The sequence below is a fragment of the Micromonospora sp. WMMC264 genome, from assembly GCF_027497275.1.
In the GTDB taxonomy this organism is placed as follows: Bacteria; Actinomycetota; Actinomycetes; order Mycobacteriales; family Micromonosporaceae; genus Micromonospora; species Micromonospora chalcea.
This window is the reverse complement of sequence record NZ_CP114907.1, coordinates 2,633,322-2,688,789: the sequence shown is the minus strand read 5'-3', so window position 1 is coordinate 2,688,789 and position 55,468 is coordinate 2,633,322. Positions and strand designations below refer to the sequence as shown.

Below are 55,468 nucleotides of genomic sequence, written 5' to 3'. Positions count from 1 at the left end.
CCCGGCGACGAACACGCCGCCGTAGGCGGCGAGGATGCGGCCGAAGTTCGGGTCCGGCTGGAACGTGGCGACGAATCCGTAGGCGCCGAGCGCGATCACCCCGGCGGCGATCCAGAGCAGGCCGCGGTTCTCCCGCCAGCCCTGCCACACCAGCCAGGCGCCGCCGATCTCGGCGAGCGCGGCGAGCAGGAACAGCAGGATGGACCGGACGACAGTCATGCGTCAGACCGTAGCCGGGCGCGAGGGTCGCGACGCCCGGCGCGGCGACACCTGCGGCCCGCCCGGTCCGCAGGCGTGATCACCGGCCGCCACCTGCGGCGACGTCGGGAATACGGCTGTGCTCGGCGGCCCGGCGGACTACCGTCACCGGAGTACGGGCCGACGCCGGACCAGGCGGCGCGTCCACGCCCCCGCCGTCGGCGTTGACGTGGCGGAAACGCCCGAGGGCGAGCATGGGTACGACGAAAGGGGCGGACATGACCGACGAGGTGACGTCGCAGGTCCCGCCGGACCCGGCTCCCGTGCTGAGCGCGCCCGCCGGCACCGGGCCGGTCGGACCACCGAGCAGCCTGGACCTGTGGGCGCGTGCCCAGGTGCTGCACCGCTGCTTCGGCGACGACGACGGCGAACCGCACATCATGCGCGGCCTGGACTGACCACGCCGCTCAGCGCACCGTCACGCCGGCCCGCGCCAGCGTCTCCCACCAGGACGCGAGGTCGGGCACCGGCTCGGCGCGGGCGGTGAGCTCGTCCAGCCGCCGCAGTTGTTCCCTGCTCGGTGACGGTGAGACGGTGGCGCCCACGCCGACCAGGGCGTACCGGTGGCCGCCGACGGTGAGCAGCATCGTGCCGAAGATCGTTCCCCGGGCCTCGACCTGCCCGACGGGCGCGGCGAACACCTCCGCGCCGTGCCGGTCGCCGGCCCGCAGCCAGCCCTCGTCGAGGGTCATCAGCACCGGCACGCACCGCAGGCCGTTCCAGAGGCTACGTCGCCAGTAGACAATTCCGGCGTACGACGGGTGCGGCTCCATCCCGGCGACGGTACCCGGGCCGATCCAGCGTGACCGGCGCGGGCGCCCGGGAGGCCGTCGCCTGGTGAACGTTTCCCGGCGGCCGTGCGTGTGAGCCGGTGAGCATCACCGGCGTCCGCCGGGGGTACTGCTGCGGGACACGGGTACGAAAACCGGGAGGTCATGGTGGGGGACAGGGCGGGACGTCAGGGGCGCGGGCCGATCGCCGGGCTGGTGGTGGCCGCGCTGGTCGCGGCCGGCTGCATGGCCGGCGGCGTCGACCAGGGCGAGCCGCAGCAGCCCGTACCCCCGCGCAGCGCGCAGCCCGAGTCGCAGACCACCCGGGCGGACGGCACCACCAGCGTCGCCGAATTCAAGCAGGACATCGAGGACGCGGTCCGGCTGGCCGAACGGTACTGGGCGCAGCAGTTCCGCGCCTCCGGTCAGCGTTTCACCCCGATCCGGCGGGTGGTGCCCTACAGCCGGGAGGGCGAGGTGGCCTGCGCCGGGCAGGCGCTGCCCCGCAACAACGCCGTGTACTGCTCGGCCGGCGACTTCATCGCCTACGACGTGAACTGGTCGGTGGCGGCGTTCCGGCAGATCGGCGACGCGTTCCTGTTCTACCTGCTCGGCCACGAGTACGCCCACGGCATGCAGGTGCGGCTCGGCATCCGCTACAACTTCACCATCCAGCAGGAGCTGCAGGCCGACTGCATGGCCGGGGCGTACCTCGGGGACAGCGTGCGCGCCGGGGTGCTGGAGCTGGAGGACGGCGACCTGGAGGAGTTCCGGGAAGGGCTGCTGGCGGTCGGCGACGACCCCGACCAGCCGTGGTTCGCCGAGGGCTCGCACGGCACCGCCGAGCAGCGCAGCGATTCGTTCTTCCGGGGATACGAGAAGTCGCTGGGCGCGTGCGGTCTCGGGTGATGCCGCGGGTCACCAGGGGCGGGGACGGTGACGGGCGGGCCCGGCGCGGCTGGCAGGATCGGCGGGGTACCCGTATCGAAGGAGGCCCCCGCTGAGCAGCAAGCACCCCGCCGCCGTGCTCTTCGACATGGACGGCACCCTGGTCGACAGCGAGAAACTGTGGGACGTCGCGTTGCAGGAACTGGCCGCCGTGTACGGCGGTGTCCTGTCCGACGACGCCCGCCGCGCGATCGTCGGCACCGGGATGGCCGACGCGATGCGGATCGTGCACGACGACCTGGGCCAGCCGGAGCGGGACGTGCAGGAAAGCGCCGACTGGATCAGCGCCCGGATCCTGGAGCTGTTCCGCACCGGGCTGCAGTGGCGTCCGGGCGCGCTGGCGCTGCTGCGGGCGGTACGCGACGCCGGCATCCCCACCGCGCTGGTCACCTCCAGCGGCCGGTCCCTGGTCGAGGTGGCCCTGGACACGCTGGGCCGGGACAGCTTCGACGCGGTGGTCTGCGGCGACGAGGTGGACGCGGCCAAGCCGCACCCGGAGCCGTACCTGACCGCCGCGCGTCTGCTGGGCGTACCGGTCGAGCGGTGCGTGGCGATCGAGGACTCACCGACCGGAGTGGCGAGCGCGCTGGCAGCCGGTGCGGCGGTGCTGGCCGTTCCGGCCGAGGTGCCGCTGGCGCCCGCCGACGGCGTACACCAGATGGAGAGCCTGCTCGGGGCGGACCTGGAGCTGCTCGCGGCGCTGCTCAACCGTTAGGAAGGGCCCCTTCTTATGCACGAGGCGTTAAGAAGGGGCCCTTCCTTTCACGTCAGTCGTGGGCGATGGCGCCCAGGACGTTGATCCGCGCGGCGCGGATCGCCGGCAGCACCGCCGCGACCACGCCGATGATCGCGGCCAGGATCAGGAACGTCACCATCTGACCCCACGGCAGGATCAGGTCGGTGATGCCCTCGTCCTTGAGCGCCTCCACCACCGCCGCGCCGAGACCGGTGCCGACCACCACGCCGAGCAGCGCGCCGAAGATCGAGATCACCACCGCCTCGACCGTGATCATGCGCATGGTCTGGGCGCGACGCAGGCCGATCGCCCGCAGCAGACCCAGCTCCCGGGTGCGTTCCAGCACCGACAGCGCGAGCGTGTTGATGATGCCCAGCACCGCGATCACGATGGCCAGCGCCAGCAGGATCTGGATCATCTGGAGCAGGGAGTCCAGCTGACCGGTCTGCTGCTCGATGAACCCGGCCCGGTCGGCCACCGACACCTCGGGGCTGTCCGCCAGCAGCCGCTCGATCTGCGGCTGCACCGCGTCCACCGACGTGCCGGGGGCGAGCTGCAGGAAACCCTGGATCGGCTGCGGGATGGCGAAGTCCGCCGTTGCCTGCGGCGGCAGCGTCACCGGGTTGGTCAGCTGTGAACTCTCGTAGATGCCGCTGACCGTGTAGGTGCGGGCGTCGCCACGGGACAGCTGCACCGGCACCGTCGAACCGACGCTGAGGTTGCGTGCCTTCGCGGTGTCCGAGCTGACCAGCATCTGGTCCGGCGCCAGCTTGCTGATGTCACCGGCGGCGGCCTTCGCCCCGAAGATCTGCTGCAGCGCGGCCACGTTGCTCGACACGGCCACCCAGGTCCGCTCGCCGCCGACCACTGCCATGTCGCCGTACTCACCGTCGACCATCTGCACGCCCGGGATCGCCGCGGCCTTCTCCAGGACCGCCGGGTCGAAGCTCGCCGGACGCGGCCCGGACGTGGACCCGGAGATCACCAGCTCCGCCTTGATGGTGTCCTCGGCCAGCGCGCCGATGCTGCCCTTGGCCGAGTCCAGGATCACCGTCACGCCGGTGACCAGGGCGATGCCCACCATCAGCGCGGCGGCCGTGATCGCGGTACGGCGCGGGTTGCGGCCCGAGTTGAGCCGGCCCAGCTTGCCCGGCACCGACCAGGAGAACATCGCGCCGAGCAGCGAGACCACCGGCCGGCTGATGATCGGGGTCAGCAGCGCCACCCCGATGAACGCGAACAGCACGCCGCCGAGGATGGTCGCCAGGGTGCTGTCGCCGGCGTGCCCGCCGAGACCGAGGAACAGCAGCACCGCGCCGATGCCGGTGACCACGGCACCGCCGATGGTGACCTTGGTCAGCGGCCGGTCCGGCGTGGCGACGTCCTGCATCGCGGCGATCGGCGGGATGCGCGAGGCGCGCAGCGCGGGCAGCAGCGCGGCGACCACAGTGATGAGCATGCCGACCGCGAACGCGCCGATCACCGCCGAGGCGGGCACGCCCAGCCCGGCCAGGGTGAGACCCCCGGCGAGCTGACCGAACAGGTACGCCAGCAGCGCGCCCACGCCGATGCCGGCGGCGAGCCCCAGCACCGAGGCGATCAGGCCGACCGCGAGCGCCTCCAGCACCACCGAGCCGATGACCTGCTTGCCGCTGGCCCCGATCGCGCGCATCAGGGCCAGCTCACGGGTGCGCTGCGCCACGATGATCGAGAACGTGTTGAGGATCAGGAACGTGCCGACCAGCAGCGCCACCGCGGCGAACCCGAGGAGGATCTTGTTGAAGAACGACAGCCCTTCCTTGAGGCCGGCCGAGGCGTCGGCGGCGAGCTGCTCGCCGGTCTTGACCTGGTAGTCGGCGCCCAGCGTGCGGGCCAGCTCGTCGCGCAGCGCGGCCGGCGTGGTGCCGTCGGCGGCCTGGACGCTGATGTTGCTGAACACGTCCGGCTTGCCCAGCATCAGCTGCTGCGCCACCGGGGTCGTGAAGTAGACCTCGTTCGCGCCACCGATCGAGTCCCGGCCGCCGCTGTAGCCGAACACGCCGACGAGCGTGAACTCCTTCTTCGGGGCGAGGGTCAGCACGCCGACCCGGTCGCCGACCTTGACCTTGCCCGCCTCGGCCAGCGCGGCGTTGATCACGATCTCGTCGTCGGCCTGCGGGCCGCGGCCCTCGCGCAGCTCCAGCAGGTCGCTCTCACCGAGCCAGTTCTGGCCCAGCTGCGGCGGGCCGAACGAGGTGACCACCTTGCCGTTGCTGCCGATCATCCGGGCGCCCTCGGCGGCCACCACGCCCTCGGCGTCGGCGACACCGGGCACCGCCTTGACCCGGTCCAGCACCGACGCCGGCATCGGGGTGCTCAGCGGCATCCCCTCCGCCGTGGAGACGTCGATCTTCGGCTTGGCCTCGACGCTCACGTCGACCTCGGCGTACGCGTCGGCAAAGACCGCGTCGAAGGAACGCCCGAGCGTGTCGGTGAGCACGAACGCGCCGGAGACGAACATGACGCCGAGCACCACCGCCAGCCCGGACAGCAGCAGGCGCAGCTTGCGCGCCAGCAGGCTCTTGAGCGTTGCCCGCAGCATCAGTTGCCCACCTCGACCGGGGCGTCCAGCTTCTTCATCGTGTCCAGCACCGTCTCGGCGGTCGGCTCGATCAACTCCGAGACGATCTGCCCGTCGGCGAGGAAGACCACCCGGTCGGCGTACGCGGCGGCGGTCGGGTCGTGCGTGACCATGACGATGGTCTGGCCGTGCTCGCGTACCGAGTTGCGCAGGAACTTCAGCACCTCGGCGCCGGAGCGGGAGTCCAGGTTGCCGGTCGGCTCGTCCGCGAAGATCACCTCGGGGCGGGCCACGAGCGCCCGGGCGCACGCCACGCGCTGCTGCTGGCCACCGGAGAGCTGCGCCGGGCGGTGCCCGAGCCGGTCCCGCAGGCCGACCGTGTCGATCACGACGTCGTACCAGGCCGGGTCGGGCTTGCGCCCGGCGATCGACAGCGGCAGCAGGATGTTCTCCTGCGCGGTGAGCGTCGGCAGCAGGTTGAACTGCTGGAAGATGAAGCCGACCTTGTCCCGGCGCAGCTTCGTCAGACCGGCGTCGTTGAGACCGGTCACAGTGGTGTCGCCGATCATCACGGTGCCCTTGGTCACCGTGTCCAGACCCGCGAGGCAGTGCATCAGTGTGGACTTCCCGGAACCCGACGGCCCCATGATCGCGGTGAACCGGCCGCGCTCGAACTCGGCGCTCACCCCCCGCAGCGCGGCGACCTGCGCCTCGCCGCTGCCGTACACCTTCCACACATCGTTCGCCCGGGCCGCGGCCTGCTCTTGGCCTACCGTCGCGGTCACGTCATGTACCTCTTCCGTCTGTCGTTCTCAATGCCGCACCGCCCCCGCTGGTCGGTGCGGCGGAATCCATCCTCGGGGTCGCGAGCCCGAAAGCCCTCCGACCTGGGGTGGAATCCGTGCCGATCTTCCGGTGAGGGTCGACCCCCATCCGGGCTCAGGGTGACCCCTGACCGGCAGGCGACGCCGACGCTAGAGCCTCACCCGGCGTGATGGTCAACACATCAGCCCCGCCGCTGGTCACGGTAGGTGACCCGCGCCACCTCACCGCCCCGGACGAACCAGACCCGTCTCGTACGCGAGCACGACCGCCTGGACCCGGTCGCGCAACCGTAGCTTCGTCAGCACGTGCCCGACATGGGTTTTCACAGTCGTCTCGCTGACCGACAGCACCCGGGCGATCTCCGCGTTGGACAGACCGCGCGCCATGTGGGTGAGCACCTCCCGCTCCCGGTCGGTCAGCGGGTCCAGCGCCCGCGCCGGCGCGGCGGCCGGATCGGGCAGCAGCTCGGCGAAGCGGTCCAGCAGCCGGCGCAGGATGCGCGGAGACATCGCCGCGTCCCCGGCCGCCACCGTGCGGATCGCCGCGACCAGGTCCTCAGCCGGCACATCCTTGGTCAGGAACCCGCTGGCGCCGGCCCGCAGCGCCCCGACGACGTGTTCGTCCTGCTCGAACGTGGTGAGCACCAGCACCCGCACCGGTAGCCGCGCGGACACGATCGCGCGCGTCGCGGTCACCCCGTCCATCCGCGGCATCCGGATGTCCATCAGCACCACGTCGGGCAGCAGCCGCCGCGCCAGGTCCACCGCCTCCGCGCCGTCGCCGGCCTCACCCACCACGTCCAGGTCGTCCTCCGCGCCCAGCACCATCCGGAATCCGGTACGCAGCAGCGGCTGGTCGTCGGCGAGCAGAACCCGCACCGGCCGGGACACGGCGCCGTCGGTCATGCGTCCCCCTCGTCGTCCGGGCGGCGGTCCGGCCGGGACCCGTCGGCGCCGGCACGCGCGCGATCCGCCCGGCGTGAGCCGGGCCGCGGTAACCACCGTAGAGGTCACCGGTCGCGCGGTCGCCGATCAGGCCGCCCCGATCCCGCAGGTTGGCCGGGCTCCGCGCGCTCAGGCCCGCGCGGGATCGCAGGCGCTCTGCGTCCTGGGTCCGCGCGGGATAGCGGGCGGTCTGCGCGCCGGTCATGCGCGGAATGGCCCGCCGGTCCGGGGCGGTCCGGCCAGGCGTCAGCCCGGGCGCCCTGCGGCCAGCGCCGAATACTCGACGGCTGGGGCCGGAGGTTACTCGTCGGCGCCGGGCGCCACCGGGCGGGAGCGGGCGTCCACCAGCGGGTCGGGCGCGGCGGCGGCCGCCGGGAACGGCGGCGGCGTGCCGCCGTAGCTCGGGCACAGCGCCTGGTGGCTGCACCAGTCGCACAGGCGGCTCGGGCGGGGCCGGAAGTCCTGCCGGGCGGTGGCCTGCTCGATCGCCCGCCACAGCGCCACCACTGTGCGCTCGAAGCGCACCAGCTCGTCGGCGTCGGGGGCGTAGTCGCAGACCTCGGCGTCCTTGAGGTAGAGCAGGCGCAGCACCCGCGGCACCACGCCCCGGGTACGCCACAGCACCAGGGCGTAGAACTTGAGCTGGAACAGCGCCCGCGCCTCGAACGCCTCGCGCGGCGCGCCGCCGGTCTTGTAGTCGACCACTCGCAGCGCGCCGTCGGGCGCCACGTCGAGCCGGTCGAGATAACCCCGGATGAGCAGTTCGTCGTCCACCACCGCGGAGATCAGCGCCTCGCGCTCGGCCGGCTCCAGCCGGCGCGGGTCCTCCACCGCGAAGTAGCCGTCCAGCAGCGCCGTCGCCGACCGGAGGAACTCCTGCGGACCGGCGGTGTCGCCGTCGGCGAACAGCGTGGCCAGCTCCGGCTCCTCGGTGACCAGCCGGTCCCACTGGGGAGCGACCAGATCGCCGGCCGACTCCGGGGTGCGGGCGGCGGCCGGAAGGTCGAACAGCCGCTCCAGCACGGCGTGCACGAGCGTGCCCCGGGCCTGCTCGACAGTCGGCCGCTCGGGCAGCCGGTCGATGCTGCGGAACCGGTAGAGCAGCGGGCAGGTCTTGAAGTCGGCCGCCCGGGACGGCGACAGCGACGCCCGCACCGTGACCGGCGCCGGTGCCGTCTGGTCGCCGTGGCTGTCGATCATCGGTTCCGCCGTCATGCCCGGAAGGTTAGGCCACGCCTGTGACACCGCCACCGTCGCCGCACCGGAGCATGATCGGATCTCCCTCTCAGTGACCGCGGCGGCCCGCCGCGCACGCTCACGTAGCATCGAGCCGGTGCAGCAGCGGAGCCGAGGACCCCGCCGGCCGGGGCTCAGCCTCGGCCGGGTGCTCGGGGTGCCGCTGCGCGTCGACGCCTCGATGCTGCTGCTCACCGTCGTCGTCACGGTGCTGTACGCGGCGCTGGCCCGCCGCCAGCTCGACCTCGGCCCGCTCGGCGGCTACCTGGTCGGGTTCGGCTTCGTGGTCTCGCTGCTCGGCTCGGTGCTGCTGCACGAGCTGGGCCACGCGCTGACCGCCCGCCGCTACGGCATCGGTGTGCGCGGGATCACGCTGGAACTGCTCGGCGGGTACACCGAGATGGACCGCGACGCACCCACGCCGCGGATCGAGCTGCTGATCTCGCTGGCCGGGCCGGCCGTGTCCGCCGTACTCGGCGCCGGCGCGGTCGCCGCCACCCTCGCGTTGCCCGCCGGCACGCTCGGCCACCAGCTCGCCTTCCAGCTCGCGGTCAGCAACGTCGTGGTGGCGATCTTCAACAGCCTGCCCGGTCTGCCGCTGGACGGCGGGCGGGCGCTGCGCGCCGCGGTGTGGGCGCTCACCCGCGACCGGCACCGCGGCACCGAGGTGGCCGGCTGGGTCGGCCGGGCCGTCGCGCTGGGCACGCTGGCGCTGGTCGTGGTGCTCACCATGCGCCGGGCGCTGGCCCCGCTGGCCCTGCCGCTGCTGCTGCTCGTCGCGCTGACGCTGTGGCGCGGCGCCGGCCAGTCCATCCGGCTGGCCCGTATCGGCCGCCGCCTGCACCTGGTCGACCTGGCCCGGCTGGCCCGCCCGCTGCTGCCGGTGCCCACCGGCACGCCGCTGGCCGAGGCCCAGCGCCGCCGCGACGAGGCGGCCACCCCGCACGCGGCGCTGGGCGTCGTCGACTCCGCCGGCCGTACCGTCGCCGTGGTCGACCCGGCGCGCGCCGCCGCCGTACCCCCGGAACGGAGGCCGTGGGTCGCGGTGGACGAGGTGGCCCGCGACCTGTCCGCGGTGCCGGCCCTGCCGGTCGGCGCGGACGGCGAGCGGGTCCTGGAGACCGTACGCACCCACCCGGGCGCGCAGTACGTCGTGACGGCAGGCGAAGATGTGGTCGGCGTGCTGCACATCGCGGATCTCGCCCAGCTCCTGGAACCCAAACGGAAGACGAACACGTGACCGTAGAGATCTCCACCGTCCCGGCGTTGCCCCCGGTCCACCGCGGGCCGTTCCGGCCGGGCGACCGGGTCCAGCTGACCGACCCCAAGGGCCGGATGCACACCGTGACGCTGGAGCCCGGCAAGGAGTTCCACACCCACCGGGGGATCCTCAAGCACGACACCCTGATCGGCCTGCCCGACGGCAGCGTGGTCACCACCGCCGGCGGCGGCACCGCGTTCCTGGCGCTGCGGCCGCTGCTGTCGGACTACGTGCTCTCCATGCCGCGGGGCGCCCAGGTGATCTACCCGAAGGACTCGGCGCAGATCGTCGCCATGGGCGACATCTTCCCCGGCGCCAAGGTGCTGGAGGCCGGCGCCGGGTCCGGCGCGCTGTCCTGCTCGCTGCTGCGGGCCGTCGGCACCGAGGGCGAGCTGCACTCGTTCGAGCTGCGCGACGACTTCGCCCAGATCGCCCGCCGCAACGTGGAGGCGTTCTTCAACGGCCCGCACCCGGCCTGGAACCTGCACGTCGGCGACGTCGCCGACTGCGCCGAGACCGGTTTCGACCGGATCATCCTGGACATGCTGACCCCGTGGGAGATGCTCGACATGGTCGAGCGGGCGCTGGTGCCCGGCGGCGTGCTGATCGGCTACGTGGCCACCACGCCGCAGCTGTCCGAGCTGGTCGAGGCGCTGCGCGAGCGTGGCGGCTGGACCGAGCCGCGCGCCTGGGAGTCGCTGGTGCGCGACTGGCACGCCGAAGGGCTGGCGGTCCGCCCGGACCACCGGATGATCGCTCACACCGCGTTCCTGGTCTCCGCCCGCAAACTCGCCCCCGGGGTCACCGCGCCGCCGCGCCGCCGCAAGCCCAGCAAGGGCGCCGAGGCGTACGCGCAGCGCCGCGACGCCCTGCGCGCCGCCGCCGCGGCCCGCGCGGAGCAGGAGCCGCAGGAGTCCTGACCCCCGACGCGCGGGCGCGCGCGTACGGGCGGATCATGTGTGCCGGTGGGCACGACACCTGAGCGGGTGGAGACGGTGGCATGAGCGAGCGGATCGGGGCGCGCGTCGGGCGGCGCGCCCGTGCCGGTGACCTGGACCGGTGGCAGCACGGCGGCGCGGCCCGGTGGGAGGCGGCGTGAGCAACCCCGGTTACGGCAACGGTGACCTGCCCGCCGTCTTCCCGGACTGGTCGCCCTACACCGACCTGGAGTCGGCCGCCCGCGCGTACCTGCGCGACCCGGACATCGCGCTGGAGGCGCTCGACGGCGTGCTGCGCGGCGCCTCAGTGCTCGGCTTCACGCTGGAACGGTTCGTCAACGAGGTGAACGGCGTGTGGCAGGAGGTCGTCGTCTGCGACGGCAGCCGGCTGGTGCTCTGGCACGGCGAGGACGTGCCGCCGGGGGAGGGGCCGCCCGGCGCGATGACCTCGTCGCTGCGGGTGGTGCCGCTGTCCACCGTCACCGAGGTCGGCTGCCGGCGGCGGCTCATGCGGGCCGAGAACGGCACCGTACGGGTCGACAGCATCGACGTGTACCTGCTGCTCAGCTCCCTGGACGAGGCGCCGCCCAGCGACGAGGTGGCGGGTGCGCCCCGGCACGACGCGCTGCGTTTCGGCAAGACCCTCGACGACGGCGGGGCGGGGCAGATCGCCCGGCTGGAGGAGTTCGCCCGGCTGGTCGCCTCGGTGGTCGGCCGGCCCCTGCTCTGAGGCGGACGAACGACGGGCCGGGGACGTGTGGTCCCCGGCCCGTCGTGCAGCTGTCCGGGCCTCAGTCGTCGGCCTCCGGGCCGGCCACCTCGACGCCGTCGCTGCCGCGCACGACGTGGATGCACTCGCCCGGGCACTCCTTCGCCGAGTCGATCACCTCGAGGCGCAGGTGTTCCGGCACGTCCACCCGGGCGCCGGGGGCCTGCCGCAGTTCGCCGTCGGGGCCCTTGACGTACGCCAGGCCGTCGACGTCGAACTCGAAGACCTCCGGCGCGTACTGCACGCAGAGCCCGTCACCGGTGCAGAGGTCCTGGTCGACCCAGACCTGCAACTGGTCGGTCGCGACGTCGGTCACGAAGCACCCCCCATGTTCTCCCGTCCCACGCTCCGACGGTACCCGAACGCCCGTACCCACCCCGCGACCAGCCCTTCGCGATCAAGCTTCGGTGACGAGCGCGTTGCTGTGGACCGAATCGGGCTCATAGCGGCTAGTGTTAGGTCAGAACGTTCAAGCCCCCCGGGGAGGTGGGACGTGGCACGCAGCGACGACGCGGACTCGCGCGCCGCACGGTGGGAAAAGGAAGCCCACGATCTCTCCACGCAGGTCGCGTTCCTGCAAGAGGAACTCGCTCTGGTGCGGCGCAAGTTGACCGAAAGCCCTCGACACGTCCGGCAGCTCGAAGAGCGGCTGGCGGCCACCCAGGCCCAGTTGGCGCGGCTGACCGAGAACAACGAACGGCTCGTGAGCACCCTCAAGGAGGCTCGCGCGCAGATCGTGACGCTCAAGGAGGAGATCGACCGGCTCGCCCAGCCACCGAGTGGCTACGGCGTCTTCCTGGCCAAGCACGACGACGGCACGGTGGACGTGTTCACCGGCGGGCGCAAGCTCCGGGTGGCGGTCTCGCCGTCGCTGGAGGCCGACGAGCTGCGCCGTGGCCAGGAGGTCCTGCTCAACGACGCGCTCAACATCGTCGACGCGTTCGGTTTCGAGCGGGTCGGCGAGGTCGTGATGCTCAAGGAGATCCTGGCGGGCCCGGACGGCGCGCCGGGTGACCGGGCGCTCGTGGTGTCGCACTCCGACGAGGAGCGGATCGTGCACCTCGCCGAGACCCTGATCGGCAGCGCGATCCGGGCCGGCGACTCGCTCATGATCGAGCCCCGCTCGGCGTACGCCTACGAGCGGATCCCGAAGAGCGAGGTCGAGGAACTGGTCCTGGAGGAGGTGCCCGACGTCAACTACGAGGACATCGGTGGCCTCCAGGCGCAGATCGAGCAGATCCGCGACGCGGTGGAGCTGCCCTTCCTGCACTCCGACCTGTTCCGTGAGCACCAGCTCCGGCCGCCGAAGGGCATCCTGCTCTACGGTCCGCCCGGCTGCGGTAAGACGCTGATCGCCAAGGCGGTGGCCAACTCGCTGGCCAAGAAGATCGCCGAGCGGGAGGGCAAGGAGCGGCACACCAGCTTCTTCCTCAACATCAAGGGCCCGGAGCTGCTCAACAAGTACGTCGGCGAGACCGAGCGGCACATCCGGCTGATCTTCCAGCGGGCGCGGGAGAAGGCCGGTGAGGGCACTCCGGTGATCGTGTTCTTCGACGAGATGGACTCCGTGTTCCGCACCCGCGGCTCCGGCGTCTCCTCGGACGTGGAGAACACCATCGTCCCGCAGCTGCTCAGCGAGATCGACGGCGTGGAGGGCCTGGAGAACGTCATCGTCATCGGCGCCTCCAACCGGGAAGACATGATCGACCCGGCGATCCTGCGTCCCGGCCGGCTCGACGTGAAGATCAAGATCGAGCGGCCGGACGCCGAGGCGGCGAAGGACATCTTCTCCAAGTACATCCTCGCCGGCCTGCCGCTGCACGCTGACGACCTGGCCGAACACGGCGGCGACGCCCAGGCCACCGTCGCGGCGATGATCGACGCGGTGGTCCTGCGGATGTACTCCGAGACCGAGGAGAACCGCTTCCTCGAGGTCACCTACGCCAACGGCGACAAGGAAGTCCTCTACTTCAAGGACTTCAACTCCGGCGCGATGATCCAGAACATCGTCGACCGGGGCAAGAAGATGGCCATCAAGGAGTTCCTCACCTCCGGCCGCAAGGGGCTGCGCCTGCAGCACCTGCTCGACGCCTGCGTCGACGAGTTCCGGGAGAACGAGGACCTGCCCAACACCACCAACCCCGACGACTGGGCGCGCATCTCCGGCAAGAAGGGCGAGCGGATCGTCTACATCCGCACGCTCGTCTCCGGCGGCAAGGGCGCCGAGGCCGGACGGTCCATCGAGACCGCCAGCAACACCGGCCAGTACCTGTAGTCCGACCCTGCGACGAAGGCCCGTGGCGCACCCGCCACGGGCCTTCGCGCGTACTCAGGGAAGCCGCCACACCGGACCCGGCGCTGCCGCCACGCCCCCTCGGCGCGTCACGCCGACTACGCTCGACATGACGGGGACCGGGACGGCGAGCGGGAGCGGGCAGGTCGATGAGCGTCAGAAGGATCATGGGCACCGAGGTCGAGTACGGCATCTCCGTGCCCGGTCAGGCCGGAGCCAACCCGATGGTCACCTCCTCCCAGGTGGTAAACGCCTACGGGGCGCGGCCGGAACTCAACCGGGGCGGCCGGGCCCGCTGGGACTACGAGGAGGAGTCGCCACTGCGCGACGCGCGCGGGTTCACCTACTCCGGCGCCGCGTACGACCCGGCCGAGGCGCTCGCCGACGAGGACCTCGGCCTCGCCAACGTCATACTCACCAACGGCGCGCGGCTCTACGTCGACCACGCCCACCCGGAATACTCCACGCCCGAGGTGACCAACCCCCTCGACGTGGTCCGGTGGGACAAGGCGGGGGAGCGGGTGATGGCCGAGGCGGCCCGGCGGGCGGCGACCATCCCGGGCACCCAGCCGATCCACCTGTACAAGAACAACACCGACAACAAGGGCGCCAGCTACGGCGCGCACGAGAACTACCTGATGCGCCGGCAGACGCCGTTCGCCGACATCGTGGCGTACCTGACGCCGTTCTTCGTCACCCGGCAGATCGTCTGCGGCGCCGGGCGGGTCGGCATCGGCCAGGACGGCGGCCAGACCGGTTTCCAGATCTCCCAGCGGGCCGACTTCTTCGAGGTCGAGGTGGGGCTGGAGACGACGCTCAAGCGGCCCATCATCAACACCCGCGACGAGCCGCACGCCGACGCCGACAAGTACCGCCGGCTGCACGTCATCATCGGCGACGCCAACCTCTCCGAGATCTCCACGTTCCTCAAGGTCGGCACCACCGCGCTGATCCTCACCATGATCGAGGAGAAGGCGCTCGGCGCGGACCTGGGCATCGCCGACCCGGTGGGGGAGCTGCGCGCGGTCAGCCACGACCCGTCGCTGAAGCACCTGATGCGGATGCGCGACGGCCGCAAGCTCACCGCGCTGGACGTGCAGTGGGCGTACCTGGAACGGGTCAGCTCCTTCGTGGACGACCGCTACGGCAAGGACGTGGACGCGCAGACCGCCGACGTGCTGCGCCGCTGGGAGAGCGTGCTGGACCGGCTCGGCCGCGACGCGTTCGAGTGCGCAGACGAGCTGGACTGGGTGGCGAAGCTGCGGCTGCTGGAGGGCTACCGGGAGCGGGAGAAGCTCGGCTGGGGCTCGCACAAGCTGCAGCTGGTCGACCTGCAGTACTCCGACGTGCGGCCGGAGAAGGGCCTCTACCACCGCCTGGTGCAGCGTGGCTCGATGAAGACGATGCTCAGCGACGAGCAGACCCGCACCGCGATGACCGAGCCGCCGGAGGACACCCGGGCCTACTTCCGGGGCCGCTGCCTGGCGCAGTACGCCTCCGAGGTGGTCGCCGCGAGCTGGGACTCGGTCATCTTCGACGTGGGCCGGGAGTCGCTGGTGCGGGTGCCGATGATGGAACCCGAGCGGGGCACCCGGGCGCACGTCGGTGAGCTGTTCGACCGCTGCGAGAGCGCCAAGGATCTGCTGGAGACGCTCACCGGCGGGTGACCCGGATGCCGGAAGGCCCGTCGGGTGCCGGAACCGGGCGCGCGGCGGGCCTTTCGTCGCTCCCGCGAGGTAAGTTGATCGCAGGCGATCGTGGAGGAGGCACCACCATGGCGACCCAAGAGGGTGGGCAGACCCAGTCCGGCAAGTCCCGCGAGGAGGTCGACGAGGTCACCGCGGAGGCGAACCCCGAGGTGGCCGAGCGGCACGCCGAGATCACCGAGGACGTCGACGACCTGCTCGACGAGATCGACTCCGTCCTGGAGGAGAACGCAGAGGAGTTCGTGAGGGGATACGTGCAGAAGGGGGGTCAATGAGGCTTATGTCCGATTTGCCGGAGGCTTCGGACAAGCTTTGCCCCCAGTGCCGCCGCTCGCTTCCCGCGTCGGCGTTCCACCGTAATCGGCGTCGTCCAGACGGGCTGGCGTTCTACTGCAAGACGTGTGCCGCTGCTCGCTCAGAGGCGAGTCGCCGGAAACGTGGCATCGCGCCGCAGCGAAGGGCTGCCGTGCCGGTAGCCGACGGCCTCAAGTGGTGCCCCGACTGCGAGCAGATCAAGCCCGTTGACGATTTCCCCCGAACGACCAACGCCAGCGGTCGGCACAGCTACTGCAAGCCGTGCCACATCGCCCGCGGTAACGAGACGAAGCAGCGACTCTACGGCGGCAATCGCGAGTACCACCTGCGCCGCCGCTACGGGGTCGGGGAGAAGGAGTTCCAGGAGCTCCTGACCGAGCAGGGCGGCGTGTGCGCGATCTGTCGGCGCCCCGATCCGGAACATCTGGACCACGATCATCGCACCGGATGGGTGCGCGGGATACTCTGCTTCAACTGCAACGGTGGTCTTGGCCAGTTCAAGGACAACGCCGACGTCCTGGCCAGGGCGATCACGTACCTGAGAGGAACCACGTGGCAGCGGGTTTTGATCCATCCGGGCGTCTTCCAGATGTGTTCACCAACGCGGGGACGTCCTCCTTCACAGCGTTCCTGAGCAAGGTGGCCCCCGAGATGCTGCCCGGCCGTCGGCCGCTGCCGCCCGGCATGGCCGCCGACATGGCGCCGCACGCGACCACCATCGTGGCCATCTCGGCCGCCGGTGGCGTGGTCATGGCCGGCGACCGGCGCGCCACGATGGGCAACCTGATCGCCCAGCGCGACATCGAGAAGGTGCACCCGGCCGACGCGTACTCGCTGGTCGGCATCGCGGGCACCGCGGGCATCGGCATCGAGCTGATGCGACTGTTCCAGGTGGAGCTGGAGCACTACGAGAAGATCGAGGGCGCGATGCTCTCGCTCGACGGCAAGGCCAACCGGCTCGCCTCGATGATCCGCGGCAACCTGGGCGCGGCCATGCAGGGCCTGGCCGTGGTCCCGCTGTTCGCCGGTTTCGACCTGGCGGCGAGCGACCCGGCGCGGGCCGGGCGGATCTTCAGCTTCGACGTGACCGGCGGCCCGTACGAGGAGACCGGCTACGACGCGATCGGCTCCGGCTCGCTGTTCGCCAAGTCGGCGCTGAAGAAGCGGTTCCGGACCGGCCTGTCGGTCGAGGACGCGACGCGGCTGGCGGTCGAGGCGCTCTACGACGCGGCGGACGACGACACCGCCACCGGCGGTCCGGACCTGACCCGGCGGATCTACCCGGTCGTGATGACCGCTACCGCCGAGGGCACCCACCGGCTCACCGACGCCGAGACGGCGGCGATCGCGGAGAGCGTGGTGGCCGGCCGGATGGAGAACCCCGGCGGCTGAGGCCGATCCCACCGTCCACCGAGTCAGCAGTCCCGCAGAAGGAGAACCGCCGCCGTGGCCATGCAGTTCTACGCCTCGCCCGAGCAGATCATGCGCGACCGCTCCGAGCTGGCCCGCAAGGGCATCGCCCGGGGCCGCAGCGCGGTGGTCCTGAGCTACGCCGGCGGGGTGCTCTTCGTCGCCGAGAACCTGTCCAGCACGCTGCACAAGGTCAGCGAGATCTACGACCGGATCGGCTTCGCCGCCGTCGGCCGGTACAACGAGTTCGAGAACCTGCGTCGCGCGGGCGTGCGGATGGCCGACCTCAACGGCCTGAGCTACGACCGGCGGGACGTGACCGGCCTGGCGCTCGCGAACGCGTACGCGCAGACGCTTGGCGCGATCTTCACCGAGCAGTCGAAGCCGTTCGAGGTGGAGATCTGCGTGGCCGAGGTGGGCGCCACGCCCGAGGACGACTCCCTCTACCGGGTGACCTACGACGGTTCGGTGAACGACGAGCCGGGCCGGATGGCGATGGGCGGCCAGGCCGAGGCGATCAGCGGGGTGCTGAAGAACGAGCACCGGCCGGAGATGTCGCTGTCGGAGGCGGTCCGCGCCGCCATGAAGGCGCTGAGCAGCGTCGGCGGCGAGGGCGGCGCGGCCCGCACGATCGCCGCGAACCAGCTGGAGGTTGCGGTCCTGGACCGGCGCCGGGTGGGGCGTACGTTCCGGCGGGTCACCGGCGCGGCGCTGACCGCGCTGCTGGACGGTGACGCGGAGGCCGACACCGCGCCCGCGCCGGGCCGGGCGAAGACGCCGACGGTGCCCACGGAGGAAGCGAAGAAGCCGACCACGTCGGCGGGCTCGGCCGATCTGGAGGGCAACGCGGAGGACAAGCCCGCCGAGTGACACCTACGCGAAAGACCCCGTCGCCGCGTCGCGGTGGCGGGGTCTTTCGCGTACGGGAGGCCGCCGGCTTGCGGTCCGCGTGGGGGAGATCGCAAGCGGTGAGCGTCGGCGATGCCCATCGGAGGCTCCGGGCGGCTAATGTCTCATCATGGAGCGGCGAATCTTCGGCCTCGAAACCGAGTACGGCGTCACCTGCACCTATCGCGGGCAACGCCGACTGTCCCCCGACGAGGTCGCGCGGTACCTGTTCCGGCGGGTGGTGTCGTGGGGCCGGTCGAGCAACGTGTTCCTGCGCAACGGCGCCCGTCTCTATCTGGACGTGGGCTCGCACCCGGAGTACGCGACGCCGGAGTGCGACTCGGTGACCGACCTGGTGGCGCACGACCGGGCCGGTGAGCGGATCCTGGAGGGGCTGCTCGTCGACGCGGAGAAGCGGCTGCACGACGAGGGCATCGCGGGTGAGATCTACCTGTTCAAGAACAACACCGACTCGGCCGGCAACTCGTACGGCTGCCACGAGAACTACCTGGTGTCCCGGCACGGCGAGTTCGGCCGGCTCGCCGACGTGCTCATCCCGTTCCTGGTCACCCGGCAGTTGATCTGCGGCGCGGGCAAGGTGCTGCAGACGCCGCGCGGCGCGGTCTACTGCCTGTCGCAGCGGGCCGAGCACATCTGGGAGGGCGTCTCGTCGGCGACCACCCGCAGCCGGCCGATCATCAACACCCGGGACGAGCCGCACGCGGACGCGGAGCGGTACCGCCGGCTGCACGTGATCGTCGGTGACTCGAACATGAACGAGGTCACCACGCTGCTGAAGGTCGGCACCGCCGACATCGTGCTGCGGATGATCGAGGCGGGCGTGATGATGCGGGACCTCACGCTGGAGAACCCGATCCGGGCGATCCGCGAGGTGTCGCACGACATCACCGGCCGGCGCAAGGTGCGGCTGGCGGCCGGCAAGGAGGTCTCGGCGCTGGAGATCCAGCAGGAATACCTGGCCAAGGCGACGGAGTTCGTAGAGCGCCGGGGCGGTGACCAGACCGCGAAGCGGGTGGTCGACCTGTGGGGGCGGGTGCTGCGCGCGGTCGAGACCGGCGACCTGGACCCGGTGGCCCGGGAGATCGACTGGGTCACGAAGCTGAAGCTGATCGAGCGGTACCAGCGCAAGCACGACCTGCCGCTGTCGCACCCGCGGGTGGCGCAGATGGATCTGGCGTACCACGACCTGCGGCGCGGGCGCGGCCTGTACGGGCTGCTGGAGCGTCGCCGCGAGGTGGACCGGGTGGCCACGGACCCGGAGATCTTCGAGGCGAAGGAGACGCCGCCGCAGACCACCCGGGCGCGGCTGCGCGGCGAGTTCATCCGGCACGCCCAGGAGAAGCGGCGTGACTTCACGGTGGACTGGGTGCACCTGAAGCTGAACGACCAGGCGCAGCGCACGGTGCTGTGCAAGGACCCGTTCCGGGCCTACGACGAGCGGGTGGAGCGCCTGATCGCCAGCATGTGACCGCCCACGGGCGGCCGGTGCCCGGCACCGGCCGCCCGTGGCACGGGTAGGCTGTCGTCGCGATGAACACTTCCGAATCCGCCGGTCGCCCCGACCGTGAGACGTCCTCCGGCCGCGACGGCGGCGAGAAGCTCAACTGGATCGATCGCCGCCGGGAGAAGATCCGGGCCGAGATCGAGCGCAACCGGCGCGGTGACTACACGGTCCCGACGTGGGTGCTGGCGGCGGCGCTGGTGCTGATCGTCGGCGGATGGCTGGCGTTGATCCTGCTGCTCGGCTGAGTTCGGCTCAGTTGTACGGCATCCGGGGGAACCAGCCGAAGCCGAACATGGCCGGCACCCGGATGTCCCAGTAGATGACGGTGAAGACGCCGAGCGCGACGAGCAGCGCTCCGGTGACGGCGGCGGCGCGGCGGGGGTCCGCCATCCAGGCGAGGAAGCGTCCGCGGCTGATCGCCACGGCCAGGGCGAAGACGGCCGTGACGAGCAGGATGTTCCCGAGGGACTGCAGCGTGAACGCCAGCGCCCCGTAGAGCGGGTTGCCGGTGTCGACGGCCCAGTGGAACAGCTTGTTGAACATCGGGTAGGGGCGGCCGACGAGGAACCCGCCGACGAGCGCGCCGATGGTGATCACCCGGGCGACGGGCCGGTGCGCGAAGATGTCCGGCACGAGCTTGAGCGCGGCGAGCCCGAGGTAGGTGAGGGCGAGTCCGATGACGCCGAAGACGACCGAGGACTGGATGAGGCGTACCGGGACGGTGCCGACCGTCTCGGTGGACAGCTGGGGCAGCCGGTCGCCGAGCAGGACGCCGATGATGCCGTAGGCGGCCGAGACGACGACCATGCCGAGCGCGAGCCAGCCGACCGGGCGCAGCAGGGCGCGCAGCGCGGACCGGGTGCCGCCGGCGGGGTCGGCGCCGGAGACCTGGCTCATCGGCCCGACCGAGGCCGCCACGGCGATGTTGCAGGCGGTGAAGGTGCCGGCGAAGCCGGAGACGAAGGCGAAGAGCATCCCGGCGACGGCGCCGGTGATGGCGGTCTCCTTGGCGTCGTGGCCGAGCACGGTGTTGGCGACGTTGTCGCCGATGACCTTGTCGACGAGCTCGAAGGACCACAGGACGGCCAGCAGCACGCCGGCTGCCGCGCTGATCAGGGCGAGTCGGAGGGGATGCGGCGGGCGGTGGGTGGAGATCCTGGCGTCGGGGGCCGCGTTCGGGAGTTGTCGCAGTGCCATGGGGGGTCGCCTCCTAACGGCGGCCAGCCGCGTTTCCCGCGCGGCTGCCTGGCGCGGACGGCGGTGACGGGTTGGCCGGAGTCGATTTCCCGGACAGTATGGGGAGGCCGCGTGGGGCCCTGGTTCTTCGATCATGCTGACCTGTCTCCGGTGTCTGGCCCGGGCGGCGGGGGTGGCGGCACTCTGGACGGCGGGCCGCCGGCGTGACCGGGCCGGCACGGACAGGGGAGCGTGACGTCATCGCACACATCGATCTCGGGCTGGACGAGAAGGCCTATCCGGGCATCCAGGGGCCGCTGCGGTTCCGTCCGGAGACGGCGAAGCCGCTGGGCGAGCTGGCGGAGGTGCTGTTGCGCGCTCCGCATCCCACCTTGACGCCGGGGGAGCGGGAGCTGATCGCGGCGTACGTCTCCGGCCTCAACGACTGCGACTTCTGCTGTTCGTCACACGCGGCGTTCGCCGCCGCGCAGCTGCCCACGGGGATGGAGTTCGTCGACCGGGTGCGCGCGGACGTGGCGACCGCGCCGGTCGGCGCGAAGCTGCGGGCGCTGCTGCACATCGCCGCCGCGGTCCGGCGCAGCGGCCGGGAGGTCACCACCGAGCTGGTGGAGGCGGCCCGCGCGGCGGGCGCCACCGACCTGGAGATCCACGACACGGTGCTGATCGCGGCGGCGTTCTGCATGTTCAACCGCTACGTCGACGGGCTGGGCACGTGGACGCCGCAGGATCCCGAGGTGTTCGCGCGGGCCGCCGACCACCTGGTCGCGAACGGCTATCTGGCGATCTGAGGGCGGCGGGGCTCAGCCCAGCAGGCGGGCCGCGTGGCGGCCGGCGGCAGCGGCGGCCAGGAAGTAGGCGTGGTCGGCGTCCAGGCCCCGGCCCATCGTGGACAGGCCGACCGGGCCGGCCCGCAGCGCCGCGTCGAGGCCGTCGGTGGGCACTGTGACGATCGTGTGCCGGTCGGCCAGCGGCGCGAGCGCCGCGGCGACCTCCGCCGCGAGGGCGGGGTCGAGGCCGTCCGGCACCACCAGCTCCGCGGGGGCCAGCGCGACCCGGCCGTACGCGGTCAGGCTGTGGTGGGAGACGCCACGGTGCCGGGGCCGGGCGTCGGCGTCGGAGATGCGCAGCGAGCCGACCGGGCGCCCGCCCAGCGTGGCGACCGCGTTGACGGCCTCGCCGACGGCGACGCCGGAGAAGCCCCAGCGGGTTCCGGTGCCGAGGTTGCCGGGGCCCTGGGCGACGATCGTCAGGTCCGCGCCGAGTACGTGCCGGGCGGCGAGCAGGCCGCTGTGCAGCGTGCTCGCCTCCAGGTCGCCGCCGAACGCCTGGCCCACGCTCACCGTGCCCACGAGGTGACCGGCCAGGCCGGCCAGGGTGCGGGAGAACCAGGCGGGCAGCGCCCCGCCGTCGGTGAGCACGTACGCGACCCGGGCGTCGGGCGCGTCGGCGCGTACCCCGGCCAGGATCGCCGGCAGCGCGGAGTGCAGGTCGGCGGTGACCACCGGCATGCCGTCGACCGACTCGGCGGCGGCGAGCAGTTCGTGGTGCGGCGACGCCTCCTCGTCCACGCCCAGCAGGATCGGCTGCAGCGGCGTGTAGCGGGCCTTGACCAGGTGGCCGGCGTCGCGGCTGTCGCCGGCCTGCGGCGGGTCGGCGGGCAGCCGGTCGGGCAGCGCGACGACCAGCGCGTAGCCGCCGGTGCCGAGGCCCATCAGCAGCGCCCCGGCGTTGAGCAGCACCCGGTCGCCGGGCTCGGGCTCGCCGACCAGCGCCGGGTAGGCCAGGGCGCGCATCCGGACGCCGTCGGGCAGGTCGACGTCGAGTTCGACGGCGCCGGACCACCGTCGCCGTACCGCCGTGACCGTGCCGGACCGCCATCGCACCATGCGGTGCACGGTATCGGCCGGGGTGCGGGCGGGCCGGGGGCGGGTCAGGTGTCGCCGTCTAGCGGGCGACCCGTCTCGTCCTGGGTGGTGCGGGCGGGCCGCCCGGCCGTGCGGGAGCGGGTGGGGTCGAGGAAGACGTACGCGATCTCCGGGAAGCGCCCGGTGAGCCGGAGTTCGGCCTCGTCGGCGGCGGCCTCGATGTCGGCGCCGGTGGCGTCGTCGTGGAAGTCGACCTTGGCGGCGACGAGGATGTCGTCGGGGCCGAGGAACATGGTCATCAGCGTGTCGATCCGGTCCACGGTCGGCACGTCCGCGAGCTCCCGTTCGATGCGCCGGTGCAGCCGGTCGGAGACGGAACGGCCGACCAGCAGCGAGATGTTGCTGCGGGCCAGCACGACGGCGACCACGAGCAGCAGCACGCCGATGAGGATCGAGGCGATCCCGTCGTACAGCTCGTCGCCGGTGAGGTGGGACAGGGTGAGCCCGGCGGCGGCGATCAGCAGGCCGACCAGCGCGGCGCTGTCCTCGAGGAAGACCGCCTTGACCGTGGTGTCGGCGGTCAGGCGCAGGTAGCGGCGCGGGGTGGTGCCCCAGCGGCGCGACTCGCCGCGCACCTGCCGCACCGCCCGGGCCAGCGACACCGACTCGATGGCGAACGAGACCGCCAGCACCACGTACGCGACGAGGTACTCGCCGCTGTGCTCGTGCACCAGGATGGTGGTGACGCCGTGGGTGATGGCGAAGCCGGCCCCGGCGACGAAGGTGAACAGCGCGGCGAGGAACGCCCAGACGTAGCTCTCCTTGCCGTACCCGAAGGGGTGCCGGGTGTCGGCGGGCCGCGCGCCCCGGCGCAGCGCCAGATAGAGCAGCACCTCGGTGGTGGTGTCGGCGAGCGAGTGGGCGGCCTCGGAGAGCATCGCCGCGGAGCCGGAGATCAGGCCCGCGACCAGCTTGGCGACGGCGATGGCGAGGTTCGCCGCGCCGGCCACCACGACGGTGCCGACGCTCTCGGTCTTGACCTCCGCTTCCACCATGCGCTCACCCTATGACCGGTCGATGCCCGTCGCCGGTCGGGAACACCTCCGCGCCGCGCCGCGCGGGTGCCCGCGCGCCATGCGCGGGCTGCTAGCGTTTGCACGTGTCCCGGACCCGTACCGAACGCCTGGTCAACCTGGTGATCTGCCTGCTGTCGACGCGACGCTTCCTGACCGCCGCGCAGATCGCCGCGACCGTGCCCGGCTACGAGCACGACCCGGACGACGCCAAGGACCACGAGGCGTTCCAGCGCAAGTTCGAGCGCGACAAGGCCGAGCTGCGTGAGCTGGGCGTGCCGCTGGAGACCGGCACGGCGAGCGTCTTCGACGCCGAGCCGGGCTACCGGATCGCGCCGCGCGCCTACGCGCTGCCCGACATCCCGCTCGAACCGGACGAGGCCGCGGCGGTGGGCATCGCCGCGCGGCTGTGGCAGCACGCCGGGCTGGCCGCTGCCGCGTCGTCCGGGCTGGCGAAGCTGCGCGCCGCCGGCATTGACGTGGACCCGCAGGCCACGCTCGGCCTGGAGCCCATGGTCACGGTCGACCCGGCGTTCGCGCCGCTGACCGCCGCTGCGCGGGACCGCCGCGAGGTCAGCTTCGACTACCGGGTGCCGGACCGGGACGCGCCCACCCGCCGCCGGGTGCAACCGTGGGGCGTGGTCTGCTGGCGCGGCCGGTGGTACGTGGTCGGTCACGACCTGGACCGCGCGGCGACCCGCTGCTTCCGGCTGTCCCGGGTGGTCGGCACGGTCCGGGCGACTGGCGAGCCGGGCGCCTACGAGCCGCCCGTCGGCGTCGACCTGATCAGCCACGTGGCCCGCTGGTCCGGGCCGGTGGAGCGCACCGGCCGGGCCACGGTGCTGGCCACTCCGGGCCGCGCCGCCGGGCTGCGCCGCTGGGCGGTGGAGTGCCAGGCCGGCCCGGACGGCGACCGGCTGGTGCTGCCGTACGCCGACGCCGACTACCTCGCCGGCCAGATCGTCGGGTACGGCCCGGACGTGCGGGTCCTGGAGCCACCGGAGGTACGGGAGGCGGTCATCCAGCGGCTGAAGGAGGTCGCCGCCCGGCACGACGAGCTGGCGACCGCCGGGGGTGCCCGGTGACCCGCCCGGCGGCCCGCGCCGGCCGTGCCTCCGCCGACCGGCTGGCCCGGCTGCTCAACCTGGTGCCCTACCTGCTGGCCCGCCCCGGCATCGAGATCGCCGAGGCGGCGCACGACCTCGGGGTGACCGAGAAGCAGCTCCGGGAGGACCTGGAACTACTCTGGGTGTGCGGGCTGCCCGGCTACGGCCCCGGTGACCTGATCGACATGGCGTTCGACGGCGACCGGGTCACCATCACCTACGACGCCGGCATCGACCGGCCGCTGCGGCTCACCCCCGACGAGGCGCTGGCCCTGGTGGTGGCGTTGCGGATGATCGCCGAGACGCCCGGGGTGGCCAACCGGGAGGCGGTCGAGCGGGCGCTCGCCAAGATCGAGAACGCCGCCGGTGACCTGGCCGGCGCGCCGGTGGAGGTCCGCCTGCCCGGCGACAGCGCCCGGGTACGCGAGCTGCGCGCCGCCGTCGAGCGCGGCCGGGCGCTGCGGATCACCTACTACACCGCGGCGCGGGACGAGACCACCGAGCGCACCATCGACCCGCTGCGGATGCTGATGGTCGGCGGCCGGGCGTACGTGGAGGCGTGGTGCCGCCGTGCCGAGGCGGTGCGGCTGTTCCGGGCCGACCGGATCGACGCGGTGGCCGAGCTGCCGGAGCAGGCGGTCGTGCCGCCGCAGGCCCGCCCGCACGACCTCAGTGACGGCGTGTTCCGCCCGTCGGCCGACCTGCCGCTGATCACGCTGCGGATCGGCCGGGGCGAGCGGTGGATCACCGAATACTATCCGTGCGAGCGCGTCGAGGCCGACGGCGAGCAGTGGCTGGTGTCGCTGCGCGTCACCGACCTCGGGTGGGCCCGGCGGTTCGTTCTCGGGCTGGGCCCGGAGGTGACTGTGGTCGCCCCGGCCGAACTGGCCGAGCAGGTACGCGCCCAGGCCGTGGCCGCGCTCGACGCGTACGCGACCCCGGCCGGCACCGCCGACCCGGCGGCCGCCGGCGTCACCCGATAGGCTGACCGCCGTGGTGAAGTGGATCGTGCTCGGAGTCGTGCTGTTCGCGCTTGTCGTCCTGGCGCTGGCGGTCCGTCCGGTGGTGAGCCGCCTGCCCGGGCTGCGCCGTTCCGCGCTGGCGTTGCAGCGCCGGGCGGCCGAGGCGGAGTCGCTGCGTGCCGCCGCCGAACAGCTGCAGGCGCGGGCCGAGTCGCTCCAGGAACGGATCGTCGTCGCGCAGGAGCGGATGACGTTGATCAAGGCCAAGCGCGGCGACTGATCGAGGGCCCCCGGCCCGGTGAGCGTCGTTTGCGCGTAACCGGGCGGTTGCGCGCAGAAATGCGCGGACCTGGACGGTTGACGGGACACTTCGGGTTGGTCGAAACTTCACCGATCGGGCCCGCACCAGCAGGCCCACCGGGGTGGCAAGCCGCTGCGACGCACGTACGATGGGCGGCGACCCACCCTCACCGACACAGAGCGACTGGAGCTTCCCATGGGTGCCCTCAAGCCGTGGCACATCGCCGTACTCGTGGTCGTGCTGATCCTGCTGTTCGGCGCGAAGCGGCTCCCCGACGCGGCCCGCTCGCTGGGCCGGTCCCTGCGGATCATCAAGGCCGAGACCAAGAGCCTGCAGGACGACGACCGTGACCTCGCCGAGAAGGCGGACGCGCAGGCCGGCTACCAGCCGCTCCCGCCGCAGCAGCCGGTGCAGGGGCAGCCGTACGCGCAGCAGCAGCCGTACACGCAGCAGCCGTACGCGCCGCAGCCGCAGCAGCCGGTCGCTCCGCCGGCCGACCCGGTGCAGCGCGTCCGCGAGAACTGATCCGAGAGGGCCTCAACCACCGTGGCCTTCGGGTTGAAGAAGCGCGGCCCGAGCAACTTCGCGCGGGCCGCCGACGGCTCGATGACGCTCATCGAGCACATCCGGGAGCTGCGCAACCGGCTGTTCCGGGCGTCGCTGGCGATCCTGGTCGGCTTCGGCTTCGGCGTCTGGCTGTCCGGGCCGGTGCTGCACATCCTGCAGAAGCCCTACTGCGACCTGCCCAAGGCGCGGTTGATCGACGGCAACTGCAACTTCGTCCAGCTCGGTCCCGCCGACCTGTTCCTGCTGCAGATGAAGGTGGCCCTCTGGGTCGGCCTGATCATCGCCGCGCCGATCTGGCTCTACCAGCTCTGGGCGTTCATCGCGCCCGGCCTGCACCGGCACGAGCGGCGGTACGCGTACTTCTTCACCGCGCTGGCGGCCCCGCTGTTCGCGGCCGGCGCGGTGCTGGCGTACTTCGTCACGTCCAAGGGCCTGGAGTTCCTGCTCAACGTCTCCGGCGGCGGCGACGTGACCACCACTCTCGACATCACCCGCTACGTCGGGTTCGTCACGAACCTGATCCTGCTGTTCGGGGTGGCGTTCGAGTTCCCGCTGATCGTGCTGATGCTCAACTTCGTCGGCCTGGCCAGCGCCAAGCGGCTGCTCAGCTGGTGGCGGGTGGCGGTGTTCGTGTTCTTCGCGTTCTCCGCCGTGGTCACGCCGACACCCGACCCGTTCGGCATGACCGCGCTGGCGATCTGCCTCTGCGCGCTCTACTTCGCCGCGGTGGGGGTGGCGTTCATCAACGACAAGCGGCGCGGTCGCGGGCGTGAGGTCTACGCCGGCATCGCCGACGACGAGGTGTCACCGCTGGACCTGTCGACCGAGCCGGTGCCCGCCGGGGGCCGGATCGAGGCGTCCGAGCCGATCGGGGCACCCGAGCCGGTAGCGGCGCCGAAGCCGATCGAACGCCGCTACGACGACATGACCTGACCGACCCCGCTCACCCGGACGCCGTCCCCACCGCACGGGGGCGGCGTCCGCGTTTCCGCAGCCGCCCCTCGCCGCCGCGCCGAGTGCCCTCCGCCGACCTTGAACTCGATGCCCGCGCGACGGCCCGCCCTCACGTTGACCATGGACTTGCTGCCCCTCGGATGACCGGTTTCCGCACTTTGCCCGGGCAGGAAGTGCAAGATCGCCGGGCCGGGGCCGGGGCCGGGGCCGGGGCCGGGGGCGGGGGTCAGGTGATGCGGCGGGCTGTGCCGGGAGGGGCGGCGGGGACGGCGTCGGGGTGGAGGATGGCGGCTATGGTCTCGGCGCCGTCGACCAGGCGCGGGCCGGCGCGCACGATCAGCCCGTCCGCGTCCAGCGCCCACACCTGCGCGCCGGGGAAGCGCCCGGCCACGCCGACGGCCTGCTCGGCCGCGCCGTCGAGACGGAAGCCGCACGGCGCGACCAGCACCACGTCGGGTCGGGCGGCCCGCAGGGCGTCCCAGGTGGTCGGGCCGGAGCGGGCGCCGCGATGGGTGCCCACCGGCTCGCCGCCGGCCACGTCGACCAGGTCGGGAATCCAGTGCCCGGCGCCGAACGGCGGGTCCACCCACTCGACCACCGCGACCCGGGGCCGGGGCCGGCCCGCCACCGCCGCGCGGACCGCCGCGAGCCGGGCGCGCAGGCCGTCGACAAGGGCCTCGGCACGGTCGGGCACCCGGGCCGCCACGCCCACCGCGCGGATCGACTCCAGCACGTCGTCCAGGGTGTACGGGTCCAGCGACAGCACCTCGGACCGGCACCCGAGGTGGTCCACGGCGTCGGCGACCCGGCCCGAGGGCAGCGCGCAGACCCGGCACAGGTCCTGGGTGAGGATCAGGTCCGGGTCCAGCCCGGCCAGCGCCCCGGCGTGCAGCGTGTACAGGTCGGCTCCGGCCGCGACCTGCGCCCTGACGTAGGCGTCGATGTCGCCGGGACTCATGCCCCGGGTGTCCCGGCCGCCGACGACCACAGTGGTGCCCGCCCGGTACGACGCGGGCACCTCGCACTCGAACGTGACGCCGACCAGGTCGTCGCCGAGACCCAGCGCGTACACGATCTCGGTGGCGGAGGGAAGCAGGGAGACCAGCCGCATGCCGCCATCATGCCGGTCCCGCGGACCGCCCGGTGCGCGGGCACATCGGGCCGCCCTCGGGCCTTGCCGCGACGCCGTACCCGCTTAGACTCTGCTGACTCCGCCGAGCCCCCCGGGCGGTGTGCCGGGGTGCGTCGGCGCCCCGTTCCGGTCAGTCCGTCTGACCTGCGCTCCGGAGAACCCGATGAAGAGCCGTACCGCCGCCGTCCTGACCGTCCTCTGCGCGGCCACCGCGCTCACCGCCTGCGGTGACGACGAGCCCGCGCCGAAGGGCCAGCAGGTGCCGGTGACCGCCACCGACACCAGTTGTGAGGTCACCACCACGCTGTTCACCCCGGGCACCGTCACGTTCACCGTGACCAACCGGGGTCAGCAGGCCACCGGGGTCTACGTCTACGGCCGCGAGGGCGACGCCTTCACCAAGGTGATCGCCGAGGTGGCGGACGTGCCGGCGGGCCGTACCGGCGACCTGCGGGCCTCGCTGCAGACCGGCACGTACGAGGTGGCCTGCAAGCCCGGCCGGCAGGGCGACGGCGTGCGTACGAAGATCACCGTGTCCGACGACGGCAACCTGGCCAGCGCCGCAGCCGAGGTGGCCTACGACCGGTCGGTGACGATCGAGCTGACCGACGACGCGATGACCGGGGTGGACGCCCTGATCGCCGAGCCCGGCGAGAAGCTGGCGTTCAAGGTGACGAACAAGACCGCCGGGGCCCGGACGCTGTACGTGCTCAACCCCGACGGCAAGCGGGTCGCGGAGATGAAGGCGGAGGCCAACGGCACCGCCGAGACGGTGGTGACGCTCGGCGCGGCGGGGGACTGGTCGCTGAAGGTCAAGGGCGACGGCGTGCCGTCGGTGAGCAAGCGGCTGGTGGTGCGCTGAGGCGGCCGCGAAAACACCATCGATCCGGCTGCATCCACCGGGGACGGTGCGGGCGAAGCATTGGTCGTGACGACAGTCACGGACCTGGTCGCTTCGACGAAAGGCTCCCCGATGAACATCGCTCGTCTCGCCGCCCGGCTGGCCGTGGGCGCCACCGCGGCGGCGGTGGCCACCACCGCCGTCGCCGTGCCCGCCCAGGCCGGCGCCAAGCAGCCGGGCACGCGGTCGCTGGCCGCCGTGCTCACCGCGGACAAGAGCGGCTTCGACCGCAACTCGCGGGACTTCGACGTGCTCACCAAGGCGGTCCTGACGGTGCTGCAGGCCAAGCCGGACTCGCCGGTGAAGGTGCTCACCGACGGTACCGTCGCGCTGACCGCGTTCGTGCCGAACGACTACGCGTTCCGCGAGCTGGTCCGGGACATCACCGCCGCGAAGAAGCTGCCCGGGGAGAAGGCCGCGTTCGACGCGGTCGCCGGCCTGGGCGTGGACACGGTGGAGGACGTCCTGCTCTACCACGTCGTGCCGGGCGCGACGATCGACCGGAAGGCGGCGCTGAAGGCGGACGGCGCGGACCTGACCACCGCGCTCGGCGCCACCGTCGAGGTGGACGTGAAGCGCTGCTGGTACGGCCGCGAGGTGCGCCTGGTCGACGCCGACACCAGCGACCGCAACGCCAAGGTGGTGCGGTACGACATCAACAAGGGCAACAAGCAGATCGCGCACGCGGTGGACCGGGTGCTGCGCCCGATCGACCTTCCCTGAACCACCCCCGCCACGGCGCCCGGCACCCCCTGCCGAGCGCCGTCGGCGTGTGCCGCCCACCCGCCGTGTGACCTGGCTCTGGTGGGCGGCGCGAGCCGTGCCGTACGGTGCTCGCCGTGACCGCGCACGATCATGTCCCGCCCGGCCCCGTCGCCGTGCTCGCCAACCCGACCGCCGGCCGGGGGCGGCACCGCGGTCTGCTGCCCGGGATCCTGGAGCGCCTCGCCGGAGCGGGCCGCCCGGTCGAGCTGCTGCGCGCGCGTACCCCCGAGGAGGCGGAGGCGGCGTGCCACGCCGCGGTCGCCGGCGGCGCCGGGGCGCTCGTCGCGGTGGGCGGCGACGGCACGATGCACCGCGCGTTGCAGGCGGTCGCCGGCACCGATGTGCCGTTCGGGCCGGTACCGGCGGGCACCGGCAACGACTTCGCGGTGGACACCGGCTTCCCGGCCGACCCGGTGGCCGCGGTCGAGGTGATCGCCGACGCGCTCGCCGCCGGCCGTGCCCGGTCGGTGGACCTGGCGCGGCTGTCCCGGCGCGGCGAGGCCGACCGCTGGTTCGGCGCGGTGCTCGCGGCGGGCTTCGACGCGATCGTCAACGAACGCGCCAACCGGATGCGCTGGCCGCGCGGCCCGCGCCGGTACGACCTGGCGATAGTGGTCGAGCTGGCCCGGCTGCGGCCACGCCGCTACCGGCTGGTTCTCGACGGGGTGGCGCAGGAGGTCGACGCGGTGCTGGTCGCGGTGGGAAACACGGCCAGCTACGGCGGAGGCATGCGGATCTGCCCGGACGCCGACCCGCACGACGGCCTGCTGGACGTGGTGGTGGGCGGGCGGTTCGACAGGCGCACGCTGATGCGGGTCAAGCCGCAGATCTACCGGGGCACCCATGTCACGCACCCGCTGGCGCGCGTGTACCGGGCGCGGACGGTGGAGCTGGCCGCCGAGGGGATCACCTCGTACGCCGACGGGGAACGCTCCCTCGACCTGCCGGTGACCGTCACGGCCGTGCCGGCGGCGCTGCGGCTGCTGCGCTGACCGCCGCCACGCCCTCGGCGTCCGGTGGGCCGGGAACGGGCGGCGGCGCGGTGGACGGGGCGGCGGCGCGGACCGCGCCGGCGCTCGCGGCGACCACCAGCCCGATCGCGAGCACCTCGACCGGGTGCAGCGCCTGGCCGAGCACCAGCCAGCCGGCCACCGCGGCGATCGCCGGGCCGAGGCTCATCATGACCGCGAACGTCGCGGTGGGCAGCCGCCGCAGCGCCGCCAGCTCCAGGCTGTACGGCAGCACGGAGGCGAGCAGCGCCAGCCCGGTACCGAGCCCCAGCACCACCGGGTCGGCGAGGCGACCGCCGCCGTCGGCCAGCCCGAACGGTAGCGTCAGCAGCGCCGCGACGGTCAGCGAGAGGGCCAGCCCGTCCGCGCCGGGGAACCGCGCGCCGATCCGCGCCGAGCAGACGATGTACGCGGCCCACATCGCGCCCGCCGTCAGCGCCAGCGCCGCGCCGACCGGGTCGAGCCGGTCGAACCCGCCCTGCCCGAGCAGCGCCACCCCGCCCAGCGCCAGCGCGGCCCAGAACCAGGCCGCCGCCCGGCGCGCGCCGAACACCGACAGCGCCAGCGGGCCGAGCACCTCCAGCGTCACCGCCGGACCGAGCGGGATCCGCTCGATCGCCTGGTAGAAGATCGAGTTCATGCCGGCCAGGGCCAGCCCGAACGCGACCACTGCGGCCCAGTCCCGGCGCCCGTACCCGCGCACCCGGGGGCGGCACACCACGAGCATCACCAGCGCGCCGATGGTCAGCCGCAGCGTCACCGCCCCGGCCACCCCGGTACGCGGGAAGAGCAGCGCCGCCAGCGCGGAGCCGAACTGCACCGACAGCGCCCCGCCGAGCACCAGCGCGACGCCGCCGAGCCGGCCCGGCGCACGCGGCGGCAAGGGGTGGACACCGGTCATGCCCCTGACCGTAGCCGGTGCGCCGGGACGGGTTCGCGCCGCTGGCGGGGTGTGCGCTCAGCCGACCCCGGCCAGGTCGAGCACCGCGCCGAGCCCGTTCGGGCGGCCGGCGTCGGCGCACGGCAGCACCAGCACCCCGCACCCGGCCGCGACCGCGCCCGCGTCGGCCGGGGTGTCGCCCACCATGAGCGTGCGCTCCGGGTCGACGCCGAGCATTCCGCAGGCGCGCAGGAAGATGCCCGGGTCCGGCTTGCAGCGCCCCACCTCGTACGACAGCGCGTACGCGTCGACCAGCCCGTCGAGATCCCAGGCGGCGAACAGCGGCCGCAGGTCGAAGCCGATGTTGCTGACCACCGCCACCTTCACCCCGGCGGAGCGCAGCGCGCCGAGCACCGGCTCGGTGTCCGGGTACGGCACCCAGCCCTCGGGCACCAGCACCCGCTCGTAGAGCGCGTCGGCGAACCCGTCGATGCCGGTGTCCACCGTCTCGGCCAGCCCGGTGTACGCGCCCCGGTGGGCCTGCGGGTAGAGATCGCGGTCGGCCCACAGCTCGGCCAGCCGGGGCGGCACCCGGGCCGGCAGCGGGCCACCCGCGCGCCCGGCGGTGAGCAGCCGGTCGGCCAGCGACGTGGCCCGGATCCGGTCCAGCTCGACGCCGCAGGCGGACGCCGCGGCGAGCACCCAGGTCAGCGGCTCCTCCACCTGGGCGAGCGTGCCGTGGAAGTCGAAGAGCACCGCCTCCACGGGCCGGCGGGACGGGCGCGGGCCCACGACGTCGTCGGCGCCGCTGGCGGCATGGGGCAGTTCGGTACGGTCCGGCACGTCGTGCACCCTACCGACCCGCTCCGACCGTCCTGCCGGATGGCCTTGACCGGTACTCGTCGGCCGTACCGATTAATCTTGGATCCATGTCGAGCCCCGCCGAGCGGTACGCCGCGGCGCGCCGCCGGGCCGCGCAGGCCTCCGCCTTCCCGGCCCTGGACGAATTCTCCCTGGATCTCGGGTTCGATCTCGACGACTTCCAGCGCGAGGCGTGCGAGGCGCTGGAGCGGGGCAGCGGCGTGCTGGTCTGCGCGCCCACCGGCGCCGGCAAGACCGTGGTGGGCGAGTTCGCGGTGCACCTGGCGCTGCGCGGCCGGCCCGGCGGCGACGCGCCTGCGGCCCGGCGCAAGTGCTTCTACACCACGCCGATCAAGGCGCTGTCCAACCAGAAGTACCACGACCTGGTGGACCGCTACGGTGCCGAGCAGGTCGGCCTGCTCACCGGCGACAACGCGATAAACGGCGACGCGCCGGTGGTGGTGATGACCACCGAGGTGCTGCGCAACATGCTCTACGCCGGCTCGGCCACCCTGGAGGGCCTGGCGTACGTGGTGATGGACGAGGTCCACTACCTGGCCGACCGGTTCCGTGGCGGGGTCTGGGAAGAGGTGATCATCCACCTGCCCGAGTCGGTCACGCTGGTGTCGCTGTCGGCCACCGTCTCCAACGCCGAGGAGTTCGCCGACTGGCTGGTCACCGTACGCGGCGAGACCGCCGTGGTGGTCTCCGAGCACCGCCCGGTGCCGCTGTGGCAGCACATGCTCGTCGGCAAGCGGATGTTCGACCTGTTCCACGACGCCGACGCGGCCCGCAAGCACGACGTGCACCCGGAGCTGCTGCGCTACACCCGGGACACGATGCGCCGGCTGGAGCTGGGCGAGGGCCGCAGCGCCGGCCCCGGCGGCGGCCGGCGCGGCCCGCGTTGGCGCGGTCCGATGCGCCCGGACATCGTCGACCGGCTCGACCGGGAGGGGCTGCTGCCGGCGATCCTGTTCATCTTCAGCCGGGCCGGCTGCGACGCCGCAGTGCAGCAGTGCCTGGCCGCCGGGCTGCGCCTGACCTCCCCTGAGGAACGCGCCGAGATCCGCCGGGTGGTCGAGTCCCGGGTCACCGCCATCCCCGGCGAGGACCTGTCGGTGCTCGGCTACTGGGAGTGGCTCGACGGGCTGGAGCGCGGGCTGGCCGCCCACCACGCCGGCATGCTCCCCGCGTTCAAGGAGGTCGTCGAGGAGCTGTTCGTCCGCGGGCTGGTCAAGGCCGTCTTCGCCACCGAGACGCTGGCGCTGGGCATCAACATGCCGGCCCGCTGCGTGGTGCTGGAACGCCTGGTCAAGTTCAACGGCGAGGCCCACGTCGACCTCACCCCGGGCGAGTACACCCAGCTCACCGGCCGGGCCGGCCGCCGGGGCATCGACGTCGAGGGCCACGCCGTGGTGGTCTGGTCGCCGGAGACCGACCCCCGGCACGTGGCCGGGCTCGCCTCCACCCGCACCTACCCGCTGCGCTCCAGCTTCCGGCCGTCGTACAACATGGCCGTCAACCTGGTCGGCAGCGTCGGCGCGGCGCCGGCCCGCGAGCTGCTGGAGTCCTCGTTCGCGCAGTTCCAGGCCGACCGGTCGGTGGTCGGTCTGGCCCGGCAGGTGCAGCGCAACACCGAGACGATCGAGGCGTACGGCGCGGAGGCCGCCTGCCACCACGGCGACTTCGACGAGTACTTCGCGCTGCGGGTGGCGATCGCCGACCGGGAACGCGCCATCGCCCGGCAGGGGCAGAGCCAGCGCAAGGCGGCGGCTGTCGCCTCGCTGGAGCGGCTGCGGGTCGGTGACGTGATCCGGGTGCCGTCCGGGCGGCGGGCCGGCCTGGCGGTGGTGCTGGACCCGGCCACCGGCGGGTTCGGCGAGCCCCGGCCGCTGGTGCTCACCCAGGACCGCTGGGCCGGGCGGGTCACCCCCGGTGACTTCACCACCCCGGCGGAGGTGCTGACCCGCATCCGGGTGCCGAAGCACTTCAACCACCGTTCGCCCGCGGCCCGGCGGGACCTGGCGGCGGCGGTCAGCGGCACCGGCCTGGACCGGCACGGCGGCCGGCGGGGCGGCCGGTCCCGTCAGGCGGCGGGGGAGGACCACCGCCTCAGCCAGCTCCGCGTCGAGCTGCGTGCGCACCCGTGTCACGCCTGCCCGGACCGGGAGGAGCACGCCCGCTGGGCGGAGCGGCGGCGCCGGCTGGAACGCGACACCGAGGAGCTGCGTCAGCGGGTGTCCGGGCGGACCGGCTCGCTGGCCCGTACCTTCGACCGGATCGTGGCGTTGCTGACCGCGCGCGGCTACCTTGCCGCCGACGGTGAGGTCACCGACGCCGGCCGGATGCTGGCCCGGATCTGGACCGAGGCGGACCTGCTGGTGGCCGAGTGCCTGCGCCGCCGGGTGTGGGACGGCCTGTCCCCGGCCGAGCTGGCCGCCGCCGTGTCGGTGGTGGTCTTCGAGGCCCGGCGGGACGTCGACGAGCGGGCGTCGTTGCCGCGTGGCGGGGTCGCCGACGCGGTCGACGAGACGCTCAAGCTGTGGGGCGACATCGAGGCCGACGAGGCGGCGCGCGGCCTGGCGGTGACCCGCGAGCCGGATCTCGGGTTCGCCTGGCCGATCTACCGGTGGGCGCGCGGCGAGGCGCTGGCCAAGGTGCTCGCCAGCGGGCACCAGATCGACGGGGAGATGCCGGCCGGCGACTTCGTCAGGTGGGCACGACAGGTGGTCGACCTGCTCGGGCAGGTCGCCGACTCGGGTGGCGCTTCGGCCGAGCTGCGCGGCACCGCACGGCAGGCCATCGCGGCGGTCAACCGGGGCGTGCTGGCCTACCACGCCTCCGCATAGGGTCACTTTCGGTCACCGGTCGCCGGGAATCGACGCACCTCTGCGTCACGGCGCTACCACCCCGCGAATTGTCGGGGGGTCGATGTGCGCCCTGGTCAGGGCCTATCCCATCATTGCCCGGGGCGCCGTGGGTCGCGCTGAGCCGAGGTTGAGGGAAGGGCGTCGTGGGCGAGATCAATCACTTCGAGTACGGGTGGATCACACCCGCGCTCAGCTACGCGTTGTCAGTGCTCGGCTCGGCGCTCGGACTGGTCTGCGCCGGGCGGATCCGGACCGCCACCAGCGGCGGCCAGCGCGCCTGGTGGGGCCTGCTCGCCGCGTGGGCGCTGGGTGGCACCGCGATCTGGGCCATGCACTTCATGGCGATGCTCGGGTTCGCCGTCTCCGGCACCCGGATCCGCTACGACGTGCCGCTGACGGCCGCCAGCACCGCGATCGCGGTGGCGTCGGTCGGCATCGGGCTGGCGATCGTGGGCACCGGCCGGCTCGCCGCGCCGCGTCTGCTGGCCGGCGGGTTCTTCACCGGCGCCGGGGTGGCCGCCATGCACTACACCGGCATGGCCGCGATGCGCCTGGACGGCTCGTTCGGCTACGACCCGCTGCGGGTGACGCTGTCGGTGGTCATCGCGATCGTGGCCGCCACCGTCGCGCTCTGGCTGGCGATGACCGTCCGGCGTGGGCTCGCCATCGCCGCCTCGGCGCTGGTCATGGGCATCGCTGTCAACGGCATGCACTTCACCGGCATGAGCGCGCTGTCGGTGCACCTGCACGAGAGCCGCGGCCCGGCCTCCGGCACCGAGGTGAGCGGACTGCTGGTGCCGATCGTGCTGGCGGTGGTCTTCGGCGTGGTGGGGCTCGTCTACGCGCTGCTCGCCGCGCCTTCGGACGACGACCGGGCCGGGGCCGCGTACGTCAGCTCGCGGCTCGGTGACGCGCCGCGGACGGTCGCCGCCGAGCCCGCGCCGGACCCGGTGGGCCTGCGTGCCCGGTCGACGCTGGCGCAGCCCGGCGCCCAGTTCCCGAGCCGCCGGAGCACCGACCGCCCTTCGTGATCAACTGATCACGATCGGTCGCCCGCCAGCGCGTCGACCAGGCGGCGGCAGGACCCGGCCAGGTTCCAGCGCTGCGCCAGCTCCAGCAGCCGCTCCGGGTCGGCGGGCGACGTCGGCAGCGTCGGGTCCAGCTCGGGCAGCGGCACGTCGGTGGCGACCCGGACCACCTTCGGCGCCACCGCCAGGTAGTCGCGGGCGGCGTCGAGCTTGGCGCGCAGCCCCGGGGCGAAGCCGGAGCCGGGGTCGTCGAGCGCGGCCAGGATGCCGTCGAGCCCGCCGTAGCGGTCGATCAGCCGGGCGGCGGTCTTCTCACCCACCCCGGCCACGCCGGGCAGGCCGTCGCTGGGGTCGCCGCGCAGCGCCGCGAAGTCGGCGTACCGGTCGGCGGGCACGCCGTAGCGGGCCCGCACCGCCGCGTCGTCGCAGTCGTCCAGCTTGGCCACGCCCCGCCCGACGTAGAGCAGCCGCACCGGGCGCGCGTCGTCGACGAGCTGGAACAGGTCGCGGTCGCCGGAGACCACCTCGACCGGGCCGGGCTGGGTCACCGAGAGCGTGCCGAGCACGTCGTCGGCCTCGTAGCCGGTGGCGCCCACAACCGGGATGCCGAGCGCGTCGAGGACCTCCAGGATCATCGGCACCTGCGGGGACAGCGTGTCCGGCACGACCTCGCCGCCCTCGGGCGCGACCCGGTGCGCCTTGTACGACGGCAGCAGCTCGACCCGCCACGCCGGCCGCCAGTCGTGGTCCATCGCGCAGATCATCCGGTCGGGACGGCGGGTGCGGACCAGCTGGGCGAGCATGTCGAGGAAGCCGCGCACGGCGTTGACGGGCTGGCCGTCGCCGGTCTTCGCGGCCGACTCGGGAATGCCGAAGTAGGCGCGGAAGTAGAGGCTGGGGGAGTCGATCAGGAGGATCGGCTGTCGGTGTGCCACGGCGACAAGCCTTCCACAGCCCTCTGACGAGATGGGGGAGGCGACCGCCGGAGCGGAAACCCGGGCGCGCGCGGGTCCCCGGATGCGCAGACTGGCGGGGTGAGCTTCGTACCCGGCCTGACCCTGGCCCGCCGGTTCCACGACGAGGTGGTGGGTCCGCTGCTGGCGCGGCGGCTGCCCGGCCTGCGGTACTCCGCCGGTCTGCTCGACGGCGGCTCCGAGCTGCTCGGCCTCGACACGCCCCGCTCCACCGACCACGACTGGGGTCCGCGTACCCAGGTCTTCGTGGACAGCGCGCACGACGTGGCGCCGGTACGGGCGGCGCTGGACGCGGACCTGCCGGCGCGGTTCCTCGGCTGGCCGACCCGGTACGCCGGCGGCCCGGCGGTACGGCTCGGCACGGTGCACGCCGACGGCGACCGGCACGGCGTGAGCGTGGACGAGCTGGGCGCGTGGCTGCGGGACCGGCTGGGCGCCGACCCGCGCGCCGGCATGTCGGTGGCGGACTGGCTGGCGACGCCGACGCAGCGGCTGGCGGAGCTGACCGGGGGAGCGGTGTTCCACGACGGGCTCGACGGGGCTCTCACCGCCGCCCGCGCCGCGCTGGCCTGGTATCCGGACGACGTGTGGCGGCACGTGCTGGCGTCCGGGTGGCAGCGGGTCGCGCAGGCCGAGCACCTGGCGGGCCGGTGCGCCGAGGTCGGCGACGAGCTGGGCAGCCGGGTGGTGGCCGCCGGGCTGGCCCGGGACCTGATGCGCCTCGGGCTGCTGCTGCGCCGCCGCTGGCCCCCGTACGCGAAATGGCTCGGCACGGTGTTCGCGACGCTGCCGGGCGCGGCGCCGGTGGTGGACGGGCTCGCCGCCGCGCTCGGTCCGGGCGAGTGGGCGGTCCGCGAGCCGGGCCTGGTCCGGGCGCTGGAGACGGTGGCCGGCTGGACCAACGACGTCGCGCTGGCGCCGGCTGTGGACCCGGCCGCCCGGCCCTTCCACGACCGGCCGTTCCTGGTGCTCGACGCGGGCCGCTTCGTCGAGGCGCTCCGCGCCGCGATCACCGACCCGCGGCTGCGCGACCGGCCGCCGATCGGCGCGGTGGACCAGTACGTCGACAGCGTGGACGTGCTCACCCACCCGGACCGCGCCCGCCGGGTGGCCGCGGCGGTTGTCCGTCCGCCGGGCGCGGCCTAGACTCCGATTCGAGTCGCATCGATCCGCGACTGTCTATCTCGTCTCCGAGGGTCCGGGCCGCCCGTCGCAGGCGCCTCGCCGGCGAGGACGCCGCTCCGTGCGGCGTTCCCACCACCGAGGAGAACAGCATGCTGTCCAAAATGAGCAGACTCCGGCTGCTCGGCGCGGCGCTCGCCGCCGCCGGGCTCGCCGTCGGAGCGGCGCTCGCCGTCCCCGGGCCGGCCTCGGCCGCCGCGCTGACCGAGGTGACGAACTTCGGCACCAACCCGAGCAACCTGCGCATGTACCTGTACGTCCCGGACACCGTCGCGGCCCGTCCCGGCCTGCTCGTGGTGAACCACTACTGCACCGGCAGCGGCCCGGCCATGTACTCCGGCACCCAGTTCGCGTCGCTGGCCGACCGGTACGGCTACATCGTCGTCTACCCGTCGGTGACCCGCAGCAGCAAGTGCTTCGACGTGTCCTCACCGCAGGCGCTGCGCCGCGACGGCGGCAGCGACCCGGTGGGCATCAAGTCCATGGTGGACTACGTGCGGCAGCGCTACCCGGTCGACTCGCAGCGGATCTTCACCACCGGCACCTCGTCCGGCGCGATGATGACGAACGTGCTGCTCGGCGACTACCCGGACGTGTTTCGCGCCGGGGCGGCCTTCGCCGGGGTGCCGTTCGGCTGCTTCGCCACCACGAACGGCTCGGAGTGGAACAGCGAGTGCGCCAACGGCCAGGTGCTGAAGACCCCGCAGCAGTGGGGCGACCTGGTGCGCAACGCCTACCCCGGCTACACCGGCCCGCGTCCGCGGATGCAGATCTGGCACGGCACCAACGACGAGACGCTGCGCTACCCGAACTTCGGCGAGCAGATCGACCAGTGGACGAACGTGCACGGGCTGAGCCAGACGCCCGACTACACGGACAGCCCGCAGTCCGGCTACACCCGGACCCGCTACGGCGGCACCGGCGGCACCGCGACCGTCGAGGCGATCAGCATGCAGGGCGTCACGCACAACCTGCCGGTGGACGCGGCCCAGGCGATCCGCTTCTTCGGCCTGGACACCGTGCCGCCGACCAGCCCGCCGCCCACCACGGCCGTCCCCACCACGCCGCCACCCACCACGCCCCCGCCGACGACGCCCCCGCCCACCACGGCGCCGCCGCCCACGACGCCGCCGCCGTCGGGGGCCTGCCGGGTCGGGTACGTGGTGAACGCCTGGAACAACGGCCTCACCGCCTCGGTGACGATCACCAACACGTCCACCACGGCGATAAGCGGCTGGAGCCTCGCGTTCACGCTGCCGGGCGGCCAGACGATCACCGGCGGCTGGAACGCCACCTACAGCCCCACCAGCGGCGCGGTGACCGCCCGCAACGTCTCCTACAACCCGGTGATCGCACCGGGCGGCTCGGTGGACATCGGCTTCCAGGCCACCCACACCGGCAACGCCGGTAAACCCGGCTCGTTCACGCTCAACGGAAGCCCCTGCACGGCCGCCTGATCCGCACGCCAGTACGCCGAGGTGGCGGCATCCCGGACACGGTGATGCCGCCACCTCGGCGAAGCGGTGGCGACCACGCGGGACCGGGCATGAGCACCGCCGCGGCGGGTACCCGTACCGGACGGACACCGGCGGGAACCGAAGGAGCGGATATGAAGGTCCGAAGCTCCCTGCGCGCACTCAAGCGCAAGGCCGACTCGATAGTGGTCCGGCGCCGGGGCAAGCTGTTCGTGCTGAACAAGTCCGACCGGCGGCAGAAGGCCCGGCAGGGCTGAGCCCGATGGCGGACATCCTGATCACCGGGGCCGGCAGCGGGCTCGGCCGGGGCGCGGCGCTCGGGCTGGCCCGCGCCGGCCACCACGTGATCGCCGCGGCACAGATCTGGCCGCAGGTCCGCGAGCTGCGCGCCGAGGCCGAACGGGCCGGCGTCGCGCTGGACGCGATCAAGCTGGACGTCACCGACCCGGCCGACCGGGCCGCGGCCGCCCGCCACCGTGTCGACATCCTGGTGCTCAACGCGGGCCTGCAGGAGGCCGGCGCGGTGGTGGAGATCCCGATGGAGCGGGTCCGCCGCTCGTTCGACGTGAACGTCTTCGGCCACCTGCACCTGGCGCAGGACCTGGTGCCGCCGATGCTGGCCCGGGGCGCCGGCAAGGTGGTCTGGGTGTCCTCGGCGGTCGGCGTACGAACCCGGCCGTTCATCGGCGTCTACGCCGCCACCAAACACGCGATCGAGGCGCTCGCCTGGGCCATGAAGGGCGAGCTGGAACCGCGCGGCGTCCGCGTTGCGGTGATCAACCCCGGCCCGTACCGGACCGGCTACAACGACACCGGCGTGGAGACCATGTCCCAGTGGTGGGACGAGTCCACCGCGCTGCTGCCGCGCCCTGACTTCGGCGACTACCTGGGCCACCAGCGCGACCCCCAGGAGATGATCGACGAGATGGTCCGCGCGGTGCCCGCCGACGACGGGCACGCGTACCGCACCACGTGCCCGCCGTCGCTGCGCGAGCAGCTCAGGGAGTTCGAGTCGCAGGTGTGGGACGCGACGTCGTGACGGCGGTGTCCGGGATGCGCTCCGGGTGGGCACCGCCGGTCAGCCGGGCCGCGGCGAAGCCGACCAGCGGACGGTAGATGCGCACCGAGTCGGCGAGCGCGGAGAAGTGCGAACCCGCGTTGTCGGCGTGGTAGCGGGTGGCGATGTCCACCTGTTCGACCGGCAGCCCGGCGCCCACCGCGCGCAGCAGCACGTCCATCTCGTACTCGAAGCGGTCGCCGGGGACGGTGACCAGCCAGTCCAGCAGCCCGGCCGGGTACGCCCGCAGCCCGGTCTGGGTGTCCCGCACGTCCCGGCCGGTCGCCAGCCGGAACGCGACCCGGGTCGCGGCGTTGCCGAACCGGCTGCGCGCCGGCACCTCGCCGTCGAAGCGGCGCACGCCGAGCGTCATCGCGCCGGTGGCGCGCATCCGCCCGGCCACCCGGCACACGTCCTCCACGCGGTGCTGACCGTCGGCGTCCACACAGGTCACATCGTGTCCCGGGTGGCGCGTGGCGGCGTACCGGAAGCCGGTGCGCAGCACCACGCCCTTGCCCCGGTTGACCCGGCGGCGCAGCACCTCGGCGCCCCGGTCGCGGGCCGCGCGCAGCACCCCGGCTGCGGCCGGGCCGCTGCCGTCGTCCACGACCAGCACCCGCGCCCCGGGCAGCGCGGCCCGCAGGTCGGTGACCAGCGGCGGAAGCCGGTCACCCGGCCGGTACACGGGCACGAGCACGAGCACTGGACCTCCCGGGGTGGACTCGCCCGCCGGCACGGTCCGCCGGGTCGATCGAGGAGCGTCGTACCCCGGGCCCGCGACCGCGAATCACCGCCGGGGCGTGAGGCGTCCGATCCGGTCGGCCGCGCGGCTCAGCGCGCGCTCGCGGCGCAGCGACGCCTCCGGGGTACGCACGCCGAGATAGCCGAGCCGGCTGAGCGCGCGGACGGCCCGCTCGCGCCGGGCCGGCACCGGGTCGGGCGCGGTCACCGGCACGTCGGCCAGCGCCGGGCCGGTCAGGCCGAGCACGCGCGCGGCGAGCAGCCGGACGCGGGGCAGGTGCCACGGGTGCGTGACCAGCCCGAGCGGGCGCCGCGCGGTGAACTCGGCCGCGCCGAGCAGCCCGTCCTGCACGGTGTGCGCCAGGTTCTGCAGCGTGGTGCGGGACCGGGTCTCGGCCGCCGACCGGGCGTACGCGTCGAGGCCGGCCTCGCGCGCCAGCGCCCGCATCAGCTCGCCCTCCCGGAATCCGGGCGGCGGACCGGGCGCCCCGGCCGGGCCGTGCGGCCAGCCGCCGGTGAACACGACCCGGGCGCCGGGCGCGCGGCGGAACTCGTCGGCGTGCGCGCGGACGTACGCCACCGCGGCCTCGGTGCGCGCGATGCTCTCGGCGGTGAGCCGGTAGCCGTCGTCGCCGGCCACCACGCCACGCCCGAAGACCAGCAGCACGGTGGCGGTCGGCGTCATCCCCTCACCGTACGTGTCACTCCTCTTCCGGGGGCCAGGGCGGCGTGCCGACGCCGGTGATGCGCACCCCGCCCCACGGGTCCACCTCGGTCAGCCGGGCCCGGGTGACCCGCTCGCCGATGCGGATCTCCACGTCGCGGCGGCCGGAGCGCAGCAGCCGCACCAGGCGTGGCTCCGGCTCGACGCGCCCGGCCCAGTGGTAGCGGCCGTCGACCGGCTCGAACCGGCCGCCGGCGTGCAGCCGTACCGGGGTGCCGGCGATCTCGGCCGTGCCCTGCCAGGTCACCTGTCGATCCGTTCGTGCGCGCGGGTCAGCTCCGGCGGCAGGTCCGCGCCCCGGCGGACCCCCTCGATGCCGCTCCACAGCAGCGTGGTCAGGTACTCGGTGAGCGCGGACCGGTGGATCGGCTGCCCGTGCGTGGTCCACCAGTCGCCGACCGCCTGCACGAACCCGACCAGCCCGTACGCCCACGGCTCGGCCGGTCCGGCGTCGAGACCGAGCGCGCGCAGCCGGTCGCCGATGACCCGGGCCAGCCCGGTGGCCACCTGCCGGCTGGTGCCGGCGACCACCTGCTGGATGCCGGGATGGCCGGACTCGTGCACCAGGAACCGGTAGAGCGAGGGCTCGAACTCCACCACGCTCAGGTACGCGTCGATCGTCGCCTCGACCAGCGCCCGCTCCTCGCGGACCTGCTCCACGGCGGGCGCGACGGCGGCCACCACGCGCGCCGCGACCACCTCGCTGACCGCGAGCCAGAGCTGCGCCTTGTCGGCGAAGTAGCGGTAGAGCACCGGTTTGCTGACCCCGGCGGTGGCCGCCACCTGGTCCATGTCGACGTTCGGGCCGTGCCGCAGCAGCGCCTGCACGGCGGCGGCGATCAGTTCCTGGCGGCGCTGTTCGCGGTGCTCCGCCCAGCGGTCACGCCGCCCTCCGGACCGTGGCGGGGACGGCTCCGGCGAGGGGTCGGGGCCATTGACATCGGTGGTGGTGCGTCGCATGCTACCACTCGTAACAGTTACTGGAAGTTACGTCAATATGGAGGGGTCATGGCCGGATTCCCGCGCGAGGCGGTAGCCGCCCGCCTCCTCACCGCCTCCGTGCGTACCAGCTACGACCCCCTGGTGGACGTCGACTGGTCGGCGCCGCCAGTGCCCGGCGCGTACTGGCTGCCGCCGCAGCGCAGCAGCCTCTACGGCACGCCACTGTGGGACGGGCTGACCGAGGAGCAGCGGGTCGAGCTGACCAAGCACGAGGTGGCCAGCGCCGCCAGCGCCGGGATCTGGTTCGAGACGATCCTCATGCAGATGCTGATCCGGCACTACTACGACGCGGATCCGACCAGCCGGCACGCCCAGTACGCGCTGACCGAGGTCGCCGACGAGTGCCGGCACTCCATCATGTTCGGCCGGCTCATCGAGGCCACCGGCGCGCCCGTCTACCGCGCCGAGCCCGTCGACCACCTGCTCGGGCGCTGGCTCAAGGCCACCGCCACCGGCCCGCAGATGTACGCGGCCATCCTGATCGCCGAGGAGATCCTCGACTCGTTCCAGCGCGAGATCATGGCCGACGAGTCGTTGCAGCCGCTGATCCGGATGGTGTCGCGCATCCACGTGGTGGAGGAGGCCCGGCACGTGCGCTTCGCCCGCGACGAGCTGGCCCGGCAGGTGGAGGCGGCCGGGCCGGTCGCGCTCACGTACGCGCGGCTGGTGATCGGGCGGGCCGCGTACTCGATCACGCGGCGGCTGGTGCACCCGCGGGCGTACGCGTCGGTCGGGATCGACCCGGCGGCCGGTCACGCCGCGGCGCGGGCCAACCCGCACTGGCGGGCCACGCTGCGCTGGTCGGCGCAGCGGATCGCCGAGCATCTGACCGAACTGGGTCTGGTGGCCGGGCCGGGCCGGCTGCTGTGGCGCCGGGCCGGGTTGATCGAGGGCTGACCGGCGGCGACCCGAAGGGGAAGGATCGCCGCCGGCCGCCCGGTCAGGAGGTCGGGAAGTTGTCGGGGGTGCGGATCCGGTCGCGCATGTACGCGCCGGACTGCGTCAGCACCGACGTCCCGCTGAACGAGCCGGACGCGCACGTGCCCGGCCGCAGCGCGGCCGAACCCTCGGGGGCGTCGGAGAACGTCCAGTTGGCGTAGCTGATCTTCAGCCGGTCGAGCAGGTCGAGCCAGGCGTTGCTGCTGGCGACGTCGACGGCGCCGTCGCCGGTGTAGGTGACGGTGCCGAACTCGGTGACGAACAGCGGCAGCCGGGAGGCGGCCCGCTGCACCTCGTTGCGGTAGTTGTCCTGGTGCGAGGCGGCGTAGAAGTGGAACGTGTACATGATGTTCTGCGCCCGCACCGGGTTGTTCACGATCTCGTCGGAGTTGCTGCCGTCGGACACGCCCAGCGAGGACCAGCCGCGGGTGCCGACGATGATCACCGCGTCCGGGTCGTTGGCCCGGATCACCGGGATGACCTGCTCGGCGTAGTTGCGGATGGTGGACCAGCTGACCCCGTTGGGCTCGTTGGTGATCTCGTAGATCACGTTCTTCTTGGCCGCGTTGCGCGCGGACACGTTGGCGAAGAACGTCTTGGCCCGGTCCAGGTTGTACATCGGGTCACCGGGGGTCAGCGTGTGGAAGTCGATGAGCGCGTACATGCCCCGGGCCTCGGCCTTGTCCACGAGCGTGTTCACCTGGGCGGTGAAGCCGGCCGGGTTGGTCTCGTAGCCCTGCTCCTGCACGTACATCGAGATGCGCAGCAGGTCCGCCTGCCACTCGTCGGCCAGCACGTCGAGCGAGGTGTCGGTGTAGCAGTTGGCGAACCACTGCAGGCCGTGGGTGCTCATGCCGCGCAGCTGGATCGGCCGTCCGTACTGGTTGCAGAGGTTGACCCCGCAGACCTGGAGCTGGCCGTTGATCGCGACCGGGGTGGTGCCGGTCGGCGGCGGCGTCGTGGGCGGGGGAGTGGTCGGCGGCGGGGGCGTGCTGGGCGGCGGGGTGCTCGGCGGGGGCGTGCCGGTGCCGCCGGTGCAGACCGTGCCGTTGAGCGTGAACGAGGTGGGGTTCGGGTTCGACCCGGTCCAGGAGCCGTTGAAGCCCACAGTGGTGCTCGCGCCGGTGCCGAGCGCGCCGTTGTAGTCCGCGCTGCGCGCGGTGACCGAGGAGCCGCTCTGCTGCCAGGTGGCCGACCAGCCCTGCACCACGCGCTGGCCCCCGTCGGGGAAGGTGAAGCCCAGCGTCCAGTTGCTCACCGGGTCGCCGAGGTTTGTCACCGCGACGGTGGCGGTGAAGCCCCCGGGCCACGAGTTGGTGGTGTAGGTGACGGCACAGCCGGTCGCGGCCATCGCGTTCGGCGACGGCAGGACGGCCGTCGCGGCCAGGGCGAGCGCGCCGACCGCGCCGCCGACGAGCAGGTGCCGCCGGGACGGGCGGGGAATCGAGAACATGCGGGAAGGTCCCATCGCTTGATGGTGATCGGACGGTGCCCGTCGTGAACCTGCCCGGAAAGCCCGACGCGGCGGCCTGGGGGAGCGCTCCCAGGGCGAGCGTAGAGGCGGATGTCGATCCGTGCAACAGCCGGTGGCTCAGCGGCCGCCGCGCCGCCCACCGTAGAGCCGCAGCGCGTTGCAGACGTCGAACACGCCCGGCACGTCCCAGGCCAGCTCGGCGGCGACCAGGCGGGTTTCCGGATCGGCCACCAGGCCGGCGAGGATCACCACCCGGTTCTGCACGGTGACGGTGATCTGCTGCCGCCGGGTGGTCCAGTCGGCGCTGAGCCGCTGGGCGACGAGCGAGGCGAGCCGGGTGTCCGCGTCGTCGGGCTCCGGCTCACGGCCGGTGTACGGGAACTCGGGGTACGGCCAGGGCATCACCACGGGGAGGGCTCCTTCTGTTCGGTCATGACCGCGCGCCGGGACGCGGATCCCGGCGCCGGGGCGCGGCCGTCGACGACTGTGAAGACGCCGTCGAGCCGCATCGTGTGCAGCACGGTGAGCACGAAGCGCGACGGCGACAGCAGGCACAGCCGGCGGCCGTCGCGCCGGGCGTCCTGGTGCGCGCGCACCAGCAGGCCGAGCCCGGCCGAGTCGATCACCTCGAGCGCGGACAGGTCGACCAGTTCGCGGTCGCCGCGCACGGAGCGTTCCGCGATCGCCCGGCGTACCGCCTCGGCGGGATCGACGTCGCCGGCGGCCGGGGTGCCGGCCACCTGCTCCAGGTCCTCGGTGCCCAGGCCGTCCTCGGCGACCGTGGCCCGGACGCTGCACCGGGGGCAGTGGTGCGGGCCGGACGCGAAGGGCGAGCCGACCCAGTCGTGCTCGAACACGAGCGTCCACACCACCTCGGCGTCGGGCAGCGTCGCGCCCGCGCCGGTGACGCTGTCGCCGCAGCCGTCGCAGATGAGCATCATCAGGTGGTCCGCGGGGACGACTGTCACACCTCCTCCTTCCGCCGGGCGCCCGGATCGGGCGCCTGCCGGTCCGCGCCCGTGCCGCCCGCCGTCACCACCGCCAGCACGACCGCCACGGCCGCGAACGCGGTCTGCGTCACCAGGGACAGCAGCGGCGAGGCGTCGGGGCGGCGGTCCACCAGCCCGACCACGATCGCGCCGAGCAGCGCGGCGGCCACGCCGAGCGCCAGCGTCAGCCAGACCGGGACGGCCTTGCGCCCCGGCACGACGAGCCGGCCCACGCCACCGACGGCGAGACCCACCACGAGTGCTCCGACGAGCGTGCTTCCGGTCACGGCCCCTCCTCAGCGGGGTGCGGACGCGACCCGGGCCCGGCCGCGCGCGGCCGGACGGGGCGTGTCGACGACGGGTACGGCGCCCAGCCCGGAGGTCTGCAGGATGCGCCGGATCCGTGGGTGCGGGTTGCTCAGCGTGAGCACGCCGTCCTGCCGCGCCAGCCGCCGGTGCACGTCCAGCAGCAGCGCGACCGCGGCGGCGTCCACATGCCGGCACCCGGCGAGGTCGATCGTCAGCTCGCGGGGGCGCAGCGCGAGGATGCGGTCCAGCACGTGCGCGACCTCGGGCAGCCCGGCGAGGTCCAGTTCGTCGGTGATGTCCACCCGCACGTGCGGCACGGCGGACTCCGGCGGGGACGGCAGGGTAGCGGGCATCAGGTCGCTTCCGTGGCGGGTTCAGTGTCGATCCCCACTCTGCGCAGCGATCTTGGAGGTCCCCGGACGGTTGTATGACGGTTCGATGACAAAAACCACGAACGGCCCACGCGGTTGGGCTACCCGTGCCCGGCCGGTCATGATGCCCATATGACGGCCGTACTGGTGATCGAGGACGACGACCGCATCCGGCTCGCGCTGCAGCTCGCCCTGGAGGAGGAGGGCTACGAGGCGTACGGCGCCCCGACCGCGGAGGACGGGTTGCGACGGCAGCGGGAGAAGCCGTCCGACTACGTGCTCGTCGACCTGATGCTGCCCGGCATGAACGGGTTCGACTGCATCCGCCAGCTGCGCCGCGACGACGACGTGCCGGTCGTGGTGATCAGCGCCCGCGACGACACCCACGACATCGTCGCCGCGCTGGAGGCCGGCGCCGACGACTACGTGGTGAAGCCGGTCGCGATCAAGGAGCTGTCGGCCCGGCTGCGGGCGCTGCGCCGGCGGGTCCGCACCGTGTCCGGGCCCGCCCCCGCCCAGTTCTTCGGCGAGCTGGAGATCAGCGCCGAGGCCGGCGAGGTGCGCCGCTCCGGACGGCCGGTCCCGGTCACCCGCACCGAGTTCCGGCTGCTCTGCGAGCTGGCCGAGCACGCCGGCCGCGTGCTGTCCCGCCAGCAGCTGCTCAGCCGGGTCTGGGGCTACGAGACCGGCGACGAGCGGCTCGTCGACGTGCACGTCGGCCGGCTGCGGCAGAAGATCGAGTCGGACCCGGCGAACCCCCGCCACCTGGTCACCCTCCGCGGCCTCGGCTACAAGCTGCAGCGATGACCCGTCCCGGACTGCGCGCCCGCGTCACCGCGGCGTTCGCCGTCGGCGCGTTGCTGCTGTCCGCGCTGATGGCCCTCTTCTCGTACGACCTGACCCGGCGCTCGCTGCTCGACGAGCGGGAGCGCACCGCGGTGCGGGTCGCCTACTACGACGCGGCGGTGGTCCGCTCCGGCCTGGACACCGGCACGCCGGACGTGGTGGCGGTGCTGCGCTCGCTCGACACCGGCAGCGCCCGGCGCCCGCTGCTGCACCTGCCCGACGGCTGGTACGCCCGCACCGCCGACGTGGGCGCCAGCTCCGTGCCGGTGGAGTTGCAGCGCATGGTCGCCGACGGCAAGCCCGCGGTGCAGCGGATCCGCCTCGACGGGCAGCCCGCGCTGCTGGTCGGCGTGCCGCTGCCCGGCGCGCTCGGCTACTACGAGCTGACCTCGCTGCGGGAGGTCGAGGAGACGTTCCAGGTGGTGGGCCTGGCGCTGATCGCCGTGGCGATCATGGTGGCCGGGGCGGGCGCGGCGCTCGGCTGGTACGCCACCCGGCACAGCCTGCGGCCACTGACAGCGGTCGCCGACGCGGCGGAACGGATCGCGGGCGGGGACTTCGCCACCCGGCTCGATCCGACCACCGACCCCGACCTCACCCGCCTGTCCAGCTCGTTCAACGAGATGGTCGACAAGCTGGTGCACCGCATCGAGCGGGACCGGCGCTTCGCCGCCGACGTGAGCCACGAGCTGCGCTCGCCGTTGCAGACGCTGGCCGCGGCGGCGAGCGTGCTGCACCGCCGCCGCGAGCACCAGGACGAACGCACCGCCACCGCCGCCGGCCTGGTGGCCGACGAGGTGACCCGGTTCCAGCGCCTCGTCGACGACCTGATCCAGTTGGCCCGCACCGAGCAGCCGGCGCACCGCGAGACGGTCGACGTGGTGGAGCTGGCCCGGGCCGCCTGCCGGGAACGATCGCTGCCGGAGAGCCTGGTGCAGGTGGCAGGCGACGTCCCGCACGAGTGGTGGGTCGACCGGCGCCGGTTCGCGCAGACGCTGCTGAACCTGGTGGAGAACGCCGAGCGCTACGGCGGCGGCCCGGTCGCCGTACGCCTGGGCGGGGGCGACGGCGTGGGCGTGCTGGAGGTCGACGACGACGGACCGGGCGTGCCGCCGGGCGACCGGGAGATCATCTTCGACCGGTTCGTGCGGGGCCGGGCGGCGCACGACCGCGCCGGCACCGACGGCACCGGACTCGGCCTCGCCCTGGTGGCGCAGCACGCCGACGCGCACGGCGGGTCGGCGCGGGTGCTGGACCGCGCGCCCGGCGCCCGTTTCCGGGTCGAGCTGCCCGGAGCGCTCCGGTGAGCCGGCGGCGGCTCGCGCCCGCCCTGCTCGCCGTGGCGCTGCTCGCCGGCTGCGGGGTGCCGGTGGACGACGAGCCCCGGCTCGTGCAGACGCCGCCCGGGGCCTTCCCGACGCCTGCGGTGTCCTCGACCGCCGACGGGGACGGGCGGGTGGACGAGCCGTTCTGCTTCGTCCGGGACGACGGCCTGGTCGTGGTCAACCGCCGGGTGGACGGGCTGCCCGGGGTGGACACGCACCTTCAGCACCTGCTGGCCGGTCCCGGTCCGGGGGAGCGCCGCCAGGGGCTGTCCACGGCGCTGCCGGGCACGGTGGCGGTGGCCGGGGCCACGCTGGCCGGCACCGTGGCGACAGTCGACGTGCGCCAGGCCGGTGAGGAGACCGGCCGCAACGACGAGGTGCTGGCCTTCGGGCAGATCGTGTGCAGCCTCACGCAGCGACCGGACGTGTACAGCGTCGCGTTCCGCCGCGGCGGGCAGCCGCTGGAGGTGCCGCGCGCGGACGGAAGCCTCTCGGTGCTGCCGCTCACCGCTGCCGACTACCGCCCGTTGATGCCACGCTGATCGCCGCTGCTCGCCTCTATGTCCGGATATGACGCTAAATCTCCATCGTCCGTTCGGTTGATTTGGCCATGGCCTTTGGTCTAGTGTGGCTGGCACGACCGGTGTGGGAGGCCACCCGTTCTCCGAGGACAGGAAGGGCAGCATGACCACGATGACCATGGCATCGACCGCGACCGAGGTGCAGCGCGCGCCGCAGACCGGTGAGGAGTCCCGTGCCAGCGAGCTGATCGCGGCGCTCGCCGCGCTGCCCGCCGGCCACCCGCAGCGGGCCGCCCTGCGCAACCAGGTCATCGAGGCGTGGCTGCCGCTGGCGAACCACCTGGCCGCCCGCTACAGCGGGCGCGGCGAGCCGGCCGGCGACCTCGCGCAGACCGCCGCGCTGGGCCTGATCAAGGCGGTGGACCGGTTCGACGCCTCGCGCGGCGTCGACTTCGCCGGCTTCGCCATCCCGACGATCCTCGGCGAGATCAAGCGGCACTTCCGCGACCGCACCTGGAACATCCGGGTTCCGCGCCGCCTGCAGGAGCTGCGGCTGCGCATCTCCGAGGCGAACAGCACGCTGACCCAGACGCTCAACCGGGCCCCGACCGTCGCCGACATCGCCACCCACCTCGACGTCACCGAGGAAGAGGTGCTCGAAGGCCTGGAAGGCGCCCGCGCCTACAACGCGGTGTCGCTGTCCACCCCGATCGGCGACGGCGACAGCGCCACCGAGCTGGGCGACACCCTCGGCGCCGAGGACAACGAGTACGAGCTGGCCGAGCTGCGCGCCTCCCTCGGCCCGGCGCTGGCCACGCTCGACGAGCGGGAGCAGAAGATCCTCACGCTGCGCTTCTACGGCAACCTGACCCAGAGCGAGATCGCGGCCCGCGTCGGTGTCTCCCAGATGCACGTGTCCCGGCTGCTCGCCCGCGCCCTGACCAAGCTGCGCGGCCAGCTCACCGAGGCCTGAGCCACACACGTACCGCGACCCCCGCCGGCCCGTGACGGCGGGGGTCGCGTCGTGTGTCACCAGCGCGACGGCGGTGGCGGCGGCACCAGCGGCGGACGGTCGTCGCAGGTGATGGTGTTCGGCAGCAGCCACGGGGCCAGCCAGCCGCCGTCGTTGCCGCCGAGGTCGGTCAGGGCAAACTCCGACCCGGCCGGGGTGAAGTGGAACGACCCGCAGTTGTTCACGCCGACCGCGCCCACGTTGCGGGCGTCCACGTTCGCGAAGCTCGCCCCGCCCGCCGTACGCGCGCTGACCACCGACGTCCCGGCGCCGTCGACCCGGATGTCCCGGAAGCGGACGTTGTCGATACGGACGCTGTCCTTCACCGGCAGTCGCTGACCAGCATGATCGCGTTGTAGGTGCTGTCCAGGTACGCGTCGCCGCTGACCAGGATGTCCGCGTCGATGCTGCGGTCCAGCGCGTAGAACCAGATCGCGCCGAGGCCGATGTTCCAGTTCAGGTCGTACGTGCCGGCCCGCAGCGCGGTGTTGCCGGTGATCCGCAGCCGGCCGGTGAACGGCTCCGCCCCGAACCGGGAGCCCACCTGGATCGCGCTGCCCTCGCGTACCGGGTCGGCGACCAGGTTGTGCGCGACGGTCAGGTCCGCGCCGCCGTACAGCGCGATGCCGTTGGCGAGCACCGGCGACTGCACCGTGTTGTACGCGAACGTGTTCGACGCGTTCGCCGTGCCCTCCGACCACATGGCGAGGGCGTCGTCGCCGCTGTTGCGGACCACCGAGTTCGTCACCGAGGAGCGGGTGACGCCGGTGTGGAGGTTCAGCCCGTCGGCGATCTGGTCGGCGATCACGGTGTTGGTGACCCGCAGCCCGGTCATCGGCCCGTCGAACCACATGCCGACCTTCGTGTGGTGCAGGTAGAGGCCGTCGATCGTGCTGTGGCTGAGCGCCCCGCCGATGGCGTTGACCTGGTCGGTGTCGATCCGCTCGCGTACGTCGCCCTCGATCGCGAAGCCGGACAGGTGCACGTCGCTGCTGCCGCCGTCGGCGGCGTCGCGGCCGTAGAAGCCGACGCCGGTGTGCCGGGAGCCGTCGGGCGCGGGCGTGTCCAGCGTGACCTCGCGTCCCCGCACGATCGTGTACCAGCTGCCCGCACCGGCGATCGTCACGTCGTCCACGACGATGTGCCGGTTGACCTGGTAGGTGCCGGGCGGCAGGTAGAGCGGGCGGTCCACCCGCCGGGCGTACGCGACGGCCCGGTCGAGGGCGTCTGCGGACTCCCGCCGGCCGGTCGGGTCGGCGCCGAAGGACAGCGCGTTCACCGCGCGGGGGACCACGCGCGGCGGCGCGACCAGGTGCGCGTCCACCAGGTCGATCACCGTCCACGCGGCGGCGGTGCCGCGCGGCGCGGTCAGCCGGACCACCTCACCGGCCCGATGGGTACGGCCGAGCAGCAGCCGCTGCTCATCGTAGAAGTGGTGCGGCCGGAACGGCTTGCTGATCACCGGCGCGGGCGTGGTGGCCGCCGGCACGCAGGAGCACTCGGTGATCCACCAGTCCGGGTGCAGCAGGTCGGCACCGGGGTCGTTGGTGAACGGGTACTGGTTGTAGAGCCAGGCGTACTGCGAGGTCAGCGTCATGGTGCGGGCGGGCGCGTGCCCGACGGACACCCGCAGCGGCGCGGTGATCCCGCCGCCGCCCGGCGCGTCCGGGATGCTGTAGCGCACGGTCAGCGCGTTCGTGGGCCGGGGGAGCGTGAGTTCGACGTGCTGGCCGGGCAGCAGGCGCACGGCGCGGCGGCCGGACGCCTCACCGGCGAGTGTGTACGCCGACCGGTCCGGCCCGATCACGGTGCCGGTGGTCCGGCCGTGTTCCGCCTCCTGCTCGACGTAGTCCACTGTCGCCCCGCGCCCGGCGACGAGCGCGGGGTCCAGCCCGGCGCGGGTCACCACGGGGGCCGGTCCGCGCGGCGGGCCGGCCGTGGCGGCGCCGGGCGGTACGAGCAGGGCGGCGGCGAGCGCCGCCGCGAGGATCCTCGGCACGCTCCGCGACATCGGAGCACCCACTTTCTCGGGGGACGGGTGGCCTCGGCGGCGCAGGCCATCGACAAGGGCCCTCATGTTATTCCGGTGCTCTGTTGCCTTTCACGCATCAATCTGCTCGTATCTTTCGGACCTCTTGTCGCCCGTCCTGGCAAGAACCGACCCGTCCGGCTGTTCATTTCTTGCAAGAATCCGACGTACGATTGCCGCCGTGACGAAGCGCCTGACCGAGGTGGCCCGCAAGGCGGGCGTCAGCGAGGCGACGGTGAGCCGGGTGCTCAACGGCCGCGGCGGCGTGTCCGAGGCGACCCGGACCGCCGTGCTGACCGCCCTCGACGTGCTCGGCTACGAGCGCCCGAGCAAGCTGCGCGGCGAGCGCGCCCGCCTGGTCGGCCTGGTGCTGCCGGAGTTGCAGAACCCGATCTTCCCGGCGCTGGCCGAGGTGGTCACCGGCTCGCTCGCGCAGCGCGGCTTCACCCCGGCGTTGTGCGCCCGCACCATCGGCGGCGTACCGGAGTCCGGGTACGTGGAGATGCTGCTCGACCACCAGGTCAGCGGCGTCATCTTCGCCGGCGGCTCGTACGCGCTCGCCGACGCCTCGCACGAGCACTACCGGCGCCTCACCGACCGGGGCCTGCCGGTGGTGCTGGTGAACGCCGGCGTCGAGGAGCTGGGTTTCCCGCGCGTGTCCACCGACGACGCGGTCGCCGTCGAGCAGGCGTACGGCCACCTGCGCTCGCTCGGCCACGACCGGATCGGCATGGTGCTCGGCCCGGCCGACCACGTGCCCTCGCGCCGCAAGCTCGACGCCATGGTCCGGGCCGCCGGCTGGGGCGAGGACCGGTCCATGGTGGAGCGGTCCAGCTTCTCCATGGAGGGCGCGCGGGTCGCCGCCACGAAGCTGATCGAGCGCGGCGCGACCGGCATCGTCTGCGCCAGCGACGTGCTCGCGCTGGGCACCATCCGGGCCGCCCGGCGTTTGGGCTGCGCGGTGCCGGCCGACGTCTCGGTGGTCGGCTTCGACGACTCGGCGTTCATGACCTGCACCGACCCGCCGCTGACCACGGTGCGCCAGCCGATCGAGACCATGGGCCAGGCCGCCGTGGACCTGCTGGTGACCCAGATCGAGGGCGCCGGGGTGCTGCACGACGAGCTGCTGTTCGAGCCCGAGCTGGTGGTACGCGGCTCCACCGCCCCCGCCCCCCGCCGCTGACCCCGGGGCCCACGCCGCCCTCACGCCGCCCCCCACGCCGCCTCACCCCACCCCACCGCATCCGTCGATCTTGGAGTTGTGGTGCCCGGAATGCGGCACTGATGCCGGTATCTGAGGCGCCACAACTCCAAGATCGACGACACGGCCGACTGGAGCCGCGTCCTTCCGAGGCCAAGTCGAATTCTTGCGTTTGTCAGTCGGCATCTTGCTGGGTTCGGTTCGCGTCGCTACAGTGACTCCACTCACACCTGACCCGGGGCGCGGTTTCCGGAGGCAGGGCGCGTGCCGGCTGCCGTTCCACCACCAGAGGCAGCCGCGCGGTCACCGCACATCAGTGAAGGCCATGGATACACCCGTTCCCGAAGGGATGGACAGATGTCCGTACCGCAGTATCGGAAGGTCGCGGCGCTCGCGCTCGCGACCGGCCTCGGGCTCAGCCTTGCGGCGTGCTCCACCAAGAG

Annotated in this window: 60 protein-coding genes and 1 pseudogene (2 of these 61 only partly in view); 36 read left to right on the top strand and 25 right to left on the bottom strand. The window is 73.3% G+C overall.

All coding sequences use genetic code 11. The annotated features are described in order from the left end of the window. Positions 1-219, bottom strand: partial view of a YnfA family protein gene (locus O7542_RS11475; RefSeq protein WP_043324404.1) — the 5' portion only. The gene continues 117 nt to the left of window position 1, outside the view; only the first 219 of its 336 coding nucleotides appear in the window; its start codon is at positions 217-219; its stop codon lies beyond the left edge, outside the window. A 79-nt stretch (positions 220-298) separates the two neighbouring features. Next, positions 299-478: a hypothetical protein gene (locus O7542_RS11470; protein ID WP_147265157.1), complete on the bottom strand. Its 180-nt coding sequence runs from the start codon at positions 476-478 to the stop codon at positions 299-301. Here O7542_RS11470 and O7542_RS11465 point away from each other — a divergent pair. Then, positions 477-656, top strand: a complete 180-nt coding sequence (locus O7542_RS11465; protein ID WP_043324402.1) for a hypothetical protein — start codon at positions 477-479, stop codon at positions 654-656. The genes O7542_RS11470 and O7542_RS11465 overlap by 2 nt on opposite strands. Positions 657-665: 9 nt before the next feature. Here the strand turns inward: O7542_RS11465 and O7542_RS11460 are convergent, their stop codons facing one another. Further along, on the bottom strand, positions 666-1,031 hold the full coding sequence (locus tag O7542_RS11460) for a hypothetical protein (protein ID WP_281606199.1): 366 nt from the start codon (positions 1,029-1,031) through the stop codon (positions 666-668). 165 nt (positions 1,032-1,196) lie between these two features. Between O7542_RS11460 and O7542_RS11455 the strand changes: the two genes are divergently transcribed. Both O7542_RS11455 and O7542_RS11450 read left to right on the top strand, forming a co-directional pair. Continuing rightward, positions 1,197-1,937 (top strand): neutral zinc metallopeptidase, encoded by a 741-nt coding sequence (locus O7542_RS11455; RefSeq protein WP_187693785.1) that lies wholly within the window; start codon positions 1,197-1,199, stop codon positions 1,935-1,937. A 115-nt stretch (positions 1,938-2,052) separates the two neighbouring features. After that, the gene (locus tag O7542_RS11450) at positions 2,053-2,691 is read left to right on the top strand and encodes an HAD family phosphatase (protein ID WP_064446106.1); all 639 of its coding nucleotides are present in this window, start codon (positions 2,053-2,055) and stop codon (positions 2,689-2,691) included. Between the two features lie 52 nt (positions 2,692-2,743). Here O7542_RS11450 and O7542_RS11445 read toward each other — a convergent pair whose 3' ends face one another. The 4 genes from O7542_RS11445 to O7542_RS11430 form a co-directional block, all read right to left on the bottom strand. Continuing rightward, positions 2,744-5,293, bottom strand: coding sequence for an ABC transporter permease (locus O7542_RS11445; RefSeq protein WP_064446105.1), 2,550 nt, complete (start codon positions 5,291-5,293; stop codon positions 2,744-2,746). Continuing rightward, on the bottom strand, positions 5,293-6,057 hold the full coding sequence (locus O7542_RS11440; RefSeq protein ID WP_104112477.1) for an ABC transporter ATP-binding protein: 765 nt from the start codon (positions 6,055-6,057) through the stop codon (positions 5,293-5,295). Before O7542_RS11440 ends, O7542_RS11445 begins: the two co-directional genes overlap by 1 nt. 261 nt (positions 6,058-6,318) lie before the next feature. Next, positions 6,319-7,002, bottom strand: a complete 684-nt coding sequence (locus O7542_RS11435; protein ID WP_064446104.1) for a response regulator transcription factor — start codon at positions 7,000-7,002, stop codon at positions 6,319-6,321. A 339-nt stretch (positions 7,003-7,341) separates the two neighbouring features. Next, a complete protein-coding gene (locus O7542_RS11430; protein WP_281606198.1) occupies positions 7,342-8,256 on the bottom strand; it encodes a PD-(D/E)XK nuclease family protein in 915 nt (304 codons plus the stop codon). A 202-nt stretch (positions 8,257-8,458) separates the two neighbouring features. Between O7542_RS11430 and O7542_RS11425 the strand changes: the two genes are divergently transcribed. The 3 genes from O7542_RS11425 (at position 8,459) to O7542_RS11415 (ending at position 11,206) form a co-directional block, all read left to right on the top strand. Continuing rightward, entirely contained in the window at positions 8,459-9,517 is a 1,059-nt protein-coding gene (locus O7542_RS11425) for a M50 family metallopeptidase (RefSeq protein ID WP_233514754.1), read from the top strand. Continuing rightward, positions 9,514-10,458, top strand: coding sequence for a tRNA (adenine-N1)-methyltransferase (locus O7542_RS11420; RefSeq protein ID WP_043324388.1), 945 nt, complete (start codon positions 9,514-9,516; stop codon positions 10,456-10,458). The genes O7542_RS11425 and O7542_RS11420 overlap by 4 nt, the downstream gene beginning before the upstream one ends. A 175-nt stretch (positions 10,459-10,633) precedes the next feature. Then, positions 10,634-11,206 carry a hypothetical protein gene (locus tag O7542_RS11415; protein ID WP_043330176.1) on the top strand — a complete coding sequence of 191 codons (573 nt, stop codon included), beginning with the start codon at positions 10,634-10,636 and terminating at the stop codon, positions 11,204-11,206. Between the two features lie 61 nt (positions 11,207-11,267). Here the strand turns inward: O7542_RS11415 and O7542_RS11410 are convergent, their stop codons facing one another. Next, positions 11,268-11,561, bottom strand: coding sequence for a ferredoxin (locus tag O7542_RS11410; protein ID WP_043324386.1), 294 nt, complete (start codon positions 11,559-11,561; stop codon positions 11,268-11,270). Between the two features lie 177 nt (positions 11,562-11,738). On the opposite strand from O7542_RS11410, the gene arc reads away from it, so the two are divergent. The 8 genes from arc to O7542_RS11370 all read left to right on the top strand — a co-directional run bounded on the left by arc (position 11,739) and on the right by O7542_RS11370 (position 19,627). After that, positions 11,739-13,520, top strand: coding sequence for a proteasome ATPase (arc, locus tag O7542_RS11405; protein ID WP_043324384.1), 1,782 nt, complete (start codon positions 11,739-11,741; stop codon positions 13,518-13,520). 167 nt (positions 13,521-13,687) lie between these two features. Beyond that, complete coding sequence (gene dop, locus O7542_RS11400; RefSeq protein ID WP_036344014.1) at positions 13,688-15,205, top strand: depupylase/deamidase Dop; 1,518 nt, start codon at positions 13,688-13,690, stop codon at positions 15,203-15,205. 107 nt (positions 15,206-15,312) lie between these two features. Then, complete coding sequence (locus tag O7542_RS11395) at positions 15,313-15,519, top strand: ubiquitin-like protein Pup (protein WP_030504127.1); 207 nt, start codon at positions 15,313-15,315, stop codon at positions 15,517-15,519. A gap of 191 nt (positions 15,520-15,710) precedes the next feature. After that, the gene (locus O7542_RS11390; protein WP_281606197.1) at positions 15,711-16,193 is read left to right on the top strand and encodes an endonuclease VII domain-containing protein; all 483 of its coding nucleotides are present in this window, start codon (positions 15,711-15,713) and stop codon (positions 16,191-16,193) included. Further along, positions 16,112-16,951, top strand: a complete 840-nt coding sequence (gene prcB / locus O7542_RS11385; protein ID WP_030504129.1) for a proteasome subunit beta — start codon at positions 16,112-16,114, stop codon at positions 16,949-16,951. Before O7542_RS11390 ends, prcB begins: the two co-directional genes overlap by 82 nt. Before the next feature lie 54 nt (positions 16,952-17,005). Continuing rightward, positions 17,006-17,839: a proteasome subunit alpha gene (gene prcA, locus O7542_RS11380; protein WP_043324381.1), complete on the top strand. Its 834-nt coding sequence runs from the start codon at positions 17,006-17,008 to the stop codon at positions 17,837-17,839. A 148-nt stretch (positions 17,840-17,987) separates the two neighbouring features. Beyond that, a complete protein-coding gene (pafA, locus tag O7542_RS11375; RefSeq protein WP_281606196.1) occupies positions 17,988-19,346 on the top strand; it encodes a Pup--protein ligase in 1,359 nt (452 codons plus the stop codon). A gap of 62 nt (positions 19,347-19,408) precedes the next feature. Continuing rightward, a complete protein-coding gene (locus O7542_RS11370; protein ID WP_030504132.1) occupies positions 19,409-19,627 on the top strand; it encodes a hypothetical protein in 219 nt (72 codons plus the stop codon). Between the two features lie 7 nt (positions 19,628-19,634). On the opposite strand, the gene O7542_RS11365 is transcribed toward O7542_RS11370, so the two are convergent. Then, entirely contained in the window at positions 19,635-20,579 is a 945-nt protein-coding gene (locus tag O7542_RS11365; protein WP_166456048.1) for a hypothetical protein, read from the bottom strand. Positions 20,580-20,818: 239 nt separating this feature from the next. Here O7542_RS11365 and O7542_RS11360 point away from each other — a divergent pair, with 239 nt between their 5' ends. Continuing rightward, complete coding sequence (locus tag O7542_RS11360; protein ID WP_064446506.1) at positions 20,819-21,367, top strand: carboxymuconolactone decarboxylase family protein; 549 nt, start codon at positions 20,819-20,821, stop codon at positions 21,365-21,367. A gap of 12 nt (positions 21,368-21,379) precedes the next feature. Here O7542_RS11360 and O7542_RS11355 read toward each other — a convergent pair whose 3' ends face one another. Further along, a complete protein-coding gene (locus O7542_RS11355; protein WP_043324377.1) occupies positions 21,380-22,465 on the bottom strand; it encodes a DUF3866 family protein in 1,086 nt (361 codons plus the stop codon). Positions 22,466-22,509: 44 nt separating this feature from the next. Further along, positions 22,510-23,499 carry a cation diffusion facilitator family transporter gene (locus O7542_RS11350; RefSeq protein WP_281606195.1) on the bottom strand — a complete coding sequence of 330 codons (990 nt, stop codon included), beginning with the start codon at positions 23,497-23,499 and terminating at the stop codon, positions 22,510-22,512. Positions 23,500-23,603: 104 nt separating this feature from the next. Between O7542_RS11350 and O7542_RS11345 the strand changes: the two genes are divergently transcribed. The 5 genes from O7542_RS11345 to tatC all read left to right on the top strand — a co-directional run bounded on the left by O7542_RS11345 (position 23,604) and on the right by tatC (position 27,386). After that, positions 23,604-24,602, top strand: coding sequence for a WYL domain-containing protein (locus O7542_RS11345; RefSeq protein WP_113973691.1), 999 nt, complete (start codon positions 23,604-23,606; stop codon positions 24,600-24,602). Continuing rightward, on the top strand, positions 24,599-25,606 hold the full coding sequence (locus O7542_RS11340; protein ID WP_043324373.1) for a YafY family protein: 1,008 nt from the start codon (positions 24,599-24,601) through the stop codon (positions 25,604-25,606). The genes O7542_RS11345 and O7542_RS11340 overlap by 4 nt, the downstream gene beginning before the upstream one ends. A 10-nt stretch (positions 25,607-25,616) precedes the next feature. Beyond that, a complete protein-coding gene (locus O7542_RS11335) occupies positions 25,617-25,865 on the top strand; it encodes a hypothetical protein (RefSeq protein ID WP_281606194.1) in 249 nt (82 codons plus the stop codon). A 216-nt stretch (positions 25,866-26,081) separates the two neighbouring features. Continuing rightward, positions 26,082-26,411, top strand: a complete 330-nt coding sequence (tatA, locus tag O7542_RS11330; RefSeq protein WP_030504140.1) for a Sec-independent protein translocase subunit TatA — start codon at positions 26,082-26,084, stop codon at positions 26,409-26,411. Positions 26,412-26,432: 21 nt separating this feature from the next. Continuing rightward, on the top strand, positions 26,433-27,386 hold the full coding sequence (tatC, locus tag O7542_RS11325; protein WP_281606193.1) for a twin-arginine translocase subunit TatC: 954 nt from the start codon (positions 26,433-26,435) through the stop codon (positions 27,384-27,386). A 247-nt stretch (positions 27,387-27,633) separates the two neighbouring features. On the opposite strand, the gene O7542_RS11320 is transcribed toward tatC, so the two are convergent. Further along, positions 27,634-28,518 carry an ABC transporter substrate-binding protein gene (locus O7542_RS11320; RefSeq protein ID WP_281606192.1) on the bottom strand — a complete coding sequence of 295 codons (885 nt, stop codon included), beginning with the start codon at positions 28,516-28,518 and terminating at the stop codon, positions 27,634-27,636. Between the two features lie 184 nt (positions 28,519-28,702). On the opposite strand from O7542_RS11320, the gene O7542_RS11315 reads away from it, so the two are divergent. The 3 genes from O7542_RS11315 to O7542_RS11305 all read left to right on the top strand — a co-directional run bounded on the left by O7542_RS11315 (position 28,703) and on the right by O7542_RS11305 (position 31,197). Beyond that, on the top strand, positions 28,703-29,401 hold the full coding sequence (locus O7542_RS11315; RefSeq protein WP_064446096.1) for a hypothetical protein: 699 nt from the start codon (positions 28,703-28,705) through the stop codon (positions 29,399-29,401). A 111-nt stretch (positions 29,402-29,512) separates the two neighbouring features. Beyond that, positions 29,513-30,163 (top strand): fasciclin domain-containing protein, encoded by a 651-nt coding sequence (locus O7542_RS11310; protein WP_187694154.1) that lies wholly within the window; start codon positions 29,513-29,515, stop codon positions 30,161-30,163. 107 nt (positions 30,164-30,270) lie between these two features. Then, positions 30,271-31,197 (top strand): diacylglycerol kinase, encoded by a 927-nt coding sequence (locus tag O7542_RS11305; RefSeq protein WP_104112588.1) that lies wholly within the window; start codon positions 30,271-30,273, stop codon positions 31,195-31,197. Here O7542_RS11305 and O7542_RS11300 read toward each other — a convergent pair. Together O7542_RS11300 and O7542_RS11295 are read right to left on the bottom strand one after the other, a co-directional pair. Beyond that, positions 31,160-32,116 (bottom strand): EamA family transporter, encoded by a 957-nt coding sequence (locus tag O7542_RS11300; protein WP_064446093.1) that lies wholly within the window; start codon positions 32,114-32,116, stop codon positions 31,160-31,162. The genes O7542_RS11305 and O7542_RS11300 overlap by 38 nt on opposite strands. Before the next feature lie 57 nt (positions 32,117-32,173). Continuing rightward, the gene (locus O7542_RS11295; protein ID WP_176722902.1) at positions 32,174-32,920 is read right to left on the bottom strand and encodes an HAD-IA family hydrolase; all 747 of its coding nucleotides are present in this window, start codon (positions 32,918-32,920) and stop codon (positions 32,174-32,176) included. A gap of 104 nt (positions 32,921-33,024) precedes the next feature. Between O7542_RS11295 and O7542_RS11290 the strand changes: the two genes are divergently transcribed. Beyond that, positions 33,025-35,805: a DEAD/DEAH box helicase gene (locus tag O7542_RS11290; RefSeq protein ID WP_064446092.1), complete on the top strand. Its 2,781-nt coding sequence runs from the start codon at positions 33,025-33,027 to the stop codon at positions 35,803-35,805. A 164-nt stretch (positions 35,806-35,969) separates the two neighbouring features. Beyond that, positions 35,970-36,857: an MHYT domain-containing protein gene (locus O7542_RS11285; protein ID WP_064446091.1), complete on the top strand. Its 888-nt coding sequence runs from the start codon at positions 35,970-35,972 to the stop codon at positions 36,855-36,857. An 8-nt stretch (positions 36,858-36,865) separates the two neighbouring features. Here the strand turns inward: O7542_RS11285 and O7542_RS11280 are convergent, their stop codons facing one another. Next, positions 36,866-37,789 (bottom strand): 5'-3' exonuclease, encoded by a 924-nt coding sequence (locus tag O7542_RS11280; RefSeq protein WP_113973673.1) that lies wholly within the window; start codon positions 37,787-37,789, stop codon positions 36,866-36,868. A 99-nt stretch (positions 37,790-37,888) separates the two neighbouring features. On the opposite strand from O7542_RS11280, the gene O7542_RS11275 reads away from it, so the two are divergent. The 4 genes from O7542_RS11275 to O7542_RS11260 all read left to right on the top strand — a co-directional run bounded on the left by O7542_RS11275 (position 37,889) and on the right by O7542_RS11260 (position 41,524). Then, the gene (locus O7542_RS11275) at positions 37,889-38,974 is read left to right on the top strand and encodes a DUF4037 domain-containing protein (protein WP_043324358.1); all 1,086 of its coding nucleotides are present in this window, start codon (positions 37,889-37,891) and stop codon (positions 38,972-38,974) included. Positions 38,975-39,102: 128 nt separating this feature from the next. Continuing rightward, positions 39,103-40,467, top strand: coding sequence for a PHB depolymerase family esterase (locus O7542_RS11270; protein WP_281606191.1), 1,365 nt, complete (start codon positions 39,103-39,105; stop codon positions 40,465-40,467). Positions 40,468-40,619: 152 nt separating this feature from the next. Continuing rightward, the gene (locus O7542_RS11265) at positions 40,620-40,742 is read left to right on the top strand and encodes a ribosomal protein bL36 (protein WP_043324353.1); all 123 of its coding nucleotides are present in this window, start codon (positions 40,620-40,622) and stop codon (positions 40,740-40,742) included. A 5-nt stretch (positions 40,743-40,747) separates the two neighbouring features. Further along, positions 40,748-41,524: an SDR family oxidoreductase gene (locus O7542_RS11260; protein ID WP_281606190.1), complete on the top strand. Its 777-nt coding sequence runs from the start codon at positions 40,748-40,750 to the stop codon at positions 41,522-41,524. Here O7542_RS11260 and O7542_RS11255 read toward each other — a convergent pair. The 4 genes from O7542_RS11255 to O7542_RS11240 all read right to left on the bottom strand — a co-directional run bounded on the left by O7542_RS11255 (position 41,484) and on the right by O7542_RS11240 (position 43,967). Beyond that, the gene (locus tag O7542_RS11255; protein WP_233607657.1) at positions 41,484-42,239 is read right to left on the bottom strand and encodes a glycosyltransferase family 2 protein; all 756 of its coding nucleotides are present in this window, start codon (positions 42,237-42,239) and stop codon (positions 41,484-41,486) included. The two genes, O7542_RS11260 and O7542_RS11255, sit on opposite strands and share 41 nt — an antisense overlap. A gap of 90 nt (positions 42,240-42,329) precedes the next feature. Further along, on the bottom strand, positions 42,330-42,968 hold the full coding sequence (locus O7542_RS11250) for a YdcF family protein (RefSeq protein WP_281606189.1): 639 nt from the start codon (positions 42,966-42,968) through the stop codon (positions 42,330-42,332). Between the two features lie 16 nt (positions 42,969-42,984). Beyond that, positions 42,985-43,254, bottom strand: coding sequence for a DUF4873 domain-containing protein (locus O7542_RS11245; RefSeq protein WP_043324346.1), 270 nt, complete (start codon positions 43,252-43,254; stop codon positions 42,985-42,987). Beyond that, entirely contained in the window at positions 43,251-43,967 is a 717-nt protein-coding gene (locus tag O7542_RS11240) for a TetR family transcriptional regulator (protein ID WP_030504073.1), read from the bottom strand. The genes O7542_RS11245 and O7542_RS11240 overlap by 4 nt, the downstream gene beginning before the upstream one ends. A 48-nt stretch (positions 43,968-44,015) precedes the next feature. Between O7542_RS11240 and O7542_RS11235 the strand changes: the two genes are divergently transcribed. Then, positions 44,016-44,906 (top strand): diiron oxygenase, encoded by an 891-nt coding sequence (locus O7542_RS11235; protein ID WP_113973663.1) that lies wholly within the window; start codon positions 44,016-44,018, stop codon positions 44,904-44,906. Positions 44,907-44,949: 43 nt separating this feature from the next. On the opposite strand, the gene O7542_RS11230 is transcribed toward O7542_RS11235, so the two are convergent. The 5 genes from O7542_RS11230 to O7542_RS11210 all read right to left on the bottom strand — a co-directional run bounded on the left by O7542_RS11230 (position 44,950) and on the right by O7542_RS11210 (position 48,073). Beyond that, positions 44,950-46,401, bottom strand: coding sequence for a cellulase family glycosylhydrolase (locus O7542_RS11230; protein ID WP_281606462.1), 1,452 nt, complete (start codon positions 46,399-46,401; stop codon positions 44,950-44,952). A gap of 138 nt (positions 46,402-46,539) precedes the next feature. Then, the gene (locus tag O7542_RS11225) at positions 46,540-46,824 is read right to left on the bottom strand and encodes a BON domain-containing protein (RefSeq protein WP_174535716.1); all 285 of its coding nucleotides are present in this window, start codon (positions 46,822-46,824) and stop codon (positions 46,540-46,542) included. Then, positions 46,824-47,390: an STAS domain-containing protein gene (locus O7542_RS11220; RefSeq protein WP_281606188.1), complete on the bottom strand. Its 567-nt coding sequence runs from the start codon at positions 47,388-47,390 to the stop codon at positions 46,824-46,826. Before O7542_RS11220 ends, O7542_RS11225 begins: the two co-directional genes overlap by 1 nt. Further along, on the bottom strand, positions 47,387-47,698 hold the full coding sequence (locus tag O7542_RS11215; protein ID WP_030504078.1) for a hypothetical protein: 312 nt from the start codon (positions 47,696-47,698) through the stop codon (positions 47,387-47,389). Before O7542_RS11215 ends, O7542_RS11220 begins: the two co-directional genes overlap by 4 nt. Before the next feature lie 9 nt (positions 47,699-47,707). After that, positions 47,708-48,073 carry an STAS domain-containing protein gene (locus O7542_RS11210; protein WP_043324327.1) on the bottom strand — a complete coding sequence of 122 codons (366 nt, stop codon included), beginning with the start codon at positions 48,071-48,073 and terminating at the stop codon, positions 47,708-47,710. A gap of 150 nt (positions 48,074-48,223) precedes the next feature. Here O7542_RS11210 and O7542_RS11205 point away from each other — a divergent pair, with 150 nt between their 5' ends. The 4 genes from O7542_RS11205 to O7542_RS11190 all read left to right on the top strand — a co-directional run bounded on the left by O7542_RS11205 (position 48,224) and on the right by O7542_RS11190 (position 51,756). After that, positions 48,224-48,898 (top strand): response regulator transcription factor, encoded by a 675-nt coding sequence (locus O7542_RS11205; RefSeq protein ID WP_043324324.1) that lies wholly within the window; start codon positions 48,224-48,226, stop codon positions 48,896-48,898. After that, a complete protein-coding gene (locus O7542_RS11200) occupies positions 48,895-50,244 on the top strand; it encodes a HAMP domain-containing sensor histidine kinase (RefSeq protein ID WP_281606187.1) in 1,350 nt (449 codons plus the stop codon). The genes O7542_RS11205 and O7542_RS11200 overlap by 4 nt, the downstream gene beginning before the upstream one ends. Further along, complete coding sequence (locus O7542_RS11195) at positions 50,241-50,804, top strand: GerMN domain-containing protein (RefSeq protein WP_064446082.1); 564 nt, start codon at positions 50,241-50,243, stop codon at positions 50,802-50,804. The genes O7542_RS11200 and O7542_RS11195 overlap by 4 nt, the downstream gene beginning before the upstream one ends. 142 nt (positions 50,805-50,946) lie before the next feature. Continuing rightward, positions 50,947-51,756: a SigB/SigF/SigG family RNA polymerase sigma factor gene (locus tag O7542_RS11190; RefSeq protein WP_113973657.1), complete on the top strand. Its 810-nt coding sequence runs from the start codon at positions 50,947-50,949 to the stop codon at positions 51,754-51,756. A gap of 56 nt (positions 51,757-51,812) precedes the next feature. Here the strand turns inward: O7542_RS11190 and O7542_RS11185 are convergent. Beyond that, positions 51,813-53,806, bottom strand: a pseudogene (locus O7542_RS11185) (glycosyl hydrolase family 28-related protein). A gap of 199 nt (positions 53,807-54,005) precedes the next feature. Between O7542_RS11185 and O7542_RS11180 the strand changes: the two are divergent. Continuing rightward, entirely contained in the window at positions 54,006-55,007 is a 1,002-nt protein-coding gene (locus O7542_RS11180; RefSeq protein WP_166456037.1) for a LacI family DNA-binding transcriptional regulator, read from the top strand. A 375-nt stretch (positions 55,008-55,382) separates the two neighbouring features. Next, positions 55,383-55,468, top strand: partial view of an extracellular solute-binding protein gene (locus tag O7542_RS11175; protein WP_043324313.1) — the beginning only. 1,291 nt of this gene lie beyond the right edge of the window; only the first 86 of its 1,377 coding nucleotides appear in the window; its start codon is at positions 55,383-55,385; its stop codon lies beyond the right edge, outside the window.

Bases quoted from the DNA above. Each gene is read 5' to 3' on its own strand.
- O7542_RS11465 (WP_043324402.1), top strand. From the start codon at position 477: ATGACCGACGAGGTGACGTCGCAGGTCCCGCCGGACCCGGCTCCCGTG.
- O7542_RS11470 (WP_147265157.1), bottom strand. From the start codon at position 478: ATGTCCGCCCCTTTCGTCGTACCCATGCTCGCCCTCGGGCGTTTCCGC.
- O7542_RS11460 (WP_281606199.1), bottom strand. From the start codon at position 1,031: ATGGAGCCGCACCCGTCGTACGCCGGAATTGTCTACTGGCGACGTAGC.
- O7542_RS11445 (WP_064446105.1), bottom strand. From the start codon at position 5,293: ATGCTGCGGGCAACGCTCAAGAGCCTGCTGGCGCGCAAGCTGCGCCTG.
- O7542_RS11435 (WP_064446104.1), bottom strand. From the start codon at position 7,002: ATGACCGACGGCGCCGTGTCCCGGCCGGTGCGGGTTCTGCTCGCCGAC.
- O7542_RS11430 (WP_281606198.1), bottom strand. From the start codon at position 8,256: ATGACGGCGGAACCGATGATCGACAGCCACGGCGACCAGACGGCACCG.
- O7542_RS11425 (WP_233514754.1), top strand. From the start codon at position 8,459: ATGCTGCTGCTCACCGTCGTCGTCACGGTGCTGTACGCGGCGCTGGCC.
- dop (WP_036344014.1), top strand. From the start codon at position 13,688: ATGAGCGTCAGAAGGATCATGGGCACCGAGGTCGAGTACGGCATCTCC.
- O7542_RS11395 (WP_030504127.1), top strand. From the start codon at position 15,313: ATGGCGACCCAAGAGGGTGGGCAGACCCAGTCCGGCAAGTCCCGCGAG.
- pafA (WP_281606196.1), top strand. From the start codon at position 17,988: ATGGAGCGGCGAATCTTCGGCCTCGAAACCGAGTACGGCGTCACCTGC.
- O7542_RS11370 (WP_030504132.1), top strand. From the start codon at position 19,409: ATGAACACTTCCGAATCCGCCGGTCGCCCCGACCGTGAGACGTCCTCC.
- O7542_RS11365 (WP_166456048.1), bottom strand. From the start codon at position 20,579: ATGGCACTGCGACAACTCCCGAACGCGGCCCCCGACGCCAGGATCTCC.
- O7542_RS11355 (WP_043324377.1), bottom strand. From the start codon at position 22,465: ATGGTGCGATGGCGGTCCGGCACGGTCACGGCGGTACGGCGACGGTGG.
- O7542_RS11350 (WP_281606195.1), bottom strand. From the start codon at position 23,499: ATGGTGGAAGCGGAGGTCAAGACCGAGAGCGTCGGCACCGTCGTGGTG.
- tatA (WP_030504140.1), top strand. From the start codon at position 26,082: ATGGGTGCCCTCAAGCCGTGGCACATCGCCGTACTCGTGGTCGTGCTG.
- O7542_RS11320 (WP_281606192.1), bottom strand. From the start codon at position 28,518: ATGCGGCTGGTCTCCCTGCTTCCCTCCGCCACCGAGATCGTGTACGCG.
- O7542_RS11315 (WP_064446096.1), top strand. From the start codon at position 28,703: ATGAAGAGCCGTACCGCCGCCGTCCTGACCGTCCTCTGCGCGGCCACC.
- O7542_RS11310 (WP_187694154.1), top strand. From the start codon at position 29,513: ATGAACATCGCTCGTCTCGCCGCCCGGCTGGCCGTGGGCGCCACCGCG.
- O7542_RS11300 (WP_064446093.1), bottom strand. From the start codon at position 32,116: ATGACCGGTGTCCACCCCTTGCCGCCGCGTGCGCCGGGCCGGCTCGGC.
- O7542_RS11290 (WP_064446092.1), top strand. From the start codon at position 33,025: ATGTCGAGCCCCGCCGAGCGGTACGCCGCGGCGCGCCGCCGGGCCGCG.
- O7542_RS11270 (WP_281606191.1), top strand. From the start codon at position 39,103: ATGCTGTCCAAAATGAGCAGACTCCGGCTGCTCGGCGCGGCGCTCGCC.
- O7542_RS11265 (WP_043324353.1), top strand. From the start codon at position 40,620: ATGAAGGTCCGAAGCTCCCTGCGCGCACTCAAGCGCAAGGCCGACTCG.
- O7542_RS11260 (WP_281606190.1), top strand. From the start codon at position 40,748: ATGGCGGACATCCTGATCACCGGGGCCGGCAGCGGGCTCGGCCGGGGC.
- O7542_RS11250 (WP_281606189.1), bottom strand. From the start codon at position 42,968: ATGACGCCGACCGCCACCGTGCTGCTGGTCTTCGGGCGTGGCGTGGTG.
- O7542_RS11240 (WP_030504073.1), bottom strand. From the start codon at position 43,967: ATGCGACGCACCACCACCGATGTCAATGGCCCCGACCCCTCGCCGGAG.
- O7542_RS11235 (WP_113973663.1), top strand. From the start codon at position 44,016: ATGGCCGGATTCCCGCGCGAGGCGGTAGCCGCCCGCCTCCTCACCGCC.
- O7542_RS11230 (WP_281606462.1), bottom strand. From the start codon at position 46,401: ATGTTCTCGATTCCCCGCCCGTCCCGGCGGCACCTGCTCGTCGGCGGC.
- O7542_RS11225 (WP_174535716.1), bottom strand. From the start codon at position 46,824: ATGCCCTGGCCGTACCCCGAGTTCCCGTACACCGGCCGTGAGCCGGAG.
- O7542_RS11210 (WP_043324327.1), bottom strand. From the start codon at position 48,073: ATGCCCGCTACCCTGCCGTCCCCGCCGGAGTCCGCCGTGCCGCACGTG.
- O7542_RS11205 (WP_043324324.1), top strand. From the start codon at position 48,224: ATGACGGCCGTACTGGTGATCGAGGACGACGACCGCATCCGGCTCGCG.
- O7542_RS11200 (WP_281606187.1), top strand. From the start codon at position 48,895: ATGACCCGTCCCGGACTGCGCGCCCGCGTCACCGCGGCGTTCGCCGTC.
- O7542_RS11190 (WP_113973657.1), top strand. From the start codon at position 50,947: ATGACCACGATGACCATGGCATCGACCGCGACCGAGGTGCAGCGCGCG.